55 protein-coding genes and 4 pseudogenes (2 of these 59 cut by a window edge) are annotated in these 57671 nt (G+C 36.8%); 33 read left to right on the forward strand and 26 right to left on the reverse strand.

The window, feature by feature from the left end; all coding sequences use genetic code 11:
* The 3 genes in view from ACJ5H0_RS00840 to ACJ5H0_RS00850 are tightly spaced (at most 4 nt apart) and all read left to right on the forward strand, a layout consistent with a single transcriptional unit that may run on beyond the window.
* A protein-coding gene (locus ACJ5H0_RS00840) for an ABC transporter permease/substrate-binding protein (RefSeq protein WP_411246766.1) crosses the window boundary here: on the forward strand, positions 1-741 show its 3' portion. 291 nt of this gene lie to the left of the window's left edge; the window shows 741 of its 1032 coding nt (coding positions 292-1032); its start codon lies beyond the left edge, outside the window; its stop codon occupies positions 739-741.
* On the forward strand, positions 668-1276 hold the full coding sequence (locus ACJ5H0_RS00845; protein WP_411248039.1) for a glycine betaine ABC transporter substrate-binding protein: 609 nt from the start codon (positions 668-670) through the stop codon (positions 1274-1276). Before ACJ5H0_RS00840 ends, ACJ5H0_RS00845 begins: the two co-directional genes overlap by 74 nt.
* A gap of 4 nt (positions 1277-1280) precedes the next feature.
* Positions 1281-2450 (forward strand): MalY/PatB family protein, encoded by a 1170-nt coding sequence (locus tag ACJ5H0_RS00850; RefSeq protein WP_411246767.1) that lies wholly within the window; start codon positions 1281-1283, stop codon positions 2448-2450.
* Between the two features lie 50 nt (positions 2451-2500).
* On the opposite strand, the gene ACJ5H0_RS00855 is transcribed toward ACJ5H0_RS00850, so the two are convergent.
* From ACJ5H0_RS00855 to ACJ5H0_RS00875, 5 genes and pseudogenes are all read right to left on the reverse strand, one after another.
* Positions 2501-2746: a redox-active disulfide protein 2 gene (locus ACJ5H0_RS00855; protein WP_200245706.1), complete on the reverse strand. Its 246-nt coding sequence runs from the start codon at positions 2744-2746 to the stop codon at positions 2501-2503.
* 60 nt (positions 2747-2806) lie between these two features.
* Positions 2807-3292 carry an AcvB/VirJ family lysyl-phosphatidylglycerol hydrolase gene (locus ACJ5H0_RS00860; RefSeq protein WP_411246768.1) on the reverse strand — a complete coding sequence of 162 codons (486 nt, stop codon included), beginning with the start codon at positions 3290-3292 and terminating at the stop codon, positions 2807-2809.
* A gap of 10 nt (positions 3293-3302) precedes the next feature.
* Positions 3303-3494: pseudogene (locus ACJ5H0_RS00865) on the reverse strand (hypothetical protein); the annotation flags it as partial.
* Positions 3484-6075, reverse strand: a complete 2592-nt coding sequence (locus ACJ5H0_RS00870) for a phosphatidylglycerol lysyltransferase domain-containing protein (RefSeq protein WP_411246769.1) — start codon at positions 6073-6075, stop codon at positions 3484-3486. The gene ACJ5H0_RS00870 and the pseudogene ACJ5H0_RS00865, both read right to left, overlap by 11 nt.
* A gap of 117 nt (positions 6076-6192) precedes the next feature.
* Positions 6193-6579 (reverse strand): Fur family transcriptional regulator, encoded by a 387-nt coding sequence (locus ACJ5H0_RS00875; protein WP_172283402.1) that lies wholly within the window; start codon positions 6577-6579, stop codon positions 6193-6195.
* Positions 6580-6669: 90 nt separating this feature from the next.
* Between ACJ5H0_RS00875 and ACJ5H0_RS00880 the strand changes: the two genes are divergently transcribed.
* The 3 genes from ACJ5H0_RS00880 to ACJ5H0_RS00890 all read left to right on the forward strand — a co-directional run bounded on the left by ACJ5H0_RS00880 (position 6670) and on the right by ACJ5H0_RS00890 (position 9730).
* Positions 6670-7008: a MerC domain-containing protein gene (locus ACJ5H0_RS00880; RefSeq protein ID WP_172283400.1), complete on the forward strand. Its 339-nt coding sequence runs from the start codon at positions 6670-6672 to the stop codon at positions 7006-7008.
* A 6-nt stretch (positions 7009-7014) separates the two neighbouring features.
* Entirely contained in the window at positions 7015-8217 is a 1203-nt protein-coding gene (locus ACJ5H0_RS00885) for a GTP-binding protein (protein WP_411246770.1), read from the forward strand.
* A 97-nt stretch (positions 8218-8314) separates the two neighbouring features.
* Positions 8315-9730 (forward strand): alkaline phosphatase, encoded by a 1416-nt coding sequence (locus ACJ5H0_RS00890; protein WP_411246771.1) that lies wholly within the window; start codon positions 8315-8317, stop codon positions 9728-9730.
* A 173-nt stretch (positions 9731-9903) separates the two neighbouring features.
* On the opposite strand, the gene ACJ5H0_RS00895 is transcribed toward ACJ5H0_RS00890, so the two are convergent.
* Positions 9904-10899: a phytase gene (locus ACJ5H0_RS00895; RefSeq protein ID WP_411248041.1), complete on the reverse strand. Its 996-nt coding sequence runs from the start codon at positions 10897-10899 to the stop codon at positions 9904-9906.
* A gap of 44 nt (positions 10900-10943) precedes the next feature.
* The gene (locus ACJ5H0_RS00900) at positions 10944-13754 is read right to left on the reverse strand and encodes a TonB-dependent receptor (protein ID WP_411246772.1); all 2811 of its coding nucleotides are present in this window, start codon (positions 13752-13754) and stop codon (positions 10944-10946) included.
* A gap of 357 nt (positions 13755-14111) precedes the next feature.
* On the opposite strand from ACJ5H0_RS00900, the gene ACJ5H0_RS00905 reads away from it, so the two are divergent.
* Both ACJ5H0_RS00905 and ACJ5H0_RS00910 read left to right on the forward strand, forming a co-directional pair.
* The gene (locus tag ACJ5H0_RS00905; protein WP_411246773.1) at positions 14112-16754 is read left to right on the forward strand and encodes a glycoside hydrolase family 2 TIM barrel-domain containing protein; all 2643 of its coding nucleotides are present in this window, start codon (positions 14112-14114) and stop codon (positions 16752-16754) included.
* 121 nt (positions 16755-16875) lie between these two features.
* Entirely contained in the window at positions 16876-18198 is a 1323-nt protein-coding gene (locus ACJ5H0_RS00910; protein WP_411246774.1) for a serine hydrolase domain-containing protein, read from the forward strand.
* A gap of 47 nt (positions 18199-18245) precedes the next feature.
* On the opposite strand, the gene ACJ5H0_RS00915 is transcribed toward ACJ5H0_RS00910, so the two are convergent.
* Positions 18246-18680: an organic hydroperoxide resistance protein gene (locus tag ACJ5H0_RS00915; RefSeq protein ID WP_172283386.1), complete on the reverse strand. Its 435-nt coding sequence runs from the start codon at positions 18678-18680 to the stop codon at positions 18246-18248.
* Positions 18681-19037: 357 nt separating this feature from the next.
* Between ACJ5H0_RS00915 and ACJ5H0_RS00920 the strand changes: the two genes are divergently transcribed.
* Positions 19038-20318: an epoxide hydrolase family protein gene (locus ACJ5H0_RS00920; protein ID WP_411246775.1), complete on the forward strand. Its 1281-nt coding sequence runs from the start codon at positions 19038-19040 to the stop codon at positions 20316-20318.
* Positions 20319-20391: 73 nt separating this feature from the next.
* On the opposite strand, the gene ACJ5H0_RS00925 is transcribed toward ACJ5H0_RS00920, so the two are convergent.
* The 3 genes from ACJ5H0_RS00925 to ACJ5H0_RS00935 all read right to left on the reverse strand — a co-directional run bounded on the left by ACJ5H0_RS00925 (position 20392) and on the right by ACJ5H0_RS00935 (position 22155).
* A complete protein-coding gene (locus ACJ5H0_RS00925; RefSeq protein WP_172283382.1) occupies positions 20392-20796 on the reverse strand; it encodes a hypothetical protein in 405 nt (134 codons plus the stop codon).
* A gap of 158 nt (positions 20797-20954) precedes the next feature.
* The gene (locus ACJ5H0_RS00930; RefSeq protein ID WP_411246776.1) at positions 20955-21905 is read right to left on the reverse strand and encodes an MFS transporter; all 951 of its coding nucleotides are present in this window, start codon (positions 21903-21905) and stop codon (positions 20955-20957) included.
* A 28-nt stretch (positions 21906-21933) separates the two neighbouring features.
* The gene (locus ACJ5H0_RS00935; protein ID WP_411246777.1) at positions 21934-22155 is read right to left on the reverse strand and encodes a hypothetical protein; all 222 of its coding nucleotides are present in this window, start codon (positions 22153-22155) and stop codon (positions 21934-21936) included.
* A gap of 364 nt (positions 22156-22519) precedes the next feature.
* Between ACJ5H0_RS00935 and ACJ5H0_RS00940 the strand changes: the two genes are divergently transcribed.
* Positions 22520-24097, forward strand: a complete 1578-nt coding sequence (locus ACJ5H0_RS00940; protein ID WP_411246778.1) for a Na+/H+ antiporter — start codon at positions 22520-22522, stop codon at positions 24095-24097.
* On the opposite strand, the gene ACJ5H0_RS00945 is transcribed toward ACJ5H0_RS00940, so the two are convergent.
* A complete protein-coding gene (locus tag ACJ5H0_RS00945) occupies positions 24098-24433 on the reverse strand; it encodes a hypothetical protein (protein WP_273647790.1) in 336 nt (111 codons plus the stop codon). It lies immediately after the preceding gene.
* Positions 24434-24999: 566 nt separating this feature from the next.
* On the opposite strand from ACJ5H0_RS00945, the gene ACJ5H0_RS00950 reads away from it, so the two are divergent.
* Positions 25000-25209 carry a hypothetical protein gene (locus ACJ5H0_RS00950; protein ID WP_228457038.1) on the forward strand — a complete coding sequence of 70 codons (210 nt, stop codon included), beginning with the start codon at positions 25000-25002 and terminating at the stop codon, positions 25207-25209.
* 150 nt (positions 25210-25359) lie between these two features.
* Here the strand turns inward: ACJ5H0_RS00950 and ACJ5H0_RS00955 are convergent, their stop codons facing one another.
* A complete protein-coding gene (locus ACJ5H0_RS00955; protein WP_411246779.1) occupies positions 25360-26007 on the reverse strand; it encodes a DUF1349 domain-containing protein in 648 nt (215 codons plus the stop codon).
* A gap of 106 nt (positions 26008-26113) precedes the next feature.
* Here ACJ5H0_RS00955 and ACJ5H0_RS00960 point away from each other — a divergent pair, with 106 nt between their 5' ends.
* From ACJ5H0_RS00960 to ACJ5H0_RS01030, 15 genes are all read left to right on the forward strand, one after another.
* On the forward strand, positions 26114-26866 hold the full coding sequence (locus ACJ5H0_RS00960; RefSeq protein ID WP_411246780.1) for a response regulator transcription factor: 753 nt from the start codon (positions 26114-26116) through the stop codon (positions 26864-26866).
* A gap of 93 nt (positions 26867-26959) precedes the next feature.
* Positions 26960-27355 (forward strand): helix-turn-helix domain-containing protein, encoded by a 396-nt coding sequence (locus ACJ5H0_RS00965; RefSeq protein ID WP_411246781.1) that lies wholly within the window; start codon positions 26960-26962, stop codon positions 27353-27355.
* Positions 27356-27414: 59 nt separating this feature from the next.
* Positions 27415-28170, forward strand: a complete 756-nt coding sequence (locus ACJ5H0_RS00970; protein WP_172283370.1) for an SDR family oxidoreductase — start codon at positions 27415-27417, stop codon at positions 28168-28170.
* Between the two features lie 251 nt (positions 28171-28421).
* Positions 28422-28799 (forward strand): hypothetical protein, encoded by a 378-nt coding sequence (locus ACJ5H0_RS00975; protein ID WP_411246782.1) that lies wholly within the window; start codon positions 28422-28424, stop codon positions 28797-28799.
* Positions 28800-28812: 13 nt separating this feature from the next.
* Positions 28813-29697, forward strand: coding sequence for an aminotransferase class I/II-fold pyridoxal phosphate-dependent enzyme (locus tag ACJ5H0_RS00980; protein ID WP_411246783.1), 885 nt, complete (start codon positions 28813-28815; stop codon positions 29695-29697).
* Positions 29690-30328, forward strand: a complete 639-nt coding sequence (locus ACJ5H0_RS00985; protein WP_172283368.1) for a TetR/AcrR family transcriptional regulator — start codon at positions 29690-29692, stop codon at positions 30326-30328. Before ACJ5H0_RS00980 ends, ACJ5H0_RS00985 begins: the two co-directional genes overlap by 8 nt.
* Before the next feature lie 92 nt (positions 30329-30420).
* A complete protein-coding gene (dnaX, locus tag ACJ5H0_RS00990) occupies positions 30421-32124 on the forward strand; it encodes a DNA polymerase III subunit gamma/tau (RefSeq protein ID WP_411246784.1) in 1704 nt (567 codons plus the stop codon).
* Positions 32125-32537: 413 nt separating this feature from the next.
* Positions 32538-33617 carry a chorismate mutase gene (locus tag ACJ5H0_RS00995; protein WP_172283365.1) on the forward strand — a complete coding sequence of 360 codons (1080 nt, stop codon included), beginning with the start codon at positions 32538-32540 and terminating at the stop codon, positions 33615-33617.
* Positions 33618-33891: 274 nt separating this feature from the next.
* Positions 33892-34818 (forward strand): ribosome small subunit-dependent GTPase A, encoded by a 927-nt coding sequence (gene rsgA / locus ACJ5H0_RS01000; protein ID WP_172283364.1) that lies wholly within the window; start codon positions 33892-33894, stop codon positions 34816-34818.
* An 8-nt stretch (positions 34819-34826) separates the two neighbouring features.
* Entirely contained in the window at positions 34827-35171 is a 345-nt protein-coding gene (locus ACJ5H0_RS01005; RefSeq protein WP_411246785.1) for a hypothetical protein, read from the forward strand.
* Positions 35122-35499, forward strand: a complete 378-nt coding sequence (locus tag ACJ5H0_RS01010; protein WP_411246786.1) for a hypothetical protein — start codon at positions 35122-35124, stop codon at positions 35497-35499. Before ACJ5H0_RS01005 ends, ACJ5H0_RS01010 begins: the two co-directional genes overlap by 50 nt.
* Positions 35474-35644 carry a helix-turn-helix domain-containing protein gene (locus ACJ5H0_RS01015; RefSeq protein WP_411246787.1) on the forward strand — a complete coding sequence of 57 codons (171 nt, stop codon included), beginning with the start codon at positions 35474-35476 and terminating at the stop codon, positions 35642-35644. The genes ACJ5H0_RS01010 and ACJ5H0_RS01015 overlap by 26 nt, the downstream gene beginning before the upstream one ends.
* A 125-nt stretch (positions 35645-35769) precedes the next feature.
* Complete coding sequence (locus ACJ5H0_RS01020) at positions 35770-35967, forward strand: hypothetical protein (RefSeq protein ID WP_411246788.1); 198 nt, start codon at positions 35770-35772, stop codon at positions 35965-35967.
* A complete protein-coding gene (locus tag ACJ5H0_RS01025; protein ID WP_411248043.1) occupies positions 35936-36961 on the forward strand; it encodes a multidrug effflux MFS transporter in 1026 nt (341 codons plus the stop codon). Before ACJ5H0_RS01020 ends, ACJ5H0_RS01025 begins: the two co-directional genes overlap by 32 nt.
* Positions 36962-37351: 390 nt before the next feature.
* Positions 37352-37768, forward strand: a complete 417-nt coding sequence (locus ACJ5H0_RS01030) for a nucleoside-diphosphate kinase (RefSeq protein WP_034687444.1) — start codon at positions 37352-37354, stop codon at positions 37766-37768.
* Between the two features lie 127 nt (positions 37769-37895).
* On the opposite strand, the gene ACJ5H0_RS01035 is transcribed toward ACJ5H0_RS01030, so the two are convergent.
* Positions 37896-39734 carry an alpha-L-fucosidase gene (locus ACJ5H0_RS01035; RefSeq protein ID WP_411246789.1) on the reverse strand — a complete coding sequence of 613 codons (1839 nt, stop codon included), beginning with the start codon at positions 39732-39734 and terminating at the stop codon, positions 37896-37898.
* A gap of 147 nt (positions 39735-39881) precedes the next feature.
* On the opposite strand from ACJ5H0_RS01035, the gene ACJ5H0_RS01040 reads away from it, so the two are divergent.
* Positions 39882-40262: an anthrone oxygenase family protein gene (locus tag ACJ5H0_RS01040; RefSeq protein WP_411246790.1), complete on the forward strand. Its 381-nt coding sequence runs from the start codon at positions 39882-39884 to the stop codon at positions 40260-40262.
* Positions 40263-40580: 318 nt separating this feature from the next.
* Here ACJ5H0_RS01040 and rpe read toward each other — a convergent pair whose 3' ends face one another.
* The gene (gene rpe, locus ACJ5H0_RS01045) at positions 40581-41231 is read right to left on the reverse strand and encodes a ribulose-phosphate 3-epimerase (RefSeq protein ID WP_172283359.1); all 651 of its coding nucleotides are present in this window, start codon (positions 41229-41231) and stop codon (positions 40581-40583) included.
* Between the two features lie 107 nt (positions 41232-41338).
* On the reverse strand, positions 41339-42415 hold the full coding sequence (gene chrP / locus ACJ5H0_RS01050) for a chryseobasin maturation metalloprotease ChrP (protein WP_411246791.1): 1077 nt from the start codon (positions 42413-42415) through the stop codon (positions 41339-41341).
* A gap of 51 nt (positions 42416-42466) precedes the next feature.
* Here chrP and ACJ5H0_RS01055 point away from each other — a divergent pair, with 51 nt between their 5' ends.
* Positions 42467-43171 carry a DUF4294 domain-containing protein gene (locus ACJ5H0_RS01055; protein WP_172283355.1) on the forward strand — a complete coding sequence of 235 codons (705 nt, stop codon included), beginning with the start codon at positions 42467-42469 and terminating at the stop codon, positions 43169-43171.
* A gap of 13 nt (positions 43172-43184) precedes the next feature.
* On the opposite strand, the pseudogene ACJ5H0_RS01060 reads toward ACJ5H0_RS01055, so the two are convergent.
* Together ACJ5H0_RS01060 and mnmD are read right to left on the reverse strand one after the other, a co-directional pair.
* Positions 43185-43602: pseudogene (locus ACJ5H0_RS01060) on the reverse strand (NUDIX domain-containing protein).
* 173 nt (positions 43603-43775) lie between these two features.
* On the reverse strand, positions 43776-44453 hold the full coding sequence (gene mnmD / locus ACJ5H0_RS01065) for a tRNA (5-methylaminomethyl-2-thiouridine)(34)-methyltransferase MnmD (RefSeq protein ID WP_411246792.1): 678 nt from the start codon (positions 44451-44453) through the stop codon (positions 43776-43778).
* Between the two features lie 85 nt (positions 44454-44538).
* Here mnmD and ACJ5H0_RS01070 point away from each other — a divergent pair, with 85 nt between their 5' ends.
* The 4 genes and pseudogenes from ACJ5H0_RS01070 to ACJ5H0_RS01085 all read left to right on the forward strand — a co-directional run bounded on the left by ACJ5H0_RS01070 (position 44539) and on the right by ACJ5H0_RS01085 (position 48407).
* Positions 44539-45612 carry a branched-chain amino acid aminotransferase gene (locus ACJ5H0_RS01070; RefSeq protein WP_411246793.1) on the forward strand — a complete coding sequence of 358 codons (1074 nt, stop codon included), beginning with the start codon at positions 44539-44541 and terminating at the stop codon, positions 45610-45612.
* Between the two features lie 90 nt (positions 45613-45702).
* Entirely contained in the window at positions 45703-46176 is a 474-nt protein-coding gene (locus ACJ5H0_RS01075) for an FKBP-type peptidyl-prolyl cis-trans isomerase (protein ID WP_411246794.1), read from the forward strand.
* Positions 46177-46291: 115 nt separating this feature from the next.
* Positions 46292-47330 (forward strand): annotated as a pseudogene (locus ACJ5H0_RS01080) (peptidylprolyl isomerase).
* 192 nt (positions 47331-47522) lie between these two features.
* Positions 47523-48407 carry a retropepsin-like aspartic protease gene (locus tag ACJ5H0_RS01085; RefSeq protein ID WP_411246795.1) on the forward strand — a complete coding sequence of 295 codons (885 nt, stop codon included), beginning with the start codon at positions 47523-47525 and terminating at the stop codon, positions 48405-48407.
* Between the two features lie 413 nt (positions 48408-48820).
* Here ACJ5H0_RS01085 and ACJ5H0_RS01090 read toward each other — a convergent pair whose 3' ends face one another.
* The 8 genes and pseudogenes from ACJ5H0_RS01090 to ACJ5H0_RS01125 all read right to left on the reverse strand — a co-directional run bounded on the left by ACJ5H0_RS01090 (position 48821) and on the right by ACJ5H0_RS01125 (position 56879).
* Positions 48821-50179, reverse strand: coding sequence for a M28 family peptidase (locus ACJ5H0_RS01090; protein ID WP_411246796.1), 1359 nt, complete (start codon positions 50177-50179; stop codon positions 48821-48823).
* 2 nt (positions 50180-50181) lie between these two features.
* Positions 50182-51540: a M20/M25/M40 family metallo-hydrolase gene (locus tag ACJ5H0_RS01095; protein ID WP_411246797.1), complete on the reverse strand. Its 1359-nt coding sequence runs from the start codon at positions 51538-51540 to the stop codon at positions 50182-50184.
* 1 nt (position 51541) lies between these two features.
* The gene (locus ACJ5H0_RS01100) at positions 51542-52168 is read right to left on the reverse strand and encodes a M28 family peptidase (protein WP_411246798.1); all 627 of its coding nucleotides are present in this window, start codon (positions 52166-52168) and stop codon (positions 51542-51544) included.
* The gene (locus ACJ5H0_RS01105; protein ID WP_411246799.1) at positions 52137-52739 is read right to left on the reverse strand and encodes a zinc-binding metallopeptidase family protein; all 603 of its coding nucleotides are present in this window, start codon (positions 52737-52739) and stop codon (positions 52137-52139) included. The genes ACJ5H0_RS01100 and ACJ5H0_RS01105 overlap by 32 nt, the downstream gene beginning before the upstream one ends.
* Positions 52740-53007: 268 nt before the next feature.
* Complete coding sequence (locus ACJ5H0_RS01110) at positions 53008-54252, reverse strand: DUF1015 domain-containing protein (protein WP_411246800.1); 1245 nt, start codon at positions 54250-54252, stop codon at positions 53008-53010.
* A 2-nt stretch (positions 54253-54254) separates the two neighbouring features.
* On the reverse strand, positions 54255-55220 hold the full coding sequence (locus ACJ5H0_RS01115; protein WP_411246801.1) for a D-2-hydroxyacid dehydrogenase: 966 nt from the start codon (positions 55218-55220) through the stop codon (positions 54255-54257).
* A gap of 122 nt (positions 55221-55342) precedes the next feature.
* Positions 55343-56408 (reverse strand): annotated as a pseudogene (gene serC, locus ACJ5H0_RS01120) (3-phosphoserine/phosphohydroxythreonine transaminase).
* 120 nt (positions 56409-56528) lie between these two features.
* Complete coding sequence (locus ACJ5H0_RS01125) at positions 56529-56879, reverse strand: 4Fe-4S binding protein (protein WP_048510542.1); 351 nt, start codon at positions 56877-56879, stop codon at positions 56529-56531.
* A 60-nt stretch (positions 56880-56939) separates the two neighbouring features.
* Here ACJ5H0_RS01125 and ACJ5H0_RS01130 point away from each other — a divergent pair, with 60 nt between their 5' ends.
* Positions 56940-57671, forward strand: the 5' portion of a protein-coding gene (locus ACJ5H0_RS01130) for an acyl-CoA reductase (protein WP_172283333.1). It continues 303 nt past the right edge of the window; only the first 732 of its 1035 coding nucleotides appear in the window; its start codon is at positions 56940-56942; its stop codon lies off the right edge, out of view.

The raw sequence follows: 57671 nt of genomic DNA on the forward strand, positions 1-57671 counted from the left end.
ATTATACGGAATACCTATACGGGAATTACGGGAGTAGATGCTTCGGTTGTAGAAGCTGCCCAGGCAATGGGAATGAACAAAAAACAGCTCTTGTTCAAAGTAGAGCTTCCATTGGCAATGCCTGTAATCATTGCAGGAATAAGGACAGCTGCAGTAATCAATGTGGGTGTGGCGACTTTAGCCTCATTTGTTGCGGCAGGAGGATTGGGAGAATTTATATTTGGAGGAATCTCCCTTAATAATACCAATATGATTCTAGCAGGCGCCATCCCGGCTGCGTTACTGGCTATTATCCTGGATCAGCTGATTGCTGTTTTACAGAAATCCGGCTATAGGAGGCTTCGTAAGATGCTGTTCATTATTCCTATAGTTTTGGTTATTATTGGAGGTGTATATGTGTTTAATTCCTATTCCGGAACCAAGCTTAAAGCAGGTTTTACGCCTGAATTTATGGGAAGGCAGGATGGAGATATTGGATTGAGATCAGTATACGGGCTTAATGCCAAACCACTTATTGTAAGTGATGCCATTATGTATAAAGCAGCTTACGATAAGGAACTGGATCTCATAAGTGGATATTCTACAGACGGAAGGATTAAAGCCTATGATCTGTATGTACTGGAGGACGATAAAAAAAATATTTCCACCGTATTTTGCCGCACCCATTATAAAGACAAAAACATTACAAAAGTTTCCGCAGCTGCAAGAAACGCTCAATTTGCTGGCAGGAAAATTCAATGACTCTGTCATGACGGATCTCAATTATCGGTCTGATTACCTCCACCAAACCCCGGAAAAAATTGCAAAGGACTTCCTGAAGCAGCATGATCTTTTCAAAAATTCCCGAAAAGGGAATGGAGGGACGGTGCGGATCGGCTCCAAAATTTTTGGAGAGCAATATATTCTTACAGAAATGTATAAGATGCTTATTGAAGGCAATACGGATTATAAAGTAGAAACCAAAACAGGCTTGGGAGGAACGAAAATTTGTTTCGATGCATTAGTTAATGATGCCATTGATTTCTATCCTGAATATACGGGAACAGGCCTTTTGGTCCTTTTAAAACCTTCGGAAACAATTTTAAAAGAGGTGAGCCCAAGTCCTGAAAAAACCTACAACTATGTAAACGCGGAATTTAAAAAACAATATGGTATAGAATGGCTTCAGCCTTTAGGGTTTAATAATTCCTACGCCCTGATGATGAGACGGGAACATGCCCGGCAATTAAACATAAAAAATATTTCAGATCTCAAAAACTATCTAGATACTCCTTAATTCAATGACTTATAATTTCGACGAAATAATCTCCAGACGAGGCACCAATTCCATCAAATGGGATTCTGTGGCAGATGATAATGTACTCCCCATGTGGGTGGCTGATATGGACTTTAAAACCCCTCCTGAAATCATAAATGCTCTTTCACGGAAAGCTGAACAGGGAATGTTTGGATATAGCTTTACTCCCCATGCACTTTATGATGCAATTATCAGTTGGTGGGAAACAAGTCATGAGGTCAGTTTAAAAAAAGAATGGTTGCTTCCTGTTCCGGGAATGATTCCGGTAATTTCTGCTATTGTAAGAACATACCTTCAGCCGGGAGATCATATTATAGTACAATCACCTGTATACAACCATTTTTTTTTACTGATTGAAAATTGCGGATGCCATGCGGTTGAAAATCATTTGATCTACGAAAACGGAAACTATCAGATTGATTTTGAAGACCTCGAAATGAAGGCTTCAGACCCTCAGAATAAAATGCTGCTGCTTTGTAGTCCCCACAACCCTGTAGGAAGAGTATGGACAAGACAGGAACTGGAAAAAATAGCTTCAATATGTTCGAGACATAATGTGATGGTTATCTCTGATGAAATTCACGCCGATATCGTGTATAAAGAAAACAAGCATGTGCCATTTCTTTCTGTAGCGGAAGATTATGATCTACTTTCTGTAACCTGCGGTTCTCCCTGTAAAACATTTAATTTGTCCAGCCTGCCTGTGTCATATGTTATTACTAAAGATCAGGAGTTTAAAAAACAAATTTCAAAAATATTATCCATACAGGAGACTTATGGTATCAATCCATTTGCGGCTGAAGCTTTAATTGCTGCCTATACACATGGAAGGGACTGGATGGAGGAATTAAAAGAATATTTGTATAATAATTATCTGTTTTTAAAAGATTTCTGCAAAGATCATTTACCCAATATAACCATTAGCCCATTACAGGCGACCTACCTTGTATGGCTGGATTGCCGGATTTTGGGTAAAGGATCTGAAGAGCTTTCAAAACTCCTGTTTAAGGAAGAAAAATTGTGGCTGAATCCGGGAACAATGTATGGCAGTTCCGGGGAAGGTTTTTTGCGAATGAACATTGCCTGTCCCAGAGAAGTTTTGGAAGAAGGTTTAAAACGGTTTGAAAAATATATCAATAAGAGACAGGATTAACTTATATTCCTATTTTAAAAGCCTTTCAATAATTCTGGAAGGCTTTTATTTTATAGATTTCTATCGGCCTTTTCTTTTTTAAGTTGCTTCCATTTATTAATATTTACAATTAAAATAGGAACCAGAGCGATAGGAATCACGGCCAAAGCACTGAATTTGTGTTTGAATGTTAGAAAAAGATTACTAAAGAATAAAAGTGGAATAGCAACCATAAGCAAAATGGTTATTGCTTTTGAATTTTTTTCCTGATTAATAAGTTCCTCATTGGTGTATTCTGTTATTGGTTTATTTTTCATGTTATTTTTTGTTGATGACTTCAAGGTTATTAATTTTTCCAACCGGTGCGGTCGCTGTATTTATAAATTAAGATTGATAAAGTTGGCCAGCATCTTCGTATTATTTCCGTAATGATGGTTTCCCGGAATATGTTTCATCTTATAATTACTACCCAGCTTTATTTCATAATACGGAAAATGGGCAAATTCAAAATCACTTACAATAAGCAGTACAGGAACTGTTCCCATTTTGTTGATCTCCGGGATGACCTGTAAACTTCCTTTGGGCTCAACTCCAAAATATTCATCCAGGTGAATCTGAAAGTCATTGCTTTTAGAAGGCCCCATAATAAAGACTTTTTGGATCTTGCTTTTCAGATCAGGAGTAAAACGGTTATATACAAATGGAGTTACATCAGCACCAAATGAAAACCCAAGAAGAATTACTTTTTGATTTTTCCGTCCCTGCAATTGCTGGTTGATGTAATTCTCTATATCTCCGGAAGTTTGTTCCGGTGTTTTTTTTATTCCAGAAGTAAGCCTTCGTGTCCAAAGCAAACACATCATACCCTAATTTGTGGAGATCTGTACCCAGGCCTTTTGTAAAAGTATTAAAGCCGGCGTCGCCACTGATGTAAAAGATAACAGGTTTGTCGGTGTTTGAATTCCATTCCGTTATTTTGAAGTCATTATCTTTTTGACAGCCTGAAAAAATGGTCAGTAGGGATAATGATAGGAGATTGCCGAATTTTCGTAGTCTATTCTTCATTTTTCTGTGGTTTCATCACTTTATTTAATGCCGTTGGTATCTGGAGCAGTTCAAAATCACTGTTATAAACAAGATACTGATCTTCCCAGAGACTGGCATATTTCTCTTTAAAGTTTCGCAGTGTTTGATAATGTTTAAAGCTACCGACCCTCTGATATGCAAACTTCATGATATCCTCAGCCGTATTATGGGTCTGTTGTATCCCTGCCATTGGGGTCATTCCCATGTTTATGTATTTCAGGTTTTTGCTTTTGGCATATTCTACAAGTTTTACGATCAGTACATCAGTACTGCCGTTGGGAGCATCTTCAGTTTTTCTGATCATATCATAGCTGCACTCGTCAGGAGCACAATGGGGAATTATATTCAGAAATGCAACGCATCGTCCGTTATTATCAGAAATGGTAATAAGATCCTGGTTTCTTACCGTATCGCGATCAAACATTCCCTCTGCAAAAACAATTTCCTTTTTATCAAATTCCCTGAGCCATTCATCAGAAACACTTTGGATCTGGTCTATGGTTTTATCATCCTGAGGCGCATATCGTATTTCCGTAATATAACCGGACTTTTCAACCGCATTGATGCCGTTCCTGATCGTCTTTTTATCTTTTCCTGTAAGCGTAAAACCTTCTGCATCCAGGATGGCATCCTGACCGATAAACAATTTTTGTTTTTTTAAGGGATTAAAATAAATGATACCACTTTCACTCACTCTGTAATAGCAGGTTTTTAAATTGTTTTTCTTACAGAACAGATCGAATTCCCTGATCAAGTCTGTTTTGTGATGTTCAGCGCATACGGGCTCTTCGAGAACAACTGCAAATCCATTCGCCGTACGAAAAGACACAACCCCATTAATTTCTTCAGAAAAATAAAACTCCTTTTCTTTGGCCAACTTAAAATAATCCAATGAAGATGTTCCGAATTCTTCTATCAGCTGTTTAGCGTTAATGGCATTTTCTTTCTCATCTTTCACGACCCAGGAATGAGTTCTGTAAAACGAAAGAATGAGCACCAACCAGGAAATTACCCCAAGAATATAGTTAAGGTTCTGGAAATCCCGTGCAAATCCGGTAAGAGGGGTAAGTCCCGAATCTTTGAACAGCAGGAATGTGTATAATGTATAATAAAGGGCTTCTTTCTTTGTAAAATCAATGCCGAAATGGGATTTGCTGATAAAATAAAAGCTGAAATAGTTGAAAATAAGGATAATGGTGAATATTCCTAAAAACCAGCTGAAACCTCTTTGTAAAGAAACGATTTTAGTCGTAAAGATATACTCCTTTCTGCTGTACCAGAGAAGTCCCAAAGTAAATGCAGAAAATAAGGCCTCCTCATAGTCAAGTGCTTTAGACAAATTAAAAATAATGGATACTATGGTGAGTACTACTGCAAAATACCAGGCTCTTTTATATCCCCGGAAAAGATTAGCGGAGGTTACAAGCAGCAAGACCCCGGAAATGAGCGTGATCATTTTGGAAATATGGATCAGCTCCCAGGGCAGATACCCTTTCAGGATGTGTAAACGATCCGTAAGGGCTGGAGTAATTACCGAAAGGATATTGATGATGCCCAATAAAAAAATCATAACTACAGGTAAAATACGGGCCAATAGTTTTCGTCCGCTCCATAGGTAAGCAAAAATCCCAAGAACCAATGGAATCCAGAATTCAAAAAAACGGTAGAGCAGAGTAATGCCTAAACCGTCAGCGTGGCTGTATCCGAAGTTCGTAAGAATATAGGTAAGCGAAAACTCCACGGCTCCCAAGCCACGGAGGAAAGGGGAGACGATCATCAGTAAAATCGAAACAACATACGATATCGCTGCAGCAGAAAATGATGCCGGAACTCCGAAAGCATACATGGCAATCAGGAGATGGAAAACACCACAGAATTCAATAAGTACTGAAACTAAAATAGTGATCCAGAAATACTTTCTGTCGATTTCATTATTGAATATCTCATCTATGGAAGCAATGAATTTAGGAAATTTCCGATCCAGAAACCGGTAGAGGGAATTTTTCTTACGGAACGAAACGAATACTGAATAACTGCCTAAAAGAATAGCAGCCAAGACAATAATCCCCACCCAGCTGTCATTGAAGCTTTTATTGATCAGGACTGCGTAAGCAATTAACGGGATTCCTACGATCATTACCGTTAGTAATCCTACAAATCCATAAATTGCACTTGCCTGATGGATCTTGGAGGATTTATATCCTTTTGTTCTGATATTCCTGGGAAGGTATGCCAGCGAGCTTACACCTCCGGCAGGAAGAAATACACTAAGAAAGTTTCGTTTTAAAAATAAAACGGTGGCATCAGATATCCCTACATTCAGTTGGGTTGCACGAAAGCTCGTTACATACATTAAACCTTGGAGCAGGACATAAATCAGTGTTAAAAGTATACCTGTCAGAACCCAGCTTAATTTTGAGTTTTGCAATTGAGGGCCTATGGTTGCGAGTTCGTGTCTTTCACTGCGGAAAAATACGAAGGCCAGTAATAAAATAATAACTGCCAGAACTTCTTTCCAACGAACCAGCCTGAAGATTTTTGAAAATTTTATGTTTTTCATATTCGTGATATAGAACCCTTTCATGCATTTTTTACGCTGAAATGTCCTGAAATCAAAAATAAATAAAAAACGTGTAGCAATTCACAGATATTTTACTTTATTTAAAGTAATCTGTTGTTAGTTCTGATAGCATTTCGGACAGATTCCACTTACCACAAAATTGTAACTTTTGGCAACAAAGTGTTTAGGGAGTGTTATTTCAGGAACCACATTTTCTATGCATGTTACAGACAAGCATTTTTCACAATTAAAGTGAATATGATTATGAGAGTGATCATTTTCTGTGCAATGATGGCATTTTGCGTAATTCACAACACCATCCACATTAACGATCTTATGGATTTTTCCTTCCTCTTCAAGACGGTCGAGCACGCGGTAAGTGGTAACACGGTTGCACAGATCCCCGATTTTTTCCTGGATAGCGGTGTGAGATAATGCGCTGTCAGAGCTATTAATAATGTTTAATATTTCTGTTTTGGCCTGGGTGTTTCTGACTTGTTTCATGATTTTATTGCAACTTTGTTGCATTAATTAAAATTAATATCTACATTTGCAACAAAGTTACGATAAGTATTTTAAACTTAAATATCATTTATGAAATCAAAAATTTTAGATGCAGTAGGTATTTCCGCAGCGGTTTTATGCCTGATTCATTGTATTGTCTTTCCTTTACTGATGATCATTCCCCTTGGAATATCCCACAATCCCTATATCGATCTGGCGTTTCTGCTCATCGGAGCCATCGTAGTTTATAGAGTCACGAAGAAAATCTCAAAAACATGGCTGAAATGGTGGTTTTGGATCTCCATTCTATTAATCTCCGTGTCTGTATTGGTAGACCTGATTTTTGAAATCCATATTCCTTTAATATATATTGGAGCTGCAGGTTTAATCGCAGGCCATATTTTCAATTTTAATAATCATCAACATTAACCTATTATGGAGAATAAACTTCCCGTAACCGTGCTCAGCGGATTTCTTGGTGCCGGAAAAACGACATTACTAAATCATGTTTTACACAATAAAGATGGTTTAAAAGTAGCGGTGATCGTTAACGATATGAGTGAAATCAATATTGATGCACGCCTTGTAGAAAATCAGGGTACATTATCCCGTACAGAAGAGAAGCTGGTGGAAATGAGTAATGGCTGTATCTGCTGTACTCTTCGCGAAGATCTGATGATTGAAGTAGAACGGCTGGCAAAAGAGAAAAGATTTGATTATCTCTTAATTGAAAGCACCGGTATCAGCGAGCCTGTTCCAGTAGCACAAACTTTTACCTATGCAGATGAGGAAAACGGGATTGATCTTTCCGCATTCAGCTATGTAGATACAATGGTTACCGTAGTGGATTGCTTTAATTTCTTTAAAGATTTTGGCTCCAACGAGTTATTAATGGACCGCGATCTTACGGATATGGAAGGTGATTTCCGTACGATCGTAAACCTGCTGACGGATCAGATAGAGTTTGCCAATGTAATCATATTGAATAAGACGGATTTGGTCAACGCAGAAACGGTGGGCTTTTTAAAAGCAACCATCGGAAAGTTGAATCCTGCTGCAAGGATTATCACTTCTGAATTTGGGAAAGTAGCTCCCGGGGAAATACTGAATACTCATTTATTTGATTTTGAAGAAGCCCAACAATCTGCCGGATGGCAGAAAGAGCTGGAAGCAGAACATCATACTCCGGAAACTGAAGAATATGGAATAGGATCATTTGTTTTCAGAAACAAAAAGCCATTCCATCCGATGAGGTTTTGGACCTATCTAAACGAGCAATATCCGGAAGGTGCTTTACGGGCAAAAGGTTTATTCTGGCTTGCTTCACGTCCTGATGACGCATTGAACTTTTCGCAGGCAGGCGGTTCTTTCCGTCTTGAAAAAGCAGGAGTATGGTGGTCCAGTATGCCTATGAGCAATAGAGTGCAGTACTCTTCATTTCTGCAAAATCAGGAATTTATAGAAAGCCGGTGGGATAAAAACTGGGGGGACCGCATTAATGAATTGGTCTTTATCGGGCAGAATTTAGATCAGGAAAAGATGATGGCAGATCTGGAGTATTGTCTCTTAAACGGAGATGAAAAGAAAATGTTTGATGAATCTGTAATTTTTCAGGATCCTTTTCCGCAGAATATATGATCAATTCTGTTAAAATTAAATTTACAATTAATTAATGCAACATTGTTTCATTATTAAATTTTAATTATATATATTGCATCGTGAAATGTTAATGAAAATGAACAGACGAAAGTTTCTAAAAGGTTCGGCATTGCTTTCCGGATTGTTTGCAATTAATCCGGTTAATGTTCTGGCCACCGAACCTGTTGTAAAACCCAAATCTTACAAAAAAGCTAAGAATATCATTTTTATGGTAAGCGATGGCATGAGTTCCGGAACACTGGCTTTAGCGAACCTGTACTCCCAGAATATCCTTGGGAAAAGTGGAAACTGGATCAATTTGTATAAAGAAAATAAAGTATCCAGAGCACTGATGGATACTGCCTCTGCGAGTTCAATTGTTACCGATTCTGCTGCTGCAAGCTCATCTTTCGGTGGTGGGTTCAGGGTAAAGAATGGCGTACTGAATATAGGCGCTAATGGTGAAAGATATGTTCCCATCTGGCAGAAATTTAAAAAAGCGGGTAAAAAAACAGGATGTGTCACTACTGTAACCATTACCCATGCCACACCTGCCGGGTTTTGTATCAATTCAGCCAGCAGGAATGCCGAGCCTGAAATTGCGGAAATGTATGCGGAAATAGGATTTGACGTGATGATGGGGGGAGGAGATGAATTTTTTAACCCCGCGAAAAGAGAAGACAAAAAAGATGTATACGGTTTGTATAAACAAAAAGGATATCAGATTCTAAAAAACCGCTCGGATCTGCAGAATATCGATAAAAGCAAACCGGTATTAGGAGTATTCAATACAGGAGCGCTACCTTATGCAATTGATAGGGCTAATATAGCAGCTTTACAGTCTACACCAACACTTGCTGAGATGGCAAAGACGGCAATAGACAAGATGAAAGATCATAAAGAAGGTTTTGTGCTTCAGATTGAAGGAGGTAAGGTGGACTGGTCTGCACACGCAAATGATGTTGCGGCACTTATCCATGATCAGATTGCTTTCGAAGAAGCTGTAAAAGTAGCTGTTGATTTTGCTGAAAAAGATAAGAACACATTGGTTATTATCACCACAGATCACGGCAATGCCAATCCGGGAACAATTTATGGCGCTGATGCTACCCGAAACTTCAATACTATTGCCCATTATAAATTCACCAATGAATATATCCTGAATGCAATCCATCCCGATTTTAACCTGCAGCAAACGAAAGACTGGATCTATGAGACCAATGCCATAAGCCTGGCTGATGATGAAGCTAAAAGTCTTTTAAGTTTCTACACCAGTCTTGATAAAGAAGGTGGGTTATATAATTATAAAAAGCTTCCCTTTAAACTGTATTCGGAAATTCAGAAAAAGCATAATTCTGTTGGCTGGATCAGCATGGATCACTCGGGTGATTATGTGGAACTTGCCATGTACGGGCCGGGAAGTGAACTGCTAAAACCTTTCGTAAAAAACACAGATTTACATTATATCATGCTTGAAGCCACAGAGCTTTCAGCACATACCGGTAAGCTTTGATCTTCGGTATCCCGATTTCAGAATAAATATTTTTTTTTTCATATTTATATCTTTTGGTGGAAAGAAGCCTTTACGTAATAGTAAAGGCTTCTTGTTTTTCTATATTAAAAATAGATTTCAACCGTGGTATTTCAATGATGAATATATTTTACATCAGTTATCCATACTAAAAATCAGTTCTTCATCTGGCTTTTAATTCTATCTTCAATCGTTCTCCAGTCATACAGATGAAAAACCTTTCCGTTGCTCATTGCTACAAACATCCCTTTTGGAAACTTTGGACCAAGGTTTACGTTTGTAACCTCCGAACCATCGCTTTCACTGGTTGAAACCGGAATTTCTGCAATCTTGCCTTTTGACGGATTTTCTCTCATGTAGACGTTGAAAGTATCTTTTTGCTGGTTGGAAACAAGGATATATCCATTCTTTGAAGAAGTAGGGTAGATGGAAATTCCTTCCACATCAGATGTGAAATCACCCTTTCCGAAAACCATAAGTTCCTCATTTCCTTTAGATGGATCTGCATAATACTGATGCACCCCGAATTGTTCATCAGAATAATAAATATATCCTGCTTCATCATCCACCGCAATGCTTTCTATTTCTTTCAAGCCACTGTATTTTCCAAACTTCCGTACAACCTCGCCCGTAATTTTCCCTTCTTTTTCGGTTAATTTATATTGCCACAAATAGCCATCTGCCGGTCCGGATTTTCTTCCGACAACAGCAAAAAAATCGCCTGTTTCAGGGTTTTTATAAAGAGAAATTCCCATGGGAGATCGTTCTTTTTCACCATCAAAAACAGGGAATGCACCAACTTCCTTTAATTCAGGAAGAGAATAAAGTCTAACTGTATTCGTTTCCCTTTCTGTAACGGCAGCAAAATCTATTGTATTTCCGTGTAAATAAAATCCATATTCGAGATCTACATTATTCGGACGTTTTAAGCCCGTAACTTTGTTAATGATCTTTCCATTCAGGTCGAAAGCATACAGCCCGCCATTGGTATCCTTATCGGTACCTATGATAATGCTTTTTGAAGCATCTTCCGGATTGATCCAGATAGCCGGGTCATCGGTATCATAACCGACCTGTTCTGTAATAACAGTTGGTTCTATTTTTTTTCCCAATTCATTTTGTCCTGCACAATTAATGAGCAAAGGTAACATAATGAGAGCAACACGTGTATTTATCTTTATCATTCTGTATAACATTAAAAATCAAACTTTACACCCATCGTAAAGCGGGGCCTGTAATATTCTACCTGAGCTGTTCTGCTTTGAATTCCCTGATAGTACCTTAACGGCTGATTCGTTAAATTATTGGCTTCAGCAAATACTCTCAGCTGGCTGGTAATTTTGAATGAGGCATTTGCGTCAAGGAACAACTGCTTGTCATAATAGCGGTCATCGAACGAATTTCCACCCAGTTCATCAATATAAGAAGATGCATAATTCATAGAAACCCTTGCTGAAAAACGTTTATTTTCCCACGACAGAGATCCGTTGAACATGTGGGGAGCTGCTCCCGGTAATCCTACATCTGTTCTTTCCACACCTTCTTCGTTGGTAATTCCTTTGGCTTTGGATTTAGTATAGGTGTAATTAACATATACTCCAAGACCCTTCCAGAATGCTCCCGGAATAAAATCCAGCTGTCTCTGTAAAGCGACCTCAAAACCGTAGATGTCTACATTATCTCCATTTCTTTGTTGCGTAAATCTCCAGTTACTCTCCCCGTCAGGAATAGGATTGGTCTGACCTGTAAAATCTTGTGAAAAATCCGCCGCTGTATAGTTTTTTCTGGAATAGGTATAAATAAAGTCTTTCAGATTTTTATAAAAGACACCTCCTGAAAGAATCCCCACCGATTTAAAGTACTTTTCTGCCATGAAATCGAAATTATACGCATATGTTGCTTTAAGATTTGGATTTCCTGCGGATATCAGCTCATCTGCCGAAATAACGTTTAAGAAAGGTACGAGTGCATAATAATTAGGACGTGCCAAAGCCGTAGTAAAGGCAGCCCGGAGAACAAGATTCTGTTCCGGAACATATTTGAAGGAAATATTAGGTAAAATATTAGTGTATGTGTTTTTATTATTGATCTTTCCTACAAGATTTTCTTCATCCATTACATAGTTTCCTGTATAATCAATTGTGGTCGTTTCAAGACGCGCACCGGCAATCATAGAGAATTTGTTACTGAAATCCTGATCCCATCGGATATATCCGGCATATATATGCTCTTTTGCACTGTAGTTACTGGAAAGGAATTCTTCCGGTTTAAGTTCTCCTTTAAATAGATTGGGATTAAACAGATCCAGTCCTCCCATGTACGACGTACTTACAAAAGCCCCCGGAACATAATTCCCCGGCTGAAAGTTATAGCCATCAAAATAGGTAGTTGGAACCGTTAAAAGACTTCCCAAACTGTTAAGCGGTTCAAAAGCATAATAATCATTTTCTCTTTCTTTTTGTTTTATACGTAAACGCGCTCCCACACGTAATCTTCCTTTCTGATCCTCAATCACAGAAAGTGGGAAACGTAGATTTACTTTTGCTCCGAATTCCTTTTCCTGGGTGAAACTGTTGGAATCAGAAAGATCACTTAATTTATAACTCCCGAGATTATCTGCTGTTGCAGGATTGATCATTGGTCTTTCCGGATCACTGAGGTCACTCAGGAAATTTACGTTTTTACGTTCAAACTCAATATGTCGTTCATGAGGCTTTTTTTCACTGGCTCTAGCATAATTCATAGACCAGTCCAGATCAATTTTGGAGCCCAGGAGATGTTCTCCTCTTAATGCATAGTTCTGAATTTTCTGTTTTTCAAGACGCGTATTATCGTTAGCAGCATCTCCACCTTTATCTTGTCTCGTAATACTTCCGCTCCATCCTGTGATTTCAGTTTCATCCGTATTATACACAGGTTTTATTTTGTAGCCCAAAGCATATCTGTTTTCCTTATCATTCCTGAAATTATACATTGCAGAAGCATAAATTTTGTTTTTCGAATTGAATTCATAATCCATATTCAGGTCAAAACTATGTCGTATACGATGTTCATTATAATAACGAACTCCCATTTTACTGACATAGGCTGTCTTTGCAATATCTTCGGCAAGGCTCCAGGTGGGTTCTATATTATCCGATCCGAAATTGTTATTATTATAGGAAAAACTAAAAACGGCACCCAGTTTCTTATTCAGAAAGCGGTTTCCATATACGAAGCCTGCGGTATAATTTCCCTTTTCACGAATCGGATTGTATCCGCCTGCTAATGTTGCGGAAATTCTTTGCCCGTTAGGTGAAGCTCTTGTAATAAGATTTACAGATCCACCTATTGCATCCGCATCCATATCCGGCGTCAATGTTTTGTTGACTTCAATTGTTGCAATCATATCAGACGGAATCAGATCCATTTGAACATTTCTGTTATCACCTTCTGCAGATGGGATACGGTCACCGTTTAAAGTCACCGAATTCAGATTGGGAGCGAGCCCTCGGATGATAAGATTTCTTGCTTCCCCCTGGTCATTCTGTATCGTAATTCCAGGAACTCTTTTCAAAGCATCCCCAATATTGGCATCCGGAAAACGCCCAATCTGATCAGAAGAGATTACATTGGTAATATTGGCATTATTCTTTTGTTTATTCAGGGCTCTGGCCTGGTTCCGTAAAGTGGCCCCGGTTACCACAACCTCTTTAATCTGGGTTTCTTTTCTGGTAAAAATGATGTTTTGTCTGGTGTTTTTATCTGCTTCCACCACAATGTTGTATTCATTACTGCCATATCCCATATAATCTACCTTCATTGTATAATTTCCCGCAGGAACATTCAGGAAAACAAAATTTCCATGCTCATCCGATGTCGTATAAATGTTTCCAGGTGCAAGGGAGATCTTTGCTCCCGGTAATGTAATTTTCGAATCATCATTGATATTTCCGGAAACGGTCCCGGATTGTGCATAAAAATAGATGGATGCACACAATAGAACAGACGTTAAAATTTTCTTCACTTTAGTATATTAATTCTCAGTGTAAAAATAGGTTCTAAAGCTTGGAACGGGCTGAAATTAAGATGAACGTTGTTTTAATAAATTATTAATAATATGTGAGTTTTATGTTTAAATTTTAATGTAATTATAAACAAATAAAGTTGTTTTTTAATTAAATGAATAGGACTTGAACTAAAAGCATCTGGAATGTCTTACAATGAAATATAAGAATGGTTTTTATATTAAATATTAAAATGTGAATTAACTAAAAGAAAGAAAAAAAAACTAAAGCACGATAATTTCTATTAAATTTGTATTTGTCTCTATTTGAGACAATAATTACATTGTAACAAATAATTATTTCCAAAATCCCGAAGTATGACCTATTCGATAAGAAATCTGATTATAGTATTCCTGTCATTAATTCCGTTTGTGTCTTTTTCACAAAGGATCAAGCAAAGTATTAATACTTCCTGGCAATTTCACAGAGGAGCTGAAAAAGATGATAATAAAAAAGGATATTGGGAGCAGGTAAATATTCCCCATACATGGAATGTTGAAGATGTTATGGATGATGAACCCGGGTACTATCGGGGAATAGGATGGTACCAGAAAGAATTGTACATTCCTGAGGGTTGGAAGGATAAAAACATATACCTCTATTTTGAAGGGGCCAGCCAGGTTGCAGAAGTATTTGTAAATGGTAAAAGGGCGGGGGTACATCGAGGATCTTATCTTGCATTTAGTTTCAATATTACCAGCCTTTTAAACGAAGGAAAAAATACAATCAGGGTAAAAGTGGATAACAGCCATGATCCTGATATTCCCCCGCTTGGAGGAGATTTCAGCGTATATGGTGGTATTTACCGGGATGTCTATCTCATTGCAGCAGACAAAAACCATTTCGATATGGATAATTATGCAAGTAGCGGTGTATTTATTTCTACTCCTTCCGTAAGTGAAGAATCTGCCAGTGTTCAGATCAGGGGGAAAGTTTCTGTCAGCAAAAAGGTTAAAATTACAACAACCATTTATGATAAAGAAGGCAAAGAGGTCGCCGTTTCAGAAACGGATCCTGATAAGGATGGAAGCTTTACGGTTCAGGTAAAACACATCAAAAAACCAAATTTATGGAGTCCTGAAAATCCTTACCTGTATAAAGTTGTGAATGTATTGAGAGATGCAAAAAATGAGATCGTATATGACGAGGTGGTCAATCCGTTAGGTTTTAGATGGTATCATTTCGATGCTGAAAAAGGATTTTACCTGAACGGTAAACCCTATAAAATTATGGGAGCGAGCAGGCATCAGGATTTTAAAGGCATGGGATCTGCTCTTTCCGACGCCTTGCATATCAATGATGTGCAGTGGCTGAAGGATATGGGTGGAAATTTTTTAAGGGTTTCTCATTATCCCCAGGATCCTGCTGTTATGGAAGCATGTGATCGCCTTGGAATATTAACCGCTGTGGAAACACCGGGTAACAATCAGATCACCGAAAGTGAAGGTTACACTCATAATATGCTCGATATGCAACGTGAAATGATAAGGCAGAATTATAATCATCCGAGCGTAATTATATGGAGTTATATGAATGAGGTTCTTATTCAGCCCTTGTATAAGGACAAAACACCGGAAAGAGAAAAGTATTGGAAAAATCTTCATGAGCTTGCTCTGAAAATGGAAAATCTCTGCCAGGATGAAGATAAGGAAAGATATACTATGATTGCATTTCACGGAGATTTCGATTTGTACAAAAAAGTTGGACTTATCGATATACCTAAAATCGCGGGATGGAATTTATATCAGGGATGGTATGGAGGGAAATTCGGAGACTTTGAAACTTTTGTTTTAAAGCATCATAAAGAATTTCCTTTAAAACCTTTGATTATTTCCGAGTTAGGAGCAGATTCAGATTACCGGCTTCACAGTTTCAGCCCTGTAATTTTTGATAAAACCCAGGAATATGCTAATCTTTATCATGAATCCTATCTTAAGATCATTAAAAAATACGCCTTCATTGCAGGTGCTATTGTATGGAATCTTGCAGAGTTTGGAAACGAAAGCCGTCAGGAAGCCGTTCCTCATATTAACAACAAAGGATTACTTACGACGGACCGAAAACCAAAAGACAGCTATTTCATATACAAAGCAGCATTGGCTCAACAGCCTTTTGTGAAAATTGGAGGCTCGGACTGGTTGTACCGGGCACAGCAGGCGGACCCCGGAAGTAATACAGAAGCCACTCAACCGGTAACAGTGTATAGCAATCAGAAAGAAGTGAAGCTTTGGAATAACGGACAATTGATTGGCATACAAAATGTGAAAGACGGGAAAGCTGTCTTTGCATGCAGTTTTAAAAATGGACTTAACACCCTCAAAGCTGTTACGGACAGAGGTGACGAAGATCTAATAGCCATTGATTTTCATGTAATTGCCAATCAGTTGAAAAATACGGAAAATACATTTACAACTTTAAATGTAAGTTTGGGAGATCAGAGAATGTTTGAAGATGAAGTAACGAAAGAAAGCTGGGTGCCTGAGCAGGAGTATAAACCGGGAAGCTGGGGATATGTAGGCGGAAAAGTGTATCGGGAAGATGAAAAAAGTGAAAAGTACGGTTCAAGAAGAAATATACTGGGAACTACTTATGATGCAATGTATGAAACACAGTGTGTTGGTCTGAAAAGCTTTAAAGCTGATGTCCCTGACGGACTTTACGAAATTACACTGCACTTTGCGGAGCTCCTTACCCCTACGGAACAGGAAAAGTTGGTGTATAACCTTGAAAGCAATACCCGGTCAGAAAATAAGTTGGGATATACCCGGAAATTTGATGTTTCCCTGAATGGTTTTATTTTTCTTGAAAATCTTTCAGACGATAATCATCTTGCTCCTATTACAGCATACAGTACAAAAACTACTATTTTGGTAAATAGAGGACAGGGAATAACAGTTGGTTTTATTCCTCATGAAGGCGAAGCCATTTTAAATGGAATACAGCTTAGGAAGATATTTTAGTATCAAAATAGAGGATTTGGATAAGGCTGGGTACAGGTAAAAAAAAATAAACTTATTACTATATTTTTCTAACTTTAAATCGGATTATTCGTAAAGCCTTACCACCAAAAAAACAATAATTATGAAATATCAATTTTCGCTGATGCTTTTTTTACTGTTCTTTTCACTGGGTTTTAGCCAGGAAGGTTCGCAGCTAAATGTAGGTGTGGAAAATACTACAATAAAAAAGGAAGCAGATGAATATTTTTCATCTCTTACAGCTCTAAGGCAGTTTAATGGAAATGTTATAATTGCAAGAAATGGAGTGGTACTTCTCAATAAAACATACAATTTACAAAACGGACCTAAGGATATGCTGATCAATAGAAACAGTACATTTATTATTGCTTCTGTTTCAAAGGTTTTTGTAAAATATGGAATCCTGAAATTGGTAGAACAGAACAAAATATCGCTTAACGATCATTTGTCAAAGTTTTTGTTTGGTTTTCCGGAAGGAGAAAAAATCACCATCCGCCATCTTATGCAGCATCAGTCTGGCTTACCAAGGGAAATTACAGATTATGAAAAGTTTGATAAATTATCCGGTGACCAGATCATTGAATTGGCTAAAAAGGAAAAACTTTTATTTGAACCCGGATCCCAGACATTATACTCCAATATTGGATTTTTATTATTGCATAACATTATTAACAAAGTAGCTTCTGAGGGTTATCTAAAATTCATAAAAAAAGAAATATTTGACCCTATTGGTCTTCACAATACCAATGAATATAATGGAAAGAGTCCGGTTAAAAATTTTGTGAATGGATTTGATATAGAAGATGGGAAAATAATTAAAGCTTCTGCAAAGGAACTCGATCGGTTTGAAACCGGCAATTACGCCTCAACGATTGATGATCTTTTCCATTTCTCCCAAGAAGGTTTTAATGGTAAACATCTTCAAAAAGATCTTATTAAAGAATTGTTTGACGAAAATGATGTATTGGCACAAGCTGGCGGCAGACCTGGATACCGGGCTTATTTTTATAAAAACCGGAAAACCGGATTTGATTTCATTTTTCTAAGCAACTACACCGGAGTTCCTTTTCAACAGGTGACGCAAGATATTGTGAAGATATTTGAAGGAAAAGCATACCATGTTCCTCGAGCAATAAAAAGACAAAAGATTAGTCTATCTGAAAATGTAATGAAGCGGTATGAAGGGAAATACATTCTCGAAATCGACCAATCTCAATATTTAGTCATTATCATTAAGGAGGGTAAATTGTACATTACTAACAAAGATGGCGAGACCTCAGAAGGTGTCCCTGATTCTGAACTTACATTCTTTTTTGATGCTGCCTCAAATGACGGACTGATATTTACCTTAAACAAAGATACAGGAATTTATGAACTCGAGATGATATCGGATGGATTACATCTTAAAACTAAAAAGGTAAATTGATTAAATTCTAAAAAAATCCACAACTTCAATGTTGTGGATTTTCTTTTTTAAACAAGGGTAGTACTTACCTTGATATTGCCGTGTATTGCCTTAGAATAGGGGCAGGTCTGATGAGCGAGTTCTGTTAATTGCCGTGCAATCTCTCTTTCCAAACCAGGAAGACTAACGGAAAGCCTGGCCTGTAAAAGGAAGTCTTCCCCATTCATTCCCAGATCTACTTCGGCATCCACATAAGTCTCAGAAGGAATAAGTACTCCCAATTTTTTGGCAGCAAGACCTAAAGCTCCGATATAGCAGGCAGACCAGCCTGCAGCAAATAACTGTTCCGGATTTGTCCCCGCCATTTTTGATCCCGGAGGAGATAACAACAGATCCAGATTTCCATCATCACTTTTAGCGTTGCCTTGTCGTCCTCCCGTAGTTTTTGTTTTTGCAGTATAGAGTACTTTTTCTATTTCTGCTGTTTTTTGATCATTGTTCATGAGTGTAAATTTTAGTTAATGATTGTTGAAATACTTTGCAAAGAAAGTCTGAATCTTCTTCGGTTACCAGCTTCATAAGGGTGAAACAGACATTTTGGAGGATGAGGCGGGCAAATAGGATCAGGGATATTTTTCAGGGGTTTTAGGAAGAACAATTTTGAAGGATATACTATGATTAGAGCTGAAAATAATGATCAGAATAAGTACTCAAAAAGCAGGTGTAGATTTTAAGTTTTGAAATGACCGGTTTATCGTTCGTTTAGTCTTATTGGACCTGATGATGATTGATCTGCGACAAGCAGCACAATACATTTGCCGAAAAAATAATTAAAAAATCAACTTCTTAAAATCAAAACAATGGAAACAAAAGCAAACAATTTAAAAACGACTATTACAGCAGGTGTATTTATGTTATTATCAGCAACATCTTTTGCACAGAATACAACAAAAGAAACTGAAACCATCCGCCCTTACCATGTACGTATTCCCGAAGCTGCCATCAAAGAACTTCGCCAGCGGATCAATGCGACCAGATGGCCATGTAAAGAGACGGTAACAGACCAGTCACAAGGAGTGAGACTAAACCAGATTCAGGATCTTGTAAAATACTGGGGAAATAGTTATGACTGGCATAAGGCGGAAAATAAACTAAATGCCTATCCACAGTATATAACTAAAATAGATGGGTTGGATATTCATTTCATTCATGTACGATCGAAATATAAAAATGCAATGCCTTTGATTATTACGCATGGTTGGCCAGGGTCTGTATTTGAAGAGTTAAAAGCCATTGAACCTCTTACAGATCCTGTAAAATATGGTGGAAAAGCTGAAGACGCTTTTGATGTAATAATTCCTTCTATGCCTGGTTACGGGTTTTCAGAAAAACCTAAAACAACAGGTTGGGGTGTTGAAAGGATAGGCAAAAGCTGGGATGTTCTGATGAAACGTCTGGGTTATCATCATTATGTAGCCCAGGGAGGAGATTGGGGTGCGGTTATTGCCGATGCGATGGGCCGTCAGGCTCCGGAAGGGCTTCTGGGAATCCATGTCAATATGCCTGCAACTGTGCCTGCAGAAATAGCTGATATTCTAAAAGCGGGAGGTCCGGCCCCTGAAAGTCTGTCAGAAAAAGAAAAAGCAGCTTTTGCCTCATTGAATAAATTATATACCCGCGGCGGTGGTTATGCTGCAATGATGGTAACACGTCCTCAGACACTTGGTTATGGACTAACAGATTCACCGGCAGGATTAGCCTCTTTTTTCCTGGATAAATTCAATGAATGGACATACAGTGGTGGAAATGCTGAAAAATCCCTGACGAAAGATGAGATGCTTGATGATATCAGTTTATATTGGTTCACGGATACCGCTGTTTCATCTGCACAACTATACTGGGAAAATAATAATAACAATTTTAATGTCGTAGAGCAGAAAACAAGAGACATCAAAGTGCCTGTAGCCATTACTGTATTTCCCGGAGAAATTTATCAGGCTCCCAAAACATGGGCAGAAAAGGCATATCCTAACCTGATGTATTTTAATGAAGTTACAAAAGGAGGACACTTTGCATCCTGGGAAGAGTCCCAGATTTTTGCACAGGAACTCCGGTCGGCATTTAAGCCTTTAAGAAAATAAATGGGATAAAACAGAAACAAAAAAAATCCACAGCTTCAGAAAGCTGTGGATTTATATATAGTTGTTGTTTACATTATTGGTGATATTGCATTCGTGTAAAGGCCTCTTTTCCGAAAAGGCATGAAAAAATATTCTGAAACTCATGAATGTATCTGCACCGGATTGAGTTGCCGTAGATCTTTAAACCTTCTACGATTTTTTTGGGGCTCAGATCGATGTCATATTTAATAAACTCTTCCGGTCGCTCATACCGGATGCGTTGTTCAGAACTGTATGTTCTTGAAAAACCGAATTCTTCCAACCATTCTTCAGTGATCTGGATTGGATTGATGGCATCAGCCGGGGCAGAGATACTTTGGATATCATTTTCAATTTTTACAAAATAATCTTTTGCATTATTTTGGAAGATCTCTGTGATTGTGAAAATTTGATTTTTGTACTCAACTAAATTTCTAATCTTTAAGTCTGCAACGTTCATAATATTTAGTGTTAAGGAGGTTATTAAAAATGATGTGTGTTAATAAATAGAGTTGCAAATACTATGCCTGACAGAATATATTTTATTTAAATATATGTTAATGTATTAGGTTAATATTTATGGATTATAAAATATTACTTGAAATAAATGATTTTTACTTACGATACTTTGTGGATATCGTTAAATTTTAAGGATGCAAGCAGAAAGGCTGTAAGTATAGCTACAATAAGGAATATGATAAAATAACTCCACGAAGTACCGTGTAGTAAATAACCGGTGCCACTCCCTAGAATACTGGAACCAAAATAATAAAATAGCCAATACATAGAAGTTGCAGAAGATTTTCCTTCTTTTGCACGGAGCGCTGTCATTTGGCTCGCCATAGTATGGGCCGCAAAAAAAGAAAGTGTAAATAATCCGAGTCCGAAAATAACAATGTAGATATTTTCCGAAAGAAGAAGGATAACGCCGGCAATCATAAATAATATTGATCCTTTCAGAATATTCTTCTGTTCCGTTCTCTTTGATAAACGGCTGGTTATCATCGTTCCGAACACTCCGAATGTATACATCAAAAATATAAATGCAATATAAAAATGATTGAGCGAGAATGGAGCGGCTTCCAAACGGAATGTAAGATAATTATATACACTTACAAAAGCTCCCATCAACAGCGCCGCAACAAAATACAACCTTAGCATATAAGAGTCTGTAAGGAATCTCTTCATCTGTTTTATTTTAAGGTGATAATCTACTTTTTGCGGATTGAAAAATTTTGATCCGGGAAAAAGCCTCCAGAATAGTAAGCCCAGGATAAGGCTCTCGATGCCTATGATCAGGACCGCTTTCTGCCAACCCAATTCTCCTGAAAGAAGTGTCGCCAATATTCTTCCGCTCATTCCTCCTATTGTATTCCCGCTAAGATACATACTGATAGCCAGGGCAACCACAGATGTATGGACCTCCTCGGTGAGATAGGCCAGAGCTACCGCGGACACACCGGAAATCACAAAACCTTTTAGAATGCCAATGAATATCAATACGGTAAGACTTGGAATCCATGCCGAAATAATAGTGAGAACAGCTGAAGACAGAAGGGAAAATGCCATTAATCCCTTTCTTGAATAGCTGTCTGCATTAAAAGCAAAGAAAAAAAAGGCCTGCTGCCATTCCTATTGTAGAAGAAGAAACGAGCAAAGAGCTGTCTCCTACGGTCGTATGGAAATGATCTGCTACCAAAGGAAGCAATGGCTGGAAAAGATAAAGTTGGGCAAATACAGATAATCCGGAAAGAAAAATACATAATTTAATGTAATGAAAACGTTTGCTTTTTCTTTCTGCTTTTTCAGATAAGTTCATGGGATACATATTCCTTTACTTCATAACCATAAAGGATTATACAAATTTCCAGATAAATTTTCAATTTGAAAAACGTTTATTTTTGATAATATAAATCGTTATAAGCGATCATGAAAAATATATTCTTCACACTCTGATTAAAAAAGCTCTTTTTTAAATTTGAATATCTTCTAAATAATATCAACGGACCAAGGAATTCTTATCATCAACAGTGATTTCTGTTTAACGGTTTTAAAAGCGATGAAATAGAAACAAATGTTAGATTTTTTAAGGAATGACCTCTTGTAAACGTTTTATAAATTCAATTTTTTTTTTGGATTAAAAGTCAGCAAATCATTATCATTGTATTTCTAAACATGATAAAATGATTGAAAATTTCCCCTTTTATCTGTCACTTATTGTTGCTATCGTATTACTTATAATGCTGGCCAATAAAATAAAGGTGGCTTATCCTGTTCTTTTGGTAATTGCAGGATTACTGATTAGTTTTATTCCCGGTATTCCCGCCATAAAGGTGGATCCGGAACTTATCTTTATCATTTTTCTTCCACCCTTGCTTTATGAGGCAGCCTGGTCTATTTCCTGGAAGGAATTATGGAAATGGCGGCGCATTATCGGAAGTTTTGCCTTCGTTGTTGTTTTTCTTACTGCAATTTCCGTCGCTTTTGTAGCGAATTATTTCATACCCGGATTTTCTTTGGCATTAGGGTTTTTGCTGGGAGGAATTGTTTCTCCGCCGGATGCTGTAAGTGCAGGTGCCATTCTTAAATTTGTGAAAGTTCCCAAAAGGATGTCATCAATCCTGGAGGGGGAGAGCCTTTTAAACGATGCTTCTTCTCTTATTATTTTACGTTTTGCAATGGTAGCTGTAGCTACCGGGCAATTTGTATGGCATGAAGCGGCGTTAAGCTTTTCCTGGATGGTTGTAGGAGGACTCGGAATCGGCCTGGTCATAGGATGGATTTTCATGGAGTGCCATAAATACCTGCCTACAGATGCCAATATGGATACCATTCTTACAATTGTAGCCCCTTACATTATGTACATCTGTGCTGAAGAAGTGCATAGTTCCGGTGTACTTGCGGTAGTGAGCGGCGGTCTGCTACTCTCTAATCACAGGCATCGTGTATTAAGTGCTTCATCACGTTTACGGGGAATCAATGTTTGGGAAAGTTTTGCCTTTGTATTAAACGGTTTGGTGTTTGTGCTGATCGGATTAGACCTTCCTGAAATTACTTCAGGACTGGAAGGAGTAAGTCTTTCTGCAGCAATAGGATATGGCCTTTTAATAACGGGTGTGTTGATAGTTGTCCGGATTTTGTCTGCTTACGGAGCCGTGATCATTACTCTTATTGCCAGAAATTATATTACGGTAGCGGATAAGAGAAGCCCCGGATTCAAAGCTCCATTAATCATGGGGTGGACGGGAATGCGTGGGGTAGTTTCTTTAGCAGCAGCACTTTCAATACCCATTAAGTTATACCCTGGTGGTCCTGATTTTCCTCAGCGAAACCTGATTTTATTTATTACTTTCATTGTTATATTGACCACATTACTGCTTCAGGGCCTGACCCTGCCTTTTATAATCAGAAAAGTAAATATGCCCTCCTTTAATGATCATCTTCCGGATGAAGAAGCCGATGAACAGATTAAAAGAGAAATGGCTCAATATACGCTTGAACATATCACGAATAATTATGGAGAAATGTTGAAGACAAGTCCTTTCTTACAAAACATACATGACAAGTGGCAGGGAAAAATAGGAGATGATGCTCAGATCAGGATTTCTCCGGAAGTTAAATCTGCATACATGGATATCCTAAACCAACAACGGACCTGGCTGGTAGATCAGAATCATGGTGACCGCTATGATGAAGACATTATCAGAAAGCATCTGATGAGAATTGATCTTGAAGAAGAAAGAATAAGATACACCCATTAATCAATCCATGTTCAATGAGGAAAGAAGCCTCTGCAAATATTCGTTTTCCTTTAATACCTTTTGATAGGACTGCCTCGCGTAAGAAGGTGAAAGCTTATACACTTCCGTGATGGTGTGAAACTCTTCGGTTTCAATATCTTGATTGAGGTGAACGGAGTAATCGCTAATATATTTATCAATAATTCTTTTCTTCATTTCACATAAAGTACAATTTCTTATTTTCTGCAGAGAATTTAATATAAGAGATTTATCTCCATGGAAATTAATGATATTTTTCACAAATGATAAATTATGCTTATCCTGCAATTGGTAGTGGGATTCATCTTCAAAAATCATAATCTGGCAATAGTTTTTAATTTGTTTAGAATTTTTTAAACCAATTCCATTATTTGTGTTTAAATTTTTCACTTCAAAAATCTGACCAAAATATATAAATAATGATGGAAAAAGTTTTTTCAGAATTTTTTATATGATTGTTTGTGGTTGCTTACCGGTTTCCAATAAAATCTATAGCTAATGTAGAATTATTTCTACGTATTGTGATTTTTTATTCTATGCAATTTATTTTAATAAAAAGTAAGGGAGTCTTATTTTTGTTACACTGCTTTTATAATCCCGATAAGGTTCATTTTAGAAGGATAATCTTTATTAATTATAGAGCATAACAATATTTAACATACTTTTAAGTACAAGTGTTTAAGGCTGGAAACCTCTTGAAGAGATTTTCAGCCTTATCTTTTATTTAATGAAGCAAAGTTTTTGATTAAATATATTCATGTAGATTGTGTTAGAGTAATATATGTTTAATCAATTGCATACTAATTATTTATATGGATTTTTAAGAAGGAAGTAAGCTTATATTTTTGGTCTCTTTTTTGATGCTAACAAGCAAACACAAAACAATGATGAAAGAAAAATTTAAGCATTTGCTTGGAAAAACACGTCGTGAAATAGTAGAAGAAATAGGTGATGGTTTTAATTTTCCGCATAATGAAATCTGGACCTATGAGGTAGGGAAAACCTGGATTGGAAGAAAAATTATTTTGTCAATCAGGTTCAAGAACAAGAAGGCTTCCGAGATCGCTTTTTATAAAAGCTTTAAAAAATGTTAAACATATATTTAGTTTAGTTCCTAATTGCTACCATATATTTTCTGAAATTTATTGAAAAAATGAAACTGAAATATCAATATGTCAATGAAAAACCTCCCAAAAATGGGAGGTATTAAAAAATTGACTGTATATTGAAATGTAACTCAATCGTTATTGATGATTGTCAAGCCATTGTAAACGTCGTTCATCGGGTAAATGCTTAACTTTAAAATTTTCGAAAACAGCATTAAATCCTGCTCCGTCAGGACATGCAGCCATTAACCCGACCATTACCGGAGTATTGTCCTGTAGATGGGCGTTACGCATCATGATGTAATTTTTATCGTCGAAAGAATAAAATACTTCTACTGCATCCAGTCTCCTTACTGCCTTTATCCATATTGCTGAAGGGATTTTATCCAGGGTAATGACACTCCAGTCGCTCGTCGTATGAGTAACGACCGTACTTAGATTATACTTTCCGTCTACAAATTCGATCCCTGCTTTGATGTAGTTTTCTTTATCCACCCTCAGCATCAAACCCATCTGATCAAATCTGGCCTTGTAGTTTCCGTTTATTTTTACTTTAGCTTCAAATTCACCACCATAAGTGGTATAATAAAAAGGCGCATCATCTACTGTAAAGCCGTAATGAGAGATTCTCCAATAATCACTTTGCGGAGTTACAAACATAGACAATGTATTGCCCTTAATATCCCATTTTTCAGGTTCATTAAACCACATCATTTTTTCTAATGTCTGGGCGAAAGTTGTATTGATAAACAATAGGGTGCAAAAACTTAAAATGATTCTCCTCATGACGCAAAATATCTTTTCATATCAATATATAACTGAATGTAAATTATTAATTTAGCAAAAGTAAAACTTAACAATAGTATCATCAATACTGATAAATAACCATTTTATGAAGATTGTAGAAACATTGAATGAAACATTGCTGATTAAAGGGATAAATAAAAGCAATGAATGTTTATTAGATATTGATGTGTATAAAAACATAGCTCGTGTGTATACCCAAATGGAAAATACCATTTCTGTATTAAGTGATATGCAGGAAAACAGAAGCTACGTTTATAAATCCGATACTGCCCTGGAACTTGGATTGGAAAGGGAGATAGAGCCACTAATCATAAATTCCATCTGGGAAGAGGAAATCCTGAAGAGAATACATCCTGATGATAAGGTTAAAAAATACATTCATGAACTGAGATTTTTCAAGCTGATGGATTCTTTTAAACCGGAAGAAAGAACCCATTATAACGTTTTATCCAGAATAAGGATGAAAGACAAGAATGGGGAATATGTCTTTGTGCAGCACCGTATGTTTTATTTCTATTCTCCTTACAATAACAAACTGAGATTTGCCCTCTGTCTTTATAGTATCGCTATTGATCAGTCTATACTTTTACCTCCGGACTTTCTGATCATTAATTCAATAAAGGGGAAGATTGTTGCGGAGGATAAACTCAACTACAGAAATATTTTATCGCAGAGAGAAATGGAAATTTTAAAATATGTAGGAGAGGGTTTTACCAGTAAGGAAATTGCAGACTTACTTTTTATTAGTGTAAATACAGTAAGCCGTCACAGGCAAAATATCCTTGAAAAGCTGAAAGTAAAAAATTCAATACAGGCATTCAATGACAGCTTTCATTGATTAATGAAGGCTAATCTTCCGAAAAGTTCACCATAAACTTGCGTAATATCTTTTTAAATTGGTATTTTTAGTAAAACACATAACGATACTTATATGAAAAAAGACGTAAGAAATTTGAAGAGGGGAGAAGAAATCACCAATAGTTATATGGTATTCTTAGATAGGCATATTCAGGATGTTATTTCCGGCAATGTATCTGAATTTATGGAAGTGAATGAGATTGCGGACAGCCTGGCTGTTTCTCACACCCACCTTACAGATACGGTAAAGAAAGAAACCGGGAACCATCCTTGTTATTTTTATGATACTAAAATCGTAGAGCAGATACAGGTAATGCTTGCAAAAAGCGATTTTTCAATTGCTGAAATAGCCAGGATATTTACTTATGATCCGTCCAACTTTTCAAAATTTTTTAAAAAGTTTACAGGAATTACACCTGGAGAATACAGAAAAAGAACAAAGACAAAAGTTCCAAAAAGTTCACCATAAAAAAACTATTCCTAATGCTCACATTTGTAAGACATAACTAATTAAAAAGAAACATAATTATGTCAAAAAATGATTTAAAAGGAAAAGTGGTTTTAATCGCCGGAGGAGGAAAAAATCTTGGTGGATTATTAAGCAGAGATTTTGCCTCAAAAGGAGCAAAGCTTGCTATTCACTATAACAGTGAAAGTTCAAAAGCAGAAAGTGAAAAGACTTTAAATGAAGTTAAAGCGTTGGGAGCGGAAGCTTTCCTGTTTCAGGGAGATCTTACAAAAGTTGAAAACATCACTAGATTATTCGACGAAACGATAAAAACTTTCGGTGGAATTGACATTGCGATCAATACTGTAGGTATGGTTCTTAAGAAGCCTTTTGTGGAAACGACAGAAGCAGAATATGATTCTATGTTTAACATCAACTCCAAAGTGGCATATTTCTTTATTCAGGAAGCTGGAAAGAAATTAAATGATCACGGGAAAATATGTACGATCGTTACATCATTGCTGGCTGCTTATACCGGATTGTATTCCACATATGCAGGAGCAAAAGCCCCGGTAGAACACTTTACCAGAATGGCTTCCAAAGAATTTGGTGATCGTGGTATTTCTGTAACTGCTGTTGCACCGGGACCAATGGATACTCCGTTCTTTTATGGACAGGAAAGTGATGATGCTGTTAATTATCATAAATCTGCTTCTGCTTTAGGTGGGCTAACAGATATAAAAGATATTGCACCTCTTGTAGAGTTTTTGGTAAGTGACGGATGGTGGATTACGGGTCAGACCATATTTGCAAACGGAGGATACACAACAAGGTAGATCTCTTATTCAACCGATAAAAAAGGTGATTGTTTTATGCAATCACCTTTTTCTTTTTCTTCAGTATGACTCTGTATTTAGCCTATAAATGTTATAATTAATTATTATAAATGGATTTTGTTGTAAAATTATTTGATTTTTAAGTGGTAAGATCGAAATATGGTATTTATAATAAATTTTCGATGAAAATTAAAATCAAGAAGAGTGAATTATTTATATATTTGCCTGCTAAACAACTAATAATATAAAGGATGAGTATCGATTTTACAACAGCGACATTTAAGGATTTTGAGAATATTCCTGATTATGATATCGCTCAGAGGGCAGAATATTTTTACGAATTCCTGGATCACATGAAAACCAGGGGACACATGAATTATAGACTGAAAAATACTTCAGCAGCTGATGCAGTGTTAAATATCAGCATTGCAGATCGCAATAAGGAGTATGTAAGTTTTGTATCAAGTGATTATTTAGGGTTTACACAACACCCGAAAGTAAAGCAGGCAGCTATTGAAGGAATTGAAAAATATGGTACGGGTACAGGAGCCTCACCGCTTATTGGGGGGTACTTTGATTATCATAATATTTTGGAAAAAAAAAATCTCTGCCTTTTTTGGGAGGAATGAAGACGAAGTAGTCTTGTTTACTACCGGATATGCAGCTAATAGTGCGACTTTGCAGATTTTAATGCAGAAGGAAGATATTGCTATACTGGACATGGGAGTGCATGCAAGCGTACATGAAGGATGTGCTTTTACCAATAAAAAAACATTTCCTCACAATAATTTGGAAGCTTTGGAACATATTTTGAAGATGTCTGAGAGTATGTACCGTACAAAGCTCGTTATCATTGACGGAGTCTACTCTCAGGAGGGTGATACTTCACGGGCCAAGGAAATATATGATCTTGTGAAAAAATACAATGCCTATCTTATGATAGATGATGCCCATGGTGTTGGAGTTTTGGGAAAAACAGGAAGAGGAGCTTTAGAGGATGACGGTTTATTGGATAAAGTGGATTTTATAACAGGAACTTCGAGTAAGACTTTCGGTAACCTGGGAGGATATGTTATTGCAAATAAAAAAATAGCATCATTCCTAAAGTTTCAATCGAGACAACATATATTCTCTGTTACAGCGCCACCTTCTTCCGCCGGAATAGTAAAAGCAATTGATCTTGTTGATGAAGAACCCATTTGGAAAGATAAACTGTGGGAAAATATCAATTATCTAAAAACAGGTCTTAATGATCTGGGATTGGATACAGGAATTACCTGTTCTGCTATTATCCCGGTAAAGATTGGAGATCAAAATAAAATGTGGGATATCGGTAGAATATTAATCGAAAACGGAGTTTACACGAATCCTATTATGTATCCGGCCGTAGCGAGAAAAGATGCCCGTATCCGGATGACGGTAACAGCGCGACATGAAAAAGAACATTTAGATAAAACGCTTAATGTCTTTGATGATATTAATAAAAAAAATGCATATTGCGAAAAAAATAATAATAATTATGCCTAGAAAAGTGGTGCAAGGTCCTATAAGGGACAAAGAAAAAACAAAACAGAAACTGCTTGCTGCAGTGGGTAAAATTCTGAGAGTAAAAGGCTATGCCGGACTGAAAGTAAGTAAAATTGCAGCGGTTGCCGGTTTTGATAAAAAACTTATCTATGAATACTTTGGCAGTACAGATAAGCTTATTGACGAATATATTAAATCTCAGGATTATTGGAGTAAATTCAGCCCGAATATTGAGGAGGAAGTACAGGTTGGAAAAGGTAAAGAAGCCCTTACTCAAGGAATTCTTATGCAATTCGAGAGTCTGAAGAAAAATAAAGAATTACAGAAAATCATTCTGTGGGAACTTTCTGAAAGTAAGCCTATCCTTAAAAATATCTTAAAGCAAAGAGAAGATGTTGGGGCTAATTTATTTGAAAATGTTACAGACCCATATTTCGGAGAAGATGCAACAAGTTTTAGAGCTTTATTGGCTTTAATTGTAGCTGGTGTTTACTATCTTAATCTTTTCCCGGCCTATAACGGAACCGAATTTTGTGGTCTTGATATGAGAACGACTGAAGGAAGAGCCGAGATTGAAAAGGTGATTGTGGAGTTAATAGATAACGCCTACAAGAAAAAAGCTGCTCAGTAAAAATTTTCCTGTTTGATGTGAGATATATTTTTTGTGGATAATTTGAAGACTTTTGACTTTCAAATTAGAACTATATTTCTTATTTTTGACCAATGGAAAATTTTATCGTATCTGCAAGAAAATACCGCCCGCAAGAGTTTGACACTGTTGTTGGACAATCCCATATTACAGATACTTTAGAACATGCAATTGAAGAGAACCAGTTAGCACAGGCTCTACTATTTTGTGGGCCTCGTGGTGTTGGTAAGACAACCTGTGCCAGAATTCTGGCCAGAAAGATCAACGAAAAGGATGGTTCCGTTTCAGAAGACGGTTTTGCTTATAATATTTATGAGCTCGATGCTGCCTCAAACAACTCAGTGGATGATATTCGGGAACTGATCGACCAGGTTCGTTTTGCACCGCAGGTTGGCCAGTATAAGGTATACATTATTGATGAGGTGCATATGCTGTCTTCTGCAGCCTTCAATGCTTTTCTTAAAACACTGGAAGAGCCGCCCGCTCACGCAATTTTCATTCTTGCAACAACGGAAAAACATAAGATCATTCCTACGATTTTGTCCCGTTGCCAGATATATGATTTCAAAAGGATCGTTATTGAGGATATTCAGGGGCATTTAAGAAATATAGCCCAGAAAGAAAATATCCAATATGAAGATGATGCTTTATATCTTATTGCGCAGAAAGCAGACGGTGCATTAAGGGATGCCCTTTCGATTTTCGACAGGCTTTCTACATTCTCCCAGAAAAATATTACATTGGCTAAAGCTGCTGAAGTACTTAATATTCTTGATTACGATCAGTATCTCAATATTCTGGACCTGGCTAAAGACAATAAGATTCCTGAAACCCTTTCCGCATTCAATGAAATTGTAAAAAAAGGTTTTGATCCGCATATTTTTATCGCAGGACTTGGAAACCATTGTAGGGACCTCATGATGGCTCAAAATGCTTCAACGATAGATTTAATTGAGGTTGGAGAGAAAACAAAAACTAAATTTGTAGAGCAAAGCCAGAAATGGAATGTTCAGCAATTGATTGATGCCATTGAAATCTGCAACCATGCAGACATCAACTATAAAAATTCCAAAAACCCGAGACTTACTGTAGAAATTGCATTAATGCAATTATGTTCATTGACTGCCCAGGCAGACGTTGCTAAAAAAAAAAAGTTTATAATACTGGCTCCGTTTCTTAGTGAGAAACAGGAAATAAAACTTCCCAAGCAGGAAAAAACAGAGCCCGTAAAACAGGACAGCATTGAAAAACCTTCGACTCCCGTAGGTCATCAGGCTGAACCCACGATAAGAAAAACATCCAAACCTTTATCAAAAGGTATTTCTTCAGGATTCAGCATTAATTCTTTTTTAAATAAAGAGGAAAAAGAAGAAAAGGAAGAAGCTGTTGTTACTAAAGCTGATAATCTTCCGCAGCATCATTTTACCGAAACGGATTTGTTAATGGAATGGAATTTATTTTTAAAACAAATCCAGTTCAAACAAGCAGTAGTTTTCAATGCTATAAAATCTTTTAAACTGGTTAAAATTGATGAGACAACAGTACAGGTTTTATATCCTTCGGACTCAGCAAAAGCTGAATTTGATAAAATAAGTGGAGAATTTTTCAATCATTTTAAAAGAAAAGTACTTAATTATTCAATTGAAATTGATTATAAAAAAGACGTTCAAAACCTTAAAATAGAGGTGGTTACGAAGAAAAAAATATTTGAAAAGTTCGTTGAGAAAAATCCTTTATTAAAAGATCTTGATGATTTAATGAAGTTTGATTTGACATAATTTTATATCTTTGTCAAATCTTTTTGTTCAAAATGGATTTTTGACAAAAACAAATGATTTAATTGTAAAGCTAAAGAATAGACAATTACAGAATAAAGTGGAAAAATTATTAGTCCCATCTCTGTCTACTTTAAACCTTTTTGGTTTTATACCCGCTGATTATTTTAGCGGTTATTTTAGCTTTTCGGCTACTTATTATAGAAATTTTAGAAGTTATTACCGATTTTACTGGTACTACTAATTAAATTTCTTTCCAAAAAATAGGAATTAACGGATCTTCTCTCATTAATTCCTCATCCCAATAAAAAATTTTTAAACGGCATTTTTTGAAAAGAATTATAAAGAAACTTTATAAGGGAAGAACCGTTTGTGCATTATAATAAATTAAAAATAAGATAAAATAAATTAACAGAATGAATTTAAAAGATTTAAAAAACGATTGGATTAATGAGTTTTCACAGCCATTAATGATTGCCGGGCCATGCAGTGCTGAAAGTGAAGCTCAGATGTTGGAAACTGCGAGAAGGATAAAAGAAACCAATGCGCAGGTGCCTGTTTTCAGGGCAGGTATCTGGAAACCACGTACAAAACCCAATGGATTTGAGGGAGTCGGAGTTATTGGATTAAACTGGTTGAAAAAAGTAAAAGAAGAATACGGCTTCAAAACAGCTACCGAGGTAGCCAACGCACATCACGTTTTTGCCGCTTTGGAAGCAGATGTGGATATTCTTTGGATCGGAGCCCGTTCTACTGTGAATCCATTCACCGTTCAGGAAATTGCAATGGCTTTAAGAGGAACGGATAAACCTGTATTGGTTAAAAATCCTGTAAATCCGGATCTGGCATTATGGATCGGAGCTTTGGAAAGACTTGTAGGGCAGGGGATTCACAATCTGGGAGCTATACACAGAGGTTTCTCTACATACCAGAAAACAAAATACAGAAACAATCCGAACTGGCAGATTGCTCTGGATTTCAAAAGCCAGTTCCCGAATATTCCGATGCTGATTGATCCTTCCCATATTTGCGGAAACAGAACTGGATTGGCAGATATTACTCAGGAGGCAATGAACGTAGGTTACCAGGGAGCTATCATTGAAAGTCACTGTAATCCAGATGAAGCATGGAGCGATGCTTCACAGCAGATTACACCGGAAGTTTTAGCTGAACTTATTGGTAATCTAAAAATGAGAAATGCAGGATTAGCAGGATTTGACGGTGAAATGGGAAGACACAGAACGTTGATTTCTGATCTCGATTTTCAGTTAATTGAGCTTCTTTCCCAAAGGATGAAAATCTCTGAGAAAATTGGCAAGCTTAAAAAAGAGAATGATATCGCTATTTTCCAGCCGGAGCGTTGGAAAGTGATTACCGAATATGCTACTCAAAAAGCAAAAGAAACAGGAATGTCACAGGATTTTATTGAAAAGGTTTTCAAAGCGATACATGAAGAGTCGATTGAAGTACAGAACAATATTATGATTGAGAAATAACAATTATAAAATAATAAATAACGGATTCAGGGCTTAAGAATCAGACGTGCACGAAACAGAAACTTCGTTACGAAACTGAATCTTAAGTCCTGAATTTTTTAATATTGATCTTATGATGAAATCGGAAAATATATTTTCTCATTTTCAAAAGCCTTATAGTCTTACTTTAGCTTTTCATTTTTCCCAGCTCTGTATTTTGAATGTTCCATTTTAAACTCTGTACTATACATCCTCCTACCTATCACCGAATTCCTTATATTTGCATTCTATACGTATGAAAGGAAAAATTATTAAATCTACAGGAAGCTGGTACCAGGTTCTGGAAATGGAAACCGGTAGAATTTTCGAAGCCAGAATTCGCGGCAAGTTTAAACTTATCAAAACCCGGCTTACGAATCCTTTGGCTGTGGGAGACTATGTAGAGTTTCAGCTGGAACAGGATGATATTGCCTGGATTACTAAAATAGAACCACGAAAGAATTATCTGATAAGGAAATCGGTAAACCTTTCCAAAGAAGCTCATATTATAGCTTCTAATATTGATCTTGCATGTTTCATTTTTACACTTCGGTATCCGGAAACTTCTCTGGGATTTTTAGATCGTTTTTTAGCGTGTTGTGAAGCATATAATATTGTACCTCTTATTTTATTTAATAAAATTGATGTCCTGAATGAAGAAGAAATAGAGATCGTAAAAGATATAGAGTTTATGTATCAGGAAATCGGATATGATACACTTGAGATATCATCTTACTCCAAACTTAATCTGGATCAGCTTCAGGAAATTTTAAAAGATAAAACTTCTGTATTTTTCGGCCATTCTGGTTGTGGGAAATCCACATTGGTTAACGCAATGCAGCCCGGATTAAATCTAAAGACTTCAGAAATTTCAGATAGCCATCTGAAAGGAAAACATACGACTACGTTTGCCCAAATGCATTTTTGGAATTTTGGAGGAAATGTTATTGATACACCCGGAGTAAGGGAATTTGCGATGATTGATATAGAAAAAGAAGAAGTACAACATTACTTTCCTGAAATTTTCAAAAAAAGGGAAGACTGTAAATTCCATAACTGTATGCATATCAATGAACCTAAATGCGCAGTAGTGGCTGCCCTGGAAACAGGAGAAATTCAGCATTCCCGATATTCTACCTATATAAAATTAATGGATGAAGCAGAAGAAGCTTCTCAAAAATAGTCTTATTCATGAGTGAGGAAAAGCATATTCCTGTTCATAACCTTACCTATCAGGAATTTCAGCTGACCACTTTGGAAAATGGACATCCTGAAAATTTTAATGACGTCCACAGGCATAATTTTTTTGAGATCCTGTGGTTCAAAGAGGTAAAAGATGATAGTCATCTTGAACTTGATTTTGAAAATTATCACCTCAAAAGTAATCAGATCTGCATTATAGCTCCGGGACAAGTGTTCAATATGAAGCTCCGGGGTGAAAAAGGATACGTCTTTGCCATAAGCCGGGAAATCTTCCAGGAAATTTGTGACGTGGAACTCATCCTTACCAATGGGGCAGCTCCTTTTTTTTTCTGATTATGAAAGCCGGAAAAATTGCCAGGGGATCATTAAGCTGCTTGAGGACGAATACCATGGAAATTGCCGGATGAATTTAATCAAAGCTTATTTAAAAGCTTTTTGTATTATTATCACAGAGGATCTTACTTCACAAGAGCCTTTACTCCATGACAAGCAACGTATACAAAAGCTCATTACGCTGATCGATACCTACTATATTACACAAAAAGAAACCCGATTCTACGCAGAAAAACTTAGCATAAGCGCTCATCATCTTAATGACATTGTGCGGATTTCACGTGGGACAACAGTAAAAAAAAATGATCGCTCAACGCCTTTTACTTGAGGCAAAAAGAGAGTTAAGTTTTGGAGCTCTGACAGTAAAAGAAGTAGCCTTCAGATTAGGCTTTAATGATTCTTCTTATTTTTCCCGTTTTTTTAAGAAGCATTCAGGGTACAGCCCCGAACAATTCAAAAATATGAATGACTGATTCCAGGGATAATCCTCAGTTTGTCCTGGTAAGCCTTCAATAGTTTCATTGGATGACCTTTAATTTTATAAGAATTTTGCATGCTGTAAAAGTCAATGTTGGCATGTAATGATTTAAAAAAAATTATGAAAAAACTGAGTATTATTGTATTTATTCTGGCTCTTTTAAACACGCTTGAATCTTTAAGTATAGATCTTTATCTTCCTGCTTTTCCTGTTATGGCAAAAATTTTCGGAACCGATATAGGGCATATCCAGATTTCCATTTCCATTTTTTTTTGCCGGTTTTGCTATCGGGCAGCTACTATGGGGACCTTTATCTGATAAAAAGGGGAGGAAGCCTATGCTGTATTGCGGATTAATCCTATTTATGATTGGAGCAGTTGCTATTATCTTTACCGAAAATATATATGTGTTGTGGATCATGCGTTTTCTTCAGGCTTTTGGAGGAAGTGCCGGGATTGTCATTGGTAGAGCCATTGTAATAGACCTCTACGACAAAGAAAAAGCGGTAACTATCTTTTCCAAGCAATCTCAGATAAGCGGGATTGCTCCCATTGTAGCACCATTAATGGGCAGTATTTTTCTGAGGTTTTGGGGATGGAATAGTGCGTTTAGCTTTTTAAGCATTTTAGGAGCTATCACTTTATTTCTTGTTGTTAAGTATATTCCGGAAACCAATTCCCGGATAGCATCACCTGAAACTTCGGAAACTGAAATCCAATTAAAAAATCAGCTGAAAGTTATTATTTCCAATAGAGATTTTATCAACAATACTATTATCGGGAGTATTGCTTTTGCATCACTGATTATTTATATTTCCAATGCTCCATTCCTTTTTATGGAAATTCATGGATTTTCCAGTGAAGTATTCAGCTTTATATTTGCCTTTAATTCCATGGCATTAATATTTGCAGCCTATATTACTCCGAAATTAACCCAGAGAGTTAAGGATACCCGAATTCTATTTTCTGCTGCTATCCTGTTGTTGTCAATGAGCTGTTTACATTTATTTATATCTCTGGGCCAATTGTTCGTGGGATTGGAAGTTGCGGTTCTGTTTTCTTCTCTTATAGCAATAGGACTTCTTTTTCCTATTACTACTGCCCATGCATTATCTCCTTTTAAAGAGGGTCGTGGTACAGCTGCAGCCCTGATGGGATTTATTCAGTTAATGGTTACCTTCCTCATGTCAGCTATAGTTGGTTTTTTAGAATCTCAATCCATTATGCCCATGATTATAGCGCGGATCGCACTGGCAGGGGTTGCTGTCTTTTTTGCTTATAGAACTTTTTTGGCAAAAAAGGTTTACGCTTAGAAATATCTCATTTCGATCTTGTTGATAATAAGATTTTTAAAATAAAAAAAATGCCACTTTGACATGTATGTTGGAGTGGTATTTTTTGCGAAAAAATATCGTTTTTTTACTTTTTGGGGTTCTTGGTGATGATTTTGGGGATTTTTTTTTTGAGAAAATAAGGGAGATATCATAGATTTTAACAATAAAAAACCCAGCCGAAGCTGGGTAAAAACTAATAACCATGAAAACTCAAATTAAACATGAGAATCGCAATAGAATAAACAATTACTGTGCCAAAGATGAATTTACTATTTCTTAATAAAAGTTATTTTTATGTTAAAAAAAAAATTAAAATGGAGATAAGGATTTTTTTTGTAATTTTGCGGCATTAAAAAAAAATATACGTTTATGTCTAACATTACATTCACTATGATTAAGCCTGACGCAGTTGCAGACGGACATATCGGTGCTATATTAGGTAAAATTGCAGAAGGAGGTTTTAAAATCAAAGCTTTGAAGTTAACTCAACTTACTGTAGCTGATGCTAAAAAATTCTATGAAGTACATGCTGAAAGACCTTTCTATGGGGAATTAGTAGAATTCATGAGCTCAGGACCAATTGTTGCAGCTGTTTTAGAAAAAGACAATGCAGTGGAAGATTTCAGAACTCTTATCGGTGCAACAAACCCTGCTGAAGCTGCAGAAGGAACTATCAGAAAAATGTTTGCAAGAAGCATAGGAGAGAATGCCGTTCACGGTTCAGATTCTGACGAAAATGCTCTTATCGAAGCACAATTCCATTTTTCCGGAAGAGAGATCTTTTAAGACCAGAATTTATTCAAAATATAAATCCGGAGATAATTCTCCGGATTTTTTATTTTCAAACCCTGCTATTGGAAACTTTTATAATAGCAGTTTTTTAGAAGCGGTTAATATGATGTAATCTCAGATCCTATAAATTACTTTCTATAGCACCTACTTTTTCACGGTATAATTCCAATGGTTTATCCAGAAGTATAGCAATGACTGTCATTTCTTTATCCAGCCTTTCTTTTGGAATGTCAATATAGATAATTCCAGGCCGGTCACTCCAGTACAATTTATTGTAAACAGTATGGTCGATCATGGAACCTTCCCCAACAATACGAATTCTTGAAATGCCATTTTTAATTCCTTTTAAAGCAACCTGCCCCGTGGGAATTCCTTCTACAAAAAGATAAAGAGTTTGTTTATCTTTTGAAAGGGCACTCATACCTGCATAATGCCCATCCGGTAATCCTTTTCCGGTTTCAAAAAGAGCTTCGGCATGATCGCTGATCCATGACAAAGTTTTCGCATTCGTTTTTGAAGTCTTTGGAATGCTCATATCCATCCCATCTGCGGTAAGTCCGGAATGGTCCAGGAGATTATTGCCATTATGAATTTGTTCAGCAATTTCATAGACAGCGGCAGAAGTATCGGAATGATCAGTGAGTTGTTTTAAAGATGGAATATCTCTTTTATGGGGGGCTTTAAACTGAATTTCCTTATTAAAAGTAATCTCAATAACAGTCACATCATGATCAAATTGTACATTAGAAAAATGTAAAGTCAGGTTTCCTGCAGGATCCGTTACCATATTTACCTTTGCATTGGGATCACTAAGAACTTCTGCAGAAACCGGGAAGGATTTTAACCCATATATTTTTGTGAAATTTTTAGCTTCCTCAAGATACAGATACAGTTTTTTATGATCTTTAGATATTGCAGATTTTCCTTTGTAGTTTTCAAAAGGCAAGCCCCGGCGTGTTCCATATATAGCCTCAGGATATTTAGAGGTCCAGCGTCCCAGGTTTTGGAGGATTTTTACTTGCTCTTCCGGAATGGTTCCATCTGCTTTAGGGCCGATATCCAGAAGTAAATTACCACCCATACTGATTACATCTGCCAATGTTCTGATAATCATATTAGGAGTTTTATAATGGAGATCAAAAGGTTGGTATCCCCATGAATCATTCATGGTATAACATAATTCCCAGTATTCATTTTGAGGGCTGATGACCGGGATTCCTTGCTCCGGAGTTTCGTAATCTCCATGATTGGTTAACCTTGAATTGATAATAATATCTGGATTATATTTTTTTAAATTGTCTAAAGTTTTTGATGCCTGCCATTCCTCAGAAGTATGTTCCCAATCGCCATCAAACCATAAAAGATCGGGGTGGTAATGGTCTGACAGATCATTGAGTTGTGACTGATAATATTGGATGAAGTTTTGCCATCGTCCTGGATCATTCTTAATTTCATATCTCTTCTTTGTTCTGGTGTTGATATCATAATAAGGATGGCTCCAGTCCGGCAGAGAATAGTAAAGACCAGTTTTTAACCCTGATTTTTTAAGTTCGTCAATAAAGGGTGAGAGAACATCTTTTCGGGCTATTGAATTTTTCGCAATAGTAGTCGCTTTTTCGGCCTGAGAGTCCCAGAGAGAAACTCCATCATGGTGCTTTGTGGTGATTACGGAATATTGTGCCCCAGAATTTTTAATAAGTTTTGTCCAGTGGGCTGGATTATATTTCGCAGCAGAAAATCCATTCAGCTGCTTCATATAATTTTCATGGTTAATGTAGTTATTAAAAAATGACCAGGATTCCGAAATTCCATCTACAGAATAGATTCCCCAGTGAATAAAGATCCCCAGTTTGGCATCCTGAAACCATTCCATTTTTTTCGGGTTGGACTTATTTTGTGCATTGCTATTTCCTGCAACCAAAGTTCCCAACAAAAAGGCAATGATCCACTTATTTCTCATGCTTATATTTTTGTGTACTAAAATAACAAAAGTCTTCCTTAATTTCCTAGTTGGAGCGCATATTCATTTTGTGAGTGATTGTATTCAGAATAAAGCTAATTTTATAAAATAAACAAAATGATAATCACCAAAACAAAAGACATGAAAATGACAACACTTATTCTGATCATTACTGGAACACTTACAGCCCTTATTGCAGGATTATTCTATGCTTATTCCTGCTCGGTTGTACTGGGATTAGGGAAACTATCCGACATGGAGTACCTGAAAGCAATGCAGTCTATAAACCGTGAAATTCTCAATCCTGTCTTCTTCCTGAGTTTTATGGGAACGGCAGCGATGCTTCCTATTTGTACTTATATATTCAGAGGGCAGCATCCGTCTTTTCTCATGCTTTTATTGGCTACAATAATTTATCTGGTTGGCGTTTTCGGGGTTACCGTGGTAGGTAATGTACCTATGAATGATCAATTGGATCAGTTTAATATCGGAGATGCTACTGCCGAAGCATTAAAAAAAAGTGCGTGAAGCTTTTGAAAACAGATGGAATCTTCTCAATAACATCAGGTCAATATGTTCTACCATCAGTATTGTTCTGGTTATTTGTGCCTGTATATGGGCTAAAACGGAATAATGTTCAGTATTAGTACTTAATGCAAATTCCGTATTTTTACGGATGCACGGTATTGTGTTTTATTAGCATCTTTACACAAGCATAGAACAACGAAAATCTAAGCTAAAGTCTGAATGACTGAAACTAATAACCATCGTAAGCTCAGATTTTCAACGAATTAAGGCAGCCTGAAGGGCTGCCTTTTTTATATAGCTTTAATAATGAGACGTTACTTAAATTTTTAACAGCTCAATTGTTCTCTCAGGATTTTCAGAAGAGAAAACAGCATTTCCTGCCACCAGAACATCTGCGCCTGCTTCGAATAATTTCGATGCATTATCAAGGTTAACACCACCATCCACTTCAATAAGAGCAGTGGAATTATTGGTTAAGATCAGGTCTTTGGTCTCAGCAATCTTCTTATAGGTGTTCTCAATAAATTTTTGTCCCCCGAATCCTGGATTTACACTCATCAACAATACCAGATCTACATCTGCTATGATATCTTCCAGCATTAAAACCGGAGTGGAAGGATTCAGTACAACACCTGCCTTAGCGCCTCTGCTCTGAATAAGGTGGATCGTTCTGTGCAGGTGTGTGCAAGCTTCATAATGTACAGAAATCAAATCTGCTCCGTGGTCAATAAATTCCTCAACATATTTTTCCGGTTCAACGATCATTAAATGAACATCAACAAATTTTTTGGCATGCTTCTGAACCGTTTTCATTACAGGAAAACCAAATGAAATGTTCGGTACAAATCTCCCGTCCATCACGTCAATATGGAACCAGTCTGCCTGAGAATTGTTCAACATTTCAATATCTCTTTGCAGATTCCCGAAGTCTGCTGATAAAAGGGAAGGAGCAATTAGCTTAGTTTTCATTTTTACTTTTATATTAGATTTATTAAAGATATCAGATGCCAGACACCAGATATCAGACCTGTTTTTTAAAAAGTATGACATCTGACATCTTTTATCTGATGTCTTTATTAATGGTATTTCAATTTCATTTCCGGCTGGATCTTTAAAATAGTTTCATAGATCAGGGAGATCACGTTTTCTACATCTTCTTTTGAAACCATTTCTACTGTTGTGTGCATATACCGCAAAGGTAATGAAATCAATGCACTGGGAACACCACCATTTGAATGGGCGAATGCATCAGTATCCGTACCTGTAGATCTGCTGGCTGCAGCTCTTTGGAATGGGATTTTCTTTGTTTTTGCAGTATCTATAATCAGTTCTCTGATGGTATGATGCACACTTGGAGCAAAGAAAATCACCGGCCCGTTACCACACTTCTGATCACCTTCTTTTTTCTTCTCGATCATAGGAGTGGTTGTATCATGTGTTACATCTGTCACGATGGCGATGTTGGGCTTTATAGTATCGGCAATCATATCTGCACCGTACAAGCCTACTTCTTCCTGAACAGAATTTGTAATGTACAGACCGAAAGGAATTGTTTTTTTATTTTCTTTTAATAATCTGGCTACTTCTGCAATCATAAATCCACCGATTCTGTTATCCAGAGCCCTGCACACGAAATAGCGGTTATTCATTTCGAAGAATTCGTCAGGATAAGTAATCATACATCCTACATAGATACCCATCTCTTCAACTTCTTTTTTAGAAGTTGCCCCACAATCGATGAAGATATTTTCAATTTTAGGAGTAGGCTCATTTTGATTATTGCTGCGGGTGTGAATTGCAGGCCATCCGAACACACCCTTTACAATCCCGTTTTCTCCATGGATATGAACTACTTTTGAAGGAGCTATCGTTTGGTCGGAACCTCCGTTTCTTATTACATAAATTAATCCGTCGTCCGTAATATAATTCACATACCATGAGATCTCATCAGCGTGTGCTTCAATGACTACCTTGAATTCAGCTTCAGGATTGATAATTCCATAGCAGGTTCCATAGTGATCAACTTCAATTTTGTCTACATAAGGTCTGATATAATCCATCCAGACTTCCTGTCCTTTGTGCTCGTAACCCGTCGGAGATGATGTATTTAGGTATTTTTCTAAAAATTTTAAAGATTTCTTTTCAAATTTCATAAAAAGGAATGATTTTTGCGTTCAATATTAGCTCTAATACGCGTAAAAATAATGAATTTTAGCAAGATTTTTTGTCTTTTTCTTTTCTTTTTTGGGATTGGTGTTTTTGGACAAACGGATTCTATTATTGCTAAACCCCTGAGCCAATACCCTCCGGAGGAGTTAAAAGTAGATGAATTTGGAAATAAATATTACTATGATGAAAGACAGAAAGCCAAATTCTATGAAATAAATGGAGAGACAGTTGTTGTGATGGATGAACTTGTCCTTCTCAACAAACCTAAATTCAATAACCAGCTGGACAGGAATTATTATTATTTTCTAAATAAAAAACTATACAGGGTATATCCGTTATTTGTAGCAGCTTTACAACAGTACAGGGATATTCAGAAAGAAATGACCAATCTCGACAGTAAGGCAAAAAGAAAATATGTAAGGGACCGTCAGAATATTCTGGCTGATCAGTACGAAAAGCAGTTACGCGATCTTACAACAACCGAAGGTCAGGTTTTTGCCAAGCTTATGAACAGGGCGACAGGAAAGAATGTTTATGAGATTATTAAAGAACTAAGGGGAGGATGGAGCGCTTTCTGGTGGAATGTTAAAGGTAAAATGGCCAGTATCGATCTTAAAGATCAATATGATCCTCATAGAAACAGAACAGATGAATTCATAGAATCACTATTACAATCCAACTGGAATTCAGGCTATCTTCAGCCATATCCGGGAGCCGGTGATTTTAAAATAAAAAAATAATACCTGTAAGTAATTACAGGTATTTTTCTTTCAGTTTATCAAATACGATTTGATCAATGGGTAAAGGAAATGGATTGTCCGGTCTGTTGATATCAATCCATTCCGTTTTTTCTATACAAGGATCCAGAATAAGGAAATCTTCTTCGTTGATAATATTAACTATATAATATATGGTAAGGAGTTGTTCATTTTCTCTGAAACGGGATACTAAAAAATCTTCTTGTGTATAGAAGTGTTCCACGATATCTATTTTTACATTGAGCTCTTCATCAAACTCCCGGTGGAGACATTCCAGTAATCCTTCTCCGTACTCCAAACCTCCTCCCGGAAATTTTACAAGCTGGTCTCCGGCATATTCTTCAAATAAGGTAAGTACTTTTTTTTTCCTTTATCGCACAGGCATATACTCTGACGTTGATCTTATCTATCATATATATATTTTGTATAGCTAAATTAAGGAAATTTGTGAAAAAAAAAGAAGTGAATTGAAAGTTGAAAGCTGAAAAATGAAAGGTGCGTCATAAGATCTCAGATGTTGTAAATCCTGAACCTCTGACCCGCAATTCTTATATTACAAAACCTCAGACTTTCGATTTTCTATTGATCACCCTCTCTTTATGGCATTCAGCATTTCCCTTTTCCCTGGCGGACCTTGTTTCTTCTCTACAGTAAAATTAAGTTCCTGAAGGATTCTTCGGACACTTCCTTTGGAAGAGTAGGTTGTTAATAATCCGTTCACATTCATTTTGTCTGAAACCATCTCAAATAATGGTTTTTCCCATAGATCAGGTTGTACGCGCGCACCAAAACAATCGTAGTATACAAGGTTTATTTTAGGTAAATCAATATTTTTTAATTCAAAAAAATCACATTTTATTTTTTTTAAATTAAAATTTTTAACTATTTCCACTGATTTTTCCCAGTCTGCAGCATGAATTTTATGATAAATTTCTTTGAATTCAATGTTATCAAAAAGCTCAAAATAGGCCAAATCTTTAATTTCGGATTCATTTATGGGATATTTTTCCAGAGAAAAATAGTTGATGACATGATTTTTATCAGTTTTTAAATATTCATTAATTGTAACTAAAACATTCAAACCTGTTCCGAAACCGAGTTCTAAAATATTAATTTCGTAATCATTTATCAAAATTAGTCCATTTTTGATAAACACGTGTTCGGCTTCTTGTAATGCTCCATGATGGGAATGGTAGTTTTCGTTTAAGGCATTGATAAACAATGTTTTACTTCCGTCATTTGTGGTCTTAATCTCTCGTTTCACCCTATTTTTTTGTCAAATTTAGTCTAAAATTTTTATATTTAGAAAATTATGTTAAATTTGTAGAACATCATAAAAAATTTTAGAAATGATAATTCAAAAAACTGAGAATTCCAGACTTTCATCATTCGACCCAAATAATTTTTCTTTTGGGAATACTTTCATAGACCATATGGTCATATGTGAGTATGAGAATGGAAAGTGGGGGGACGTAAGATTAGTGCCTTATGGGCCTTTAGCCTTTACGCCTGCAATGATGGGGGTAAATTACGGACAAGCTTGTTTCGAAGGAATGAAAGCTTATAAAGATCAGGAGGGACAGGTTTTCCTATTCAGGCCTGAAAAGAATTTTGAACGTATCAATAAATCGGCTAAGCGTCTTGCCATGCCTGAGGTAACGGAAGAAATGTTTTTGGATGGTCTGAAAGCATTGGTAGATATGGACAGAAACTGGATCCCTCAGGGAGAAGGGATGTCTTTGTACATCAGACCTTTGATCTTTGCTACTGAGGAGGCTTTGAAAGCAAGAGTATCAGAAAAATATATGTTTGCCATCGTAGCAACACCTGCAAAAAGTTATTATACTGAACCTGTTTCAGTGAAAATTTCAGATCATTATTCAAGAGCTGCTAACGGAGGTGTAGGATCTGCAAAAGCCGCAGGAAACTATGCCGCATCATTTTATCCTACGCAATTGGCAATAGAAGAAGGATATGATCAGATTATCTGGACAGATGACGCTACCCACGAATATTTTGAAGAAAGCGGAACAATGAATGTTTTCGTAAGAATTAACGATACTGTATTTACGCCACCCACTTCAGAAAAGATATTGGATGGTGTTACCAGAGACAGTTTCATTCAACTGGCTAAAAAAAGAGGGATTGAAGTGAAAGTTGAACCAATCCCTGTAAAAGCTGTAATTGAAGCGCAGAAAAATGGTACATTGAAAGAGGTATGGGGAGTAGGAACTGCTGTTGTAACAACTATTTTCCAGGCATTAGGATACCAGGGAGAAAAATTGGATTTACCAAAATTATCCGATGAAGAGAGCTTTGCAGCAATCCTTAAAAATGATTTGGTAAGCATACAGACGAATCTTTCGGATGATTCTTTCGGATGGAGAGTGCTGGTAGAAAAAAATGTGTTGGAAACCGTTTAATTTCTACTTTGAAAATTATATAAAAGCCAAGATATTCTTGGCTTTTTTTGTTTATTATATCCTGTGAAATGCTTATTTTCGCAAAAGTTTATGAAAAAATTACTCTTCATATCAGTATTGGGACTGCTGAGCTGTAACAGGAATTCACAGACACATCCTCCATTGGGTGGGGTTTTGAGCCAGAAAGATCTGGATATTTCAAAAGCAAGGATGAAAAACCTTAATGCTTCGGAAAGAATGCATATTCAGGAGTGGATCGATAATCAGCCGGTGAAATTTTATCCTACCAAGCTCAACTATTGGGTCAATGCTGAAGGTTTTGATGCAAGAGAGAGGAGACCGGATAATTCTCTGATCTCTTATTCTTATGATCTTTATGATTTTGATCAGACCAAGATCTATGATCAGCCCGTTGAAAGAAGAGATGCCAAATTCGGGCACTTTGATGAATTAAAAGCGGTAGAAAATGCTTTGCGTTTTATACATGATGGTGAGGAAGTTACGATTTTGGTTCCATCTTCTCTGGCGTATGGTACCTATGGAGACGAAAAAAAAAATAGATAACGATATCCCATTAATCATAAAATTAAAAGCTCAATAAATGAAATTGTTTAACAAGAATATAATTCTGGCGGCGGCAAGTATTTCGCTGATGAGTTGTACACCAATTTATAAAAAAATGAACGTAGACAAAGAAACTTACGAAGGTCTTAAAGACGGACTTTATGCTAATCTTCAAACATCAAAAGGAAACCTGATTGTAAAATTTGAAGATAAAAAATCGCCTGTTACTGTAGCTAACTTTGTTGGTCTTGCAGAAGGGAAAATTGATAACAAATCTAAAGCTAAAGGGGTTCCTTTTTATGATGGGACTATTTTCCATAGAGTTATCAAAGATTTCATGATTCAGGGGGGGAGATCCTCAGGGAACAGGAATGGGAGATCCGGGATATAAGTTCGAAGACGAGAGAAACGACCTTCGCCATACAGGAAAAGGTATTTTATCTATGGCTAATTCAGGACCTAATTCAAATGGTTCTCAGTTTTTCATTACAGAAGTAGCTACTCCATGGTTAGATGGAAAGCATACAATCTTCGGAAAAGTAGTAAAAGGAGAGGAGGTAATTGATGCAATCGCTAATGTAGAAAAAGGACCTCAGGATAAACCTAAAACAGACGTTGTTTTAGAAAAGGTAAACGTTTTCAGCAAAGGAGATGAATACAAGAATTATGATCCGGCTAAAACTTTCAATGAAGGAAAAGCTAAGATTCAGGAAAACAACAAAGCTTATTTAGCAAAAGAGGAAGCTGAGAGAAAGAAGAAAGAAGAAGAATTTAAGGCTAATCAGGAGAAGATGATAGAAAACCTTAAGGCCGGGATGCAGAAAACTGAGTCCGGATTATACTATAAGATCACAAAGACTACGGATGGAAAAGCTCCGAAATCAGGAGATAATGTATCTGTACATTATGCAGGTAAACTGGTAGACGGTAGTGAATTCGATTCTTCTTTCAAAAGAAATGAGCCGATCGAAATTCCAATTGGAATGGGGAGAGTAATCAAAGGATGGGATGAAGGAATTCTTTTATTAAAAGAAGGAGAAACAGCTACTTTATTGATCCCGCCAGCAATGGGTTATGGAGAAAGAGGAGCTGGAGGAGTTATTCCACCAAATGCATGGTTAGTTTTCGATGTTGAGCTTGTAAAAGTGAAATAATTCAAATACCATTATATAAAAAAGCCGGCTTAAAAGCCGGCTTTTTTATTGAGATGAAAAGTATTACAATGAATATACAACCGGCAAGTAAGCTTTTTATTAATTTATATGCAGATAAAAACCATATCAGCAGGATGGTGCTTTTATTTCATGATCAATGGTAAAATCACTATTTTAGCTCAAAATAATGTAATGAAGCGAGTATTCTCCCTATTTTTCCTTTTTATTTTAATTATAATTTCAGCTCAAGGAAAGCGATTCTTTGAAAGTGGGGAGGTACAATTAACACAACCGGTTGAGAAAATCAATCTGAATTTCATTAATGATTTACCCCTTGTACAGGTGAATATCAATGGAAAATTATATAATTTTTTGTTTGACTCCGGAGCTCCTACCGTTATTTCGAATACCATTTACACTGAACTCAATCTGCAGAAAGAGCATACCAGTAAAGTAAAGGATTCTCAGAAAAACAAGCAGGAACAAATTTTCACAAAATTACCACAGATGACCATTGATAAGGTTGTTTTTAAAAATATAGGTGCTGTTGTAATGGACCTTAATGGTTCTGAGCTTGGCTGTTTTAAAATTGATGGTATTATAGGTGCTAATCAAATGGCAAAGCTATTCTGGAAAGTGAATTATTCTGAGAATTTGCTTGAAGCCACAAAAGATCTTTCGAACTTTAAATTCGATGATTATGAGACAGTAGTCCCTTTCGATTCACAAAATCAGAAAACACCGGTCGTGGAAACTAAAATCTTAGATAAAAATATCAGGCTTACTTTTGATACCGGATTTACGGGAAGGCTTAAGATTTTAGAAAGTGATTATGATCAAAAAAAGATAAAACAATATGTTGAAACTTTCGGAATTAGTTCTGTGGGGGCCTTTGGTGCTGGAAAGCCGGTTTCAGGTTTTATTTTTAGAGCTCCCGCATTGGAGTTAGGAAACAGAAGCTTTGATAATGAAATGATCATGACCGGAAATTCAAGATTGATAGGAAATGATTTTTTTAAAGACTTCGTATTTGTAATGGACTGGCAGAATAAAAAGATCTACATGAAAAAAAATTAAAAATGATCCTCCAACACTGGAATCTTTTGGTTTTGGATACCGTTTTATTGATGCCAAACCGGTCGTCGCGTTTATATTTAAAGGGGGAAATTCTTCTTTAGAAATTGGTGATTCAATCTTAAGCATAAATGATGTGGACCTGGATCATTTGAATAAAGAATCTGCTTGCCATTATATGATGAATCGGGTGGAGAGGGATTATAAAACTATTGGAATCAGAGTAAAAAGAGCGGGTAATATTATGGATCTGAGAGTTGATAAAAAAGAATTTCTAAAATAGGTTTAGGTTTTAATATACTATTTTCGAAATTGCTGCAAGCGATCGAAAACATTGATCTTCGTTATCTTAATAATGAGAATTTAAATTATTCAATAAAAAAAAAAACCGCCGTACGGCGGTTTTTTTTGATATATTACCAGTTCTTATCGATCATATAAATAAGTTGGGTCATTGCTACCGCTCCCAGCAGCAATTCCCTCCGGTTTACTTTCTCGAAGGTGTCCTCATGGGTATGATGAATATCAAAATATCGCTGAGAGTCCGGAACCAATTCTGCAGTAGGTACTCCCATAGCCTGAAGAGGAGAAATATCAGCTCCGGAATACTTTCCTTCAAAGTTATAGACACCGTAAGGAATGAATAGTGGAGCCCAGCCTTTGATCTGATTTCTCTTTGCGTCATCCATCTCCAGAGCAACTCCTCTTGGACTGAAACCTCCGGCGTCGGATTCTATAGCAAAAAGGTGCTTTTCATTGGTGTCTTTAACGGTTTTTCCATATTGTAAACCACCTTTTAATCCGTTTTCTTCATTGGCGAAACATACTACCCTGATCGTATGGTTGTTTTGAATACCTAATTTTTTAAATGTTCTCAAAACTTCGATACTCTGTACAATTCCGGCTCCGTCATCATGGGCACCTTCGCCCACATCCCAGGAATCCAGATGCCCACCGACAACGATTACGCTCTTATCTTTTTTACCGGTAATTTCCCCGATAACAGAGTGGGAGAGCTTTTCCCCCTTCATTCCACAGTTAGAATTAAGTGTGGCCAGTACCTTTTGGGTTTTTAAAAGCTGTTCCAGTTCATCCGCTGTAGTATTTCCGATTGCCACAGCCGGTACTTTATCAACATTGTCTTCGTATCGCATGGCTCCCGTGTGAGGAATATCGTCAAATGCTGATGAAAGGGAACGGATGATAGCAAATCTGCCACCTTTCTTCGCTGTTAAAGTTGCGGCAGTTACTCTGTACTTCGCGGCATCACCATAGCCTCTGAAGGTTTCTATAAACGATTGACTGAAAGGATAGTTAAAAAACACGATTTTGTCTTTTACTTTCTCAGCAGGAAGACGGTCATATTCTTCCATGGATTTTACCATAATGATTTCTCCGGAAACATCTTTTCCACCGGTACCCTCAGAATTACCCAGAGAAAGCATTTTAAGGGTTTTCCATCTTCCACTGTTTGCTGTGATCTTTAACGATTCCTTTCCCCTTTCCCATACAGGAATTGTGACCTCCTGAAGCCAAACTTTGTCAGCTCCGGCATCACGAAGCTTCTGAGCTGCCCATTGAACTGCTTTTTCATAAGCTGCAGAGCCACTTAAACGGTGACCAATGTTTTTGGTCAGATCTCTTAACTCCGTGTATCCTTTTCCATTATTAAGGATCTCCTTTGATATTGTACTGAACTGTATTGAATCTTCTTTTACCTGACCAAATAAGGTCATACTTAAAAGGAATAAAGAAGTGCTTACTATTTTTTTCATATTTACCAGTTTTTATCAATCATATAAATAAGTTGTGTCATTACTACAGATCCAAGAAGCAGCTCCCTTCTGTTTACTTTTTCAAAAGTATCTTCTTCCGTGTGGTGGATGTCGAAATATCTTTGAGGGTCAGGCACCAGTTCAGCAGCAGGTACTCCCATATCATGAAGAGGAGCGATATCTGATCCTGAATATTTTCCCTCAAAATTATAAACGCCATAAGGTAAAAACAAATTACCCCAGCCCTGGATCTGCTTTCTTTTAGTATCGTCCATTTCTAAGGATATTCCTCTGGGACTAAATCCTCCTGCATCGGATTCTATTGCAAAAAGGTGTTTTTCGTTGGTATCTTTTGCGGTTTTTCCATATTGCTTACCGCCTTTGGTTCCATTTTCTTCGTTTGCAAAGCAAACTGCCCTTATCGTGTGGTTGTTTTGAATTCCTAATTTTTTAAATGTCCTTAAAACTTCGATACTCTGTACAATTCCGGCCCCGTCATCATGAGCGCCTTCGCCCACATCCCAGGAATCCAGATGACCGCCTACAACAATTACACTTTGATCCTTTTTACCAGTAATTTCCCCGATAACGGAGTGGGAGAGCTTTTCTCCTTTCATCCCACAGTTAGAGTTGAGTGTTGCAATTACCTTTTGGTTTTTTAAAAGCTCTTCCAGTTGATCTGCAGTTGTATTTCCTATACACACTGCCGGAATCTTTTCCATATTATCTTCATACTTCATTCCTCCGGTATGCGGAACATCATCCAATGCAGAGGACAAAGAACGGACGATCGCGAATTTACCGCCTTTCTTTGCTGTAAGTGTTGCTGCAGAACGCCTGTAAGCGCCGGCTTCCCTGTAGGCTATAAAAGTCTGTACATAATTCTGGTCAAAAGGGTGGTTGAAGAAAACAATCTTGCCCTTTACTTTTTCAGCAGGAAGTCTGTCATATTCTTCCAATGACTTTACCATAATGATTTCTCCGGATACATCCTTTCCCCCTGTTCCCTCAGAATTTCCCAGAGAAAGCATTTTGAGACTTTGAGGCTTTCCTGAACCTGCCTTTATATATAAAGATTCTTTTCCCCTTTTCCAGACCGGAATCATGACTTCCTGTAGCCATACTTTATCCGCCCCGGCATTGCGAAGCTCTTTGGCAGCCCATTGTACCGCCTTTTCGTAGGCTTCCGAACCACTTAAACGTTTTCCTATATTTTGGGTTAAATCCCTGAGCTCTTCATATCCCTTTCCATTGTTTAAAATTTCTGTTGAAATTGTACGGAATTGTATCGAATCCTCCTTAGCCTGCCCATATGTTGCCATACTTAGAAGTGCTAATGTGGTTCCTATTAATTTTTTCATATTACCAATTTTTATCAATCATAAAAATCATTTGTGTCATAGCAACAGCTCCGAGAAGAAGCTCTCTTTTGTTCACTTTGTCAAAAGTGTCCTCGGAAGAATGGTGGTAGTCAAAATAGCGTTGGGTATCTACTACTAATTCTGCTAGGGGGATATCCAGTTTTTTTAGTGGTGAAATGTCCTGTATAGCGTAGGTTTGATCGAAATCATACACTCCATAAGGGAGAAAATAGTTTTTCCACTCAAATATAAGCCTTCTTCGCTGGGGAGCCATATCTAATGAAAATCCTCTCGGAGAGTAACCTCCGGAATCAGTCCCTAAAGCAAAAATGTGCTTTTCATCTTTCTTTTTAACATATGCAGCATAGCCTTCTCTTCCCTGGCCACCGTTTTCACTATTGGCGTACAGAACAACTCTTATGGTGTGGTTATTATCAATACCTAAAGCTTTAATTGTTCTTAATACTTCGAGACACTGCACGACTCCTGTGCCGTCATCGTGGGCTCCTTCTGCAAAATCCCAGGAATCCAGCTGTGCTCCTAGAAGTATTATTTTGGAGTCTTTCTTTCCTGGAATTTCTCCTATGATATTATGATTAATTGTTTCTCCTTTCGATTCTGCAGACATCGTAAGCTTTGCTTTTACGGCCTGTTTTTTTTAACAGCTTTTCCAGCTCATTAGCTGATTTAGCTCCTATGGTTACTGCTGGTATTTTTATCTTATCATCGGGTTCATAATAGATCATTTTGGCGTGGGGAACATCATCGGATGCCGTAGTAAGAGACCGGATGATCAGGCCTTTTGCTCCTTTTTTGCCAATTACAGAAGCGGAGAGCAATTTAGATTTTGCGGAAATAAGATAAGAATCTACAGTATTAATGATCTTCTGATCAATCGGGGAATTCACGAAAATGATTTTATCCTTCACCTGTGCAGAAGTAAGGGTGTTGAGTTCCGGAATATCGTTCACAAGCAAAATATCTGCTATGAGGTCTTTACCGCCAGTTCCCTCAGAGTTTCCAAATGAAAGCATTCTGATATTCTTCCATTCTCCATTGCTGGTTTTTATCTGTAAAGATTCCTTTCCCCTGATCCAGACAGGGACTTTAACCTCTTGTCTCCATATGTTCTCGGCACCTGCTTCTTTCAGTTTTTTTTTCTGCCCATTCCGTAGCTTTTGAATAACCCTGCGTAGCACTGAAACGAGGACCTATACCTTTAGTTAATTCTCCTAAATTCTCGTAGGCAGTACCATTGACTAATATTTCATCAGAGATTTGTTTGAATTCATCCGGGTAGTTGAATTTGGCTGTAGTTAATTTTTTCTGAGGCTTTTTTTGAGTTTTTTTTTTGAGAAAATAAAAATCCACTCAAAAAGAGTGGAAGTATAATAATGAATATTTTTTTCATTTTTCGATTTACCTTTTCTTTTCCGCGTATAAAAGTAGGAAAAAAATGGAAATAATTTAAGGTTTCATATCGTACATTAAGAGTGCTGTAACCAATTTGGGTTCAATAAATGTACATTTTGGAGGCATACTCAATTTAAGGTCTGAAATTTTAATCATATCATTAAAGCTTACCGGATAAATTCCAAAACCTACGCGTCCTTCACCATTGTCTATTTTCTCTTTTAAAATACTGATACCTTCAAGATTGGAAGTTCCCTTCACATAGGAAATTTTATCTGAACTATCCGGATCTTCTATTTTTAATATATTTTTAAAGATGTATTTATCCAACAAATGGTGGTCAAGGTTATCCAGCGACATTTCCTGTGAACGGAGATCATGCTTCACATGCAGTGAGTAAAATTTACCATCCAGATACATCGAAATATGGAATTTCTGAGAAGGGTAGTATGGCGTTTCTTCTTTTTCGTGAATCAGGAAATAGTGTTCAAGCTGTTGTAGGAAATCTTCAGCACTCAGGTCATTGATGTCACTTACAATTCTGTTGTAATCGTGAATTTTGATAGACTGATTAGAGACAATGAAGCTGAATACAAAATTATACGCTTCCGTACCGTTATGCCTTTTGTTTTTATCTTTCTGATGCTTTGCATTCAATGCTGTCGATCCGATCCTGTGGTGACCGTCGGCAATATAAAAAGAATCTATTTGCTCGATGACCTCTTTGAATTGCTGTAATTTAAGACGGTTGTCTATTCTCCAGATTTTGTGTCTGATCCCTTTAGAGTCAACGTGGTTGAAGATCGGCACGTTTTTCTCCTCATGGTTCATAAGAAGCTCCACTTTGGAATTGGCAGGGTAGGTAAGAAGTACCGGTTCTGCCTGTAAGTTTACTTTTTCAAGATAATGTGCCAGCTTTTCCTTCTTCTGAGGGATGGTACTTTCATGTCTTTTGATTTTTCCGTTCCAAAAATCTTCAAGACTTGTTAGACCAAGTAATCCTCTGAAAACCTGTTTGTTGGGGTAGATCTGTTCATAAAGATAGTATGCAGAACTGTCCTGAACGAGTTTTTTCTCTTCCAGAAGTTCTTCAAACGTAGAACGGATCTTCCTTAGGTTCCGGTCAATATCTTTTGATTTACTTACAACATAGGGCTTTATCATATTGATGTAAGTATTTTCAACCTGAGCTTTTTCTGCAATTTCCTCTTGGGTGAAATTGTCTAATGGATGGGTAGGAAAAGTTTGCTCAAGATCTTTATGAGGTCTAATTCCGCGAAATGGTTTAAAAACAGGCATATTTATTTTATAGTTTCTTTTTGTAGCTTAATAATTTGTTCTGCAAGTTCTACCCCGATCTTTTCCTGGGCATCCACTGTATTGCCTCCTACATGAGGAGAAAGGGACAAAGATGGATTCATCAGTAAGATCAGTTCAGGAGTAGGTTCATTTTCAAAAACATCCAGTGCAGCTCCCGCCACTTTTCCGGATTCAATGAAATCAAGAAGGGAAACTTCATTGATTACCCCACCTCTTGCAGTATTTACGATATAAACACCATCTTTCATTTTCTTGAACTGATCGGTGTCTATAATATATTCATTGGTTTTAGGAGTATTGATACTTATAAAATCAGTGTCCTTATAGAAAGAATCAGAATCGTTGGTAGATGTAATTTCAAAATCCAGGGTTTGTCCGTCAAAAAAAGATAACGAAAGGGTCTTTGTTTTAGGTTTTCTCGTCAATACCTTAACCTTCATTCCTAATGCAATTCCCATTTTCACTACTTCCTGACCAATACTTCCAAAACCAATCACGCCTAATGTCTTTCCCGAAAGCTCATAGGCATTGCTGAATGACTTTTTCATTGCATCAAAATGAGTTTCTCCTTCCAAAGGCATTAATCTGTTGGATTCGTGAAGAAATCTTGCTAAGGAAAAGAAATGGGCAAATACCAGCTCGGCTACAGACTTAGAAGAAGCCGTAGGGGTATTGATGACTTGTATTCCTTTGCTTTTGGCATATTCTACGTCAATATTATCCATTCCGATCCCGCCTCTTCCAATGATCTTCAAACCCGGGCAGGCATCAATAAGATCCTGTTTCACTTTGGTGGCACTTCTTACCAGCAGAACATCAACATTATTTTCGTTAATAAAATTGATGACATGATCCTGCGCAACACGGTTGTTCAGAATTTCAATTCCAGCTTCTTTTAAAGCGAGTTCTCCTGCTTTGGAAATTCCATCGTTAGCTAAAACTTTCATACTTTCTTTTATTTAAAAATCTAAAGATTTGAAAAATTTAAATATTTAGAATTGGTTCGCAAATTAATAAAATTATAATTAGCATTATAATCTTTCAATTCTTCAATTTTTTAATGCCTTAATTACTTAATGGATTTCATGACATCAACAAGAACCTGAACACTTTCAATAGGCAATGCATTGTATAGACTTGCTCTGTAACCTCCAAGGCTTCGGTGTCCGTTTAACCCATTGATTCCTGCTGCTTTCCATGCATTATCAAAAGCTTCTTTTTTAGACTCATCGACTAATCTAAAAGAAACATTCATTAGTGAACGATCCTCTTTTACACAGAACGTTTCAAACAAAGGATTGTTATCTATTTCGTCGTAAAGAAGTTTAGCTTTAGCCTCATTTCTTTTTTCTGCTGCTGCAATTCCTCCGTTTCTTTCAAGATACTGAAGTGTTAATAAAGACGCATATACCGGGAAAACCGGTGGTGTATTATACATTGATTCCTTACTGATATGTTGTTCATAATCAAAATAAGAAGGCATGTTTTCTCTTCCTGTTTTTCCCAGGATTTCTTTTTTTTATAACAACCAGTGTTACACCTGCAGGTCCCATATTTTTCTGAGCTCCGGCATAGATTAAATCGAATTTAGTAAAATCCAGTTGTCTTGAAAAAATATCTGAGCTCATATCGCAAACCATCAATGTATCCACTTCGGGAAACGATTTCATCTGAGTTCCATAAATAGTATTGTTGGATGTGCAATGGAAGTAATCATAATCTGAAGAAACAGTATAGTCTTTTGGAATGAAAGAGTAATTTTCCTCTTTTGAAGAACCTACAACATCTACAGTTCCTACTTTTTTAGCTTCCTTTATAGCTCCGGCAGCCCAAGTTCCTGTATCCAGGTAAGCAGCTTTACCACCTACTTTCATAAGGTTGTATGGAACCATTGCAAACTGTAAGCTAGCACCACCACCTAAATATAATACTTCATAATCATCACCCAGGTTCATCAGTCTTTTTACAATGGCACGTGCTTCGTCCATCACCGCAACAAAATCCTTACTTCTGTGAGAAATTTCAAGGATAGATAACCCGATACCGTTGAAATCAAGAATAGCTTCTGCTGATTTTTGAAATACCTCTTCTGGTAAGATACATGGTCCTGCGCTGAAATTGTGCTTTTTGCTCATATTTTTATTTTTTTGGTTGTACAGGTGTTTTTAGAACCTGTGGTTTCACTTTATATTCTTAAATAGATTTATAGAAATTATAATTAAAAAGCCGTCTCATAATTGATGAGACGGCATTTTTTATTCACCGTGTAAGAACGCTTTTTTATTTAGTAGTGCTTCTTCGGATTCTACATGATCTTCATCCGGAACACAGCAATCTACAGGACAAACTGCAGCACATTGTGGTTCTTCGTGGAATCCTTTACACTCTGTACATTTATCAGTAACAATAAAATAAACATCATCACTTACAGGTTCCTGAGGTGCATCCGCATCTACCGTTAATCCTGATGGCAATGTTACAGTACCACTTAACTCAGTACCTTCGGAAGCTTTCCAGTCTACGGCTCCTTCATATATTGCATTATTCGGGCATTCCGGTTCACAGGCTCCGCAATTAATGCATTCATCAGTTATTTTAATAGCCATCGCTAATTTTTTTTTAAATTTGCACAAAATTACAAAATATTCCCCAATTTTGCAGTAATTATGAATATCGAAAATCAAGTTTTAGGACTTATTAAACTAAGTGATTATATAAGAGCGTATTTAGCAAAAAGTACGGAGGAGTTCAACGAAAGTGATTCTGAATTTGAATTATTGTTGAGAAAGTCGGAAATAGAGAACCCGTGGTTTACTATTGATAATCAGAAATTTGCTTTCCGGCAATGGGCTGAATTGCTTACCGAAACGAATATAAAAGATTGGCTTAAAGACTATTCTGCATCTGAAACTTCAAAGCGGGTAGGGCTTATCCTGGCAGGAAATATTCCTCTTGTAGGTTGGCACGATGTGATCTCTGTTGTATTAAGTAATCATATTCCGGTGATCAAATTATCGTCAAAAGATCAATATATAATTCCTTTTTTATTAAAAAAATGGAGGGAATTTTCTGATAATAACGTGGAGTACGAATTTGTTGAAAGATTAGACAATTTTGATGCTGTAATTGCTACAGGAAGCAATAATACCGCGAGGTACCTGGAATACTACTTTAAAAATCATCTGAATATCATTCGTAAAAACAGGACATCGGTTGCTGTTCTGAAAGGAGATGAAACAGAAGAAGAGCTTAAGCTTCTCGCTAATGATATTTTCCAATATTTCGGATTAGGTTGCAGAAATGTCACGAGGATTTTAATTCCTGAAGATTTCCTGATCGACAGGCTTTTTGAAAGTTTTATCGATCATAAAGATATCATCAATCATCATAAGTATGCT

The sequence above is a fragment of the Chryseobacterium proteolyticum genome (assembly GCF_046591535.1).
Lineage (GTDB): Bacteria > Bacteroidota > Bacteroidia > Flavobacteriales > Weeksellaceae > Chryseobacterium > Chryseobacterium proteolyticum.

Coding starts and splice junctions, on each gene's coding strand:
- ACJ5H0_RS00850 (WP_411246767.1), top strand. CDS start 1,281: ATGACTTATAATTTCGACGAAATAATCTCCAGACGAGGCACCAATTCC.
- ACJ5H0_RS00855 (WP_200245706.1), bottom strand. CDS start 2,746: ATGAAAAATAAACCAATAACAGAATACACCAATGAGGAACTTATTAAT.
- ACJ5H0_RS00860 (WP_411246768.1), bottom strand. CDS start 3,292: ATGATGTGTTTGCTTTGGACACGAAGGCTTACTTCTGGAATAAAAAAA.
- ACJ5H0_RS00870 (WP_411246769.1), bottom strand. CDS start 6,075: ATGAAAAACATAAAATTTTCAAAAATCTTCAGGCTGGTTCGTTGGAAA.
- ACJ5H0_RS00875 (WP_172283402.1), bottom strand. CDS start 6,579: ATGAAACAAGTCAGAAACACCCAGGCCAAAACAGAAATATTAAACATT.
- ACJ5H0_RS00880 (WP_172283400.1), top strand. CDS start 6,670: ATGAAATCAAAAATTTTAGATGCAGTAGGTATTTCCGCAGCGGTTTTA.
- ACJ5H0_RS00885 (WP_411246770.1), top strand. CDS start 7,015: ATGGAGAATAAACTTCCCGTAACCGTGCTCAGCGGATTTCTTGGTGCC.
- ACJ5H0_RS00890 (WP_411246771.1), top strand. CDS start 8,315: ATGAACAGACGAAAGTTTCTAAAAGGTTCGGCATTGCTTTCCGGATTG.
- ACJ5H0_RS00895 (WP_411248041.1), bottom strand. CDS start 10,899: ATGTTACCTTTGCTCATTAATTGTGCAGGACAAAATGAATTGGGAAAA.
- ACJ5H0_RS00905 (WP_411246773.1), top strand. CDS start 14,112: ATGACCTATTCGATAAGAAATCTGATTATAGTATTCCTGTCATTAATT.
- ACJ5H0_RS00910 (WP_411246774.1), top strand. CDS start 16,876: ATGAAATATCAATTTTCGCTGATGCTTTTTTTACTGTTCTTTTCACTG.
- ACJ5H0_RS00915 (WP_172283386.1), bottom strand. CDS start 18,680: ATGAACAATGATCAAAAAACAGCAGAAATAGAAAAAGTACTCTATACT.
- ACJ5H0_RS00920 (WP_411246775.1), top strand. CDS start 19,038: ATGGAAACAAAAGCAAACAATTTAAAAACGACTATTACAGCAGGTGTA.
- ACJ5H0_RS00925 (WP_172283382.1), bottom strand. CDS start 20,796: ATGAACGTTGCAGACTTAAAGATTAGAAATTTAGTTGAGTACAAAAAT.
- ACJ5H0_RS00930 (WP_411246776.1), bottom strand. CDS start 21,905: ATGGCATTTTCCCTTCTGTCTTCAGCTGTTCTCACTATTATTTCGGCA.
- ACJ5H0_RS00935 (WP_411246777.1), bottom strand. CDS start 22,155: ATGAACTTATCTGAAAAAGCAGAAAGAAAAAGCAAACGTTTTCATTAC.
- ACJ5H0_RS00940 (WP_411246778.1), top strand. CDS start 22,520: ATGATTGAAAATTTCCCCTTTTATCTGTCACTTATTGTTGCTATCGTA.
- ACJ5H0_RS00945 (WP_273647790.1), bottom strand. CDS start 24,433: ATGATTTTTGAAGATGAATCCCACTACCAATTGCAGGATAAGCATAAT.
- ACJ5H0_RS00950 (WP_228457038.1), top strand. CDS start 25,000: ATGATGAAAGAAAAATTTAAGCATTTGCTTGGAAAAACACGTCGTGAA.
- ACJ5H0_RS00955 (WP_411246779.1), bottom strand. CDS start 26,007: ATGAGGAGAATCATTTTAAGTTTTTGCACCCTATTGTTTATCAATACA.
- ACJ5H0_RS00960 (WP_411246780.1), top strand. CDS start 26,114: ATGAAGATTGTAGAAACATTGAATGAAACATTGCTGATTAAAGGGATA.
- ACJ5H0_RS00965 (WP_411246781.1), top strand. CDS start 26,960: ATGAAAAAAGACGTAAGAAATTTGAAGAGGGGAGAAGAAATCACCAAT.
- ACJ5H0_RS00970 (WP_172283370.1), top strand. CDS start 27,415: ATGTCAAAAAATGATTTAAAAGGAAAAGTGGTTTTAATCGCCGGAGGA.
- ACJ5H0_RS00975 (WP_411246782.1), top strand. CDS start 28,422: ATGAGTATCGATTTTACAACAGCGACATTTAAGGATTTTGAGAATATT.
- ACJ5H0_RS00985 (WP_172283368.1), top strand. CDS start 29,690: ATGCCTAGAAAAGTGGTGCAAGGTCCTATAAGGGACAAAGAAAAAACA.
- dnaX (WP_411246784.1), top strand. CDS start 30,421: ATGGAAAATTTTATCGTATCTGCAAGAAAATACCGCCCGCAAGAGTTT.
- ACJ5H0_RS00995 (WP_172283365.1), top strand. CDS start 32,538: ATGAATTTAAAAGATTTAAAAAACGATTGGATTAATGAGTTTTCACAG.
- rsgA (WP_172283364.1), top strand. CDS start 33,892: ATGAAAGGAAAAATTATTAAATCTACAGGAAGCTGGTACCAGGTTCTG.
- ACJ5H0_RS01005 (WP_411246785.1), top strand. CDS start 34,827: ATGAGTGAGGAAAAGCATATTCCTGTTCATAACCTTACCTATCAGGAA.
- ACJ5H0_RS01015 (WP_411246787.1), top strand. CDS start 35,474: ATGATCGCTCAACGCCTTTTACTTGAGGCAAAAAGAGAGTTAAGTTTT.
- ACJ5H0_RS01020 (WP_411246788.1), top strand. CDS start 35,770: ATGAAAAAACTGAGTATTATTGTATTTATTCTGGCTCTTTTAAACACG.
- ACJ5H0_RS01030 (WP_034687444.1), top strand. CDS start 37,352: ATGTCTAACATTACATTCACTATGATTAAGCCTGACGCAGTTGCAGAC.
- ACJ5H0_RS01035 (WP_411246789.1), bottom strand. CDS start 39,734: ATGAGAAATAAGTGGATCATTGCCTTTTTGTTGGGAACTTTGGTTGCA.
- ACJ5H0_RS01040 (WP_411246790.1), top strand. CDS start 39,882: ATGACAACACTTATTCTGATCATTACTGGAACACTTACAGCCCTTATT.
- rpe (WP_172283359.1), bottom strand. CDS start 41,231: ATGAAAACTAAGCTAATTGCTCCTTCCCTTTTATCAGCAGACTTCGGG.
- chrP (WP_411246791.1), bottom strand. CDS start 42,415: ATGAAATTTGAAAAGAAATCTTTAAAATTTTTAGAAAAATACCTAAAT.
- ACJ5H0_RS01055 (WP_172283355.1), top strand. CDS start 42,467: ATGAATTTTAGCAAGATTTTTTGTCTTTTTCTTTTCTTTTTTGGGATT.
- ACJ5H0_RS01070 (WP_411246793.1), top strand. CDS start 44,539: ATGATAATTCAAAAAACTGAGAATTCCAGACTTTCATCATTCGACCCA.
- ACJ5H0_RS01075 (WP_411246794.1), top strand. CDS start 45,703: ATGAAAAAATTACTCTTCATATCAGTATTGGGACTGCTGAGCTGTAAC.
- ACJ5H0_RS01085 (WP_411246795.1), top strand. CDS start 47,523: ATGAAGCGAGTATTCTCCCTATTTTTCCTTTTTATTTTAATTATAATT.
- ACJ5H0_RS01090 (WP_411246796.1), bottom strand. CDS start 50,179: ATGAAAAAAATAGTAAGCACTTCTTTATTCCTTTTAAGTATGACCTTA.
- ACJ5H0_RS01095 (WP_411246797.1), bottom strand. CDS start 51,540: ATGAAAAAATTAATAGGAACCACATTAGCACTTCTAAGTATGGCAACA.
- ACJ5H0_RS01100 (WP_411246798.1), bottom strand. CDS start 52,168: ATGTCTGCAGAATCGAAAGGAGAAACAATTAATCATAATATCATAGGA.
- ACJ5H0_RS01110 (WP_411246800.1), bottom strand. CDS start 54,252: ATGCCTGTTTTTAAACCATTTCGCGGAATTAGACCTCATAAAGATCTT.
- ACJ5H0_RS01115 (WP_411246801.1), bottom strand. CDS start 55,220: ATGAAAGTTTTAGCTAACGATGGAATTTCCAAAGCAGGAGAACTCGCT.
- ACJ5H0_RS01125 (WP_048510542.1), bottom strand. CDS start 56,879: ATGGCTATTAAAATAACTGATGAATGCATTAATTGCGGAGCCTGTGAA.